At 72.1% G+C, this 43,830-nt stretch carries 38 protein-coding genes (1 of these 38 cut by a window edge); 19 read left to right on the top strand and 19 right to left on the bottom strand.

The window, feature by feature from the left end; genetic code table 11:
* Positions 1 to 166: 166 nt before the first annotated feature.
* The 3 genes from AB0K12_RS23685 to AB0K12_RS23675 form a co-directional block, all read right to left on the bottom strand.
* A complete protein-coding gene (locus AB0K12_RS23685; RefSeq protein WP_364564981.1) occupies positions 167 to 1,711 on the bottom strand; it encodes an alkaline phosphatase D family protein in 1,545 nt (514 codons plus the stop codon).
* 129 nt (positions 1,712 to 1,840) lie between these two features.
* Positions 1,841 to 2,422, bottom strand: a complete 582-nt coding sequence (locus tag AB0K12_RS23680) for an HAD family phosphatase (protein WP_364564978.1) — start codon at positions 2,420 to 2,422, stop codon at positions 1,841 to 1,843.
* A complete protein-coding gene (locus AB0K12_RS23675; protein ID WP_364564975.1) occupies positions 2,419 to 3,234 on the bottom strand; it encodes a hypothetical protein in 816 nt (271 codons plus the stop codon). The genes AB0K12_RS23680 and AB0K12_RS23675 overlap by 4 nt, the downstream gene beginning before the upstream one ends.
* Before the next feature lie 171 nt (positions 3,235 to 3,405).
* Here AB0K12_RS23675 and arfB point away from each other — a divergent pair, with 171 nt between their 5' ends.
* Positions 3,406 to 3,813, top strand: a complete 408-nt coding sequence (gene arfB, locus AB0K12_RS23670) for an alternative ribosome rescue aminoacyl-tRNA hydrolase ArfB (protein ID WP_364564972.1) — start codon at positions 3,406 to 3,408, stop codon at positions 3,811 to 3,813.
* 115 nt (positions 3,814 to 3,928) lie between these two features.
* Here arfB and AB0K12_RS23665 read toward each other — a convergent pair whose 3' ends face one another.
* Positions 3,929 to 4,372, bottom strand: coding sequence for an NUDIX hydrolase (locus AB0K12_RS23665; RefSeq protein WP_345401990.1), 444 nt, complete (start codon positions 4,370 to 4,372; stop codon positions 3,929 to 3,931).
* Positions 4,373 to 4,449: 77 nt separating this feature from the next.
* Between AB0K12_RS23665 and AB0K12_RS23660 the strand changes: the two genes are divergently transcribed.
* The 3 genes from AB0K12_RS23660 (at position 4,450) to AB0K12_RS23650 (ending at position 8,250) form a co-directional block, all read left to right on the top strand.
* Positions 4,450 to 5,379 carry an acyl-ACP desaturase gene (locus AB0K12_RS23660; RefSeq protein ID WP_364564970.1) on the top strand — a complete coding sequence of 310 codons (930 nt, stop codon included), beginning with the start codon at positions 4,450 to 4,452 and terminating at the stop codon, positions 5,377 to 5,379.
* A gap of 211 nt (positions 5,380 to 5,590) precedes the next feature.
* The gene (locus AB0K12_RS23655; protein WP_364564967.1) at positions 5,591 to 7,585 is read left to right on the top strand and encodes an AarF/UbiB family protein; all 1,995 of its coding nucleotides are present in this window, start codon (positions 5,591 to 5,593) and stop codon (positions 7,583 to 7,585) included.
* A 128-nt stretch (positions 7,586 to 7,713) separates the two neighbouring features.
* Positions 7,714 to 8,250 (top strand): NADPH-dependent FMN reductase, encoded by a 537-nt coding sequence (locus AB0K12_RS23650; RefSeq protein ID WP_364564964.1) that lies wholly within the window; start codon positions 7,714 to 7,716, stop codon positions 8,248 to 8,250.
* A 130-nt stretch (positions 8,251 to 8,380) separates the two neighbouring features.
* Here the strand turns inward: AB0K12_RS23650 and AB0K12_RS23645 are convergent, their stop codons facing one another.
* Both AB0K12_RS23645 and AB0K12_RS23640 read right to left on the bottom strand, forming a co-directional pair.
* On the bottom strand, positions 8,381 to 8,851 hold the full coding sequence (locus AB0K12_RS23645; protein ID WP_364564961.1) for a hypothetical protein: 471 nt from the start codon (positions 8,849 to 8,851) through the stop codon (positions 8,381 to 8,383).
* A gap of 172 nt (positions 8,852 to 9,023) precedes the next feature.
* The gene (locus AB0K12_RS23640; RefSeq protein ID WP_345409727.1) at positions 9,024 to 9,764 is read right to left on the bottom strand and encodes an HAD-IIA family hydrolase; all 741 of its coding nucleotides are present in this window, start codon (positions 9,762 to 9,764) and stop codon (positions 9,024 to 9,026) included.
* A gap of 100 nt (positions 9,765 to 9,864) precedes the next feature.
* Between AB0K12_RS23640 and AB0K12_RS23635 the strand changes: the two genes are divergently transcribed.
* From AB0K12_RS23635 to AB0K12_RS23600, 8 genes are all read left to right on the top strand, one after another.
* Positions 9,865 to 11,082, top strand: coding sequence for a M20 family metallopeptidase (locus tag AB0K12_RS23635; protein ID WP_364564957.1), 1,218 nt, complete (start codon positions 9,865 to 9,867; stop codon positions 11,080 to 11,082).
* Positions 11,083 to 11,092: 10 nt separating this feature from the next.
* Positions 11,093 to 12,073: a zinc-dependent alcohol dehydrogenase family protein gene (locus tag AB0K12_RS23630; RefSeq protein WP_364564955.1), complete on the top strand. Its 981-nt coding sequence runs from the start codon at positions 11,093 to 11,095 to the stop codon at positions 12,071 to 12,073.
* A 145-nt stretch (positions 12,074 to 12,218) separates the two neighbouring features.
* A complete protein-coding gene (locus tag AB0K12_RS23625) occupies positions 12,219 to 14,048 on the top strand; it encodes an ABC transporter substrate-binding protein (RefSeq protein ID WP_364564952.1) in 1,830 nt (609 codons plus the stop codon).
* Between the two features lie 3 nt (positions 14,049 to 14,051).
* Positions 14,052 to 15,059, top strand: coding sequence for an ABC transporter permease (locus AB0K12_RS23620; protein ID WP_364366512.1), 1,008 nt, complete (start codon positions 14,052 to 14,054; stop codon positions 15,057 to 15,059).
* Entirely contained in the window at positions 15,056 to 15,973 is a 918-nt protein-coding gene (locus tag AB0K12_RS23615) for an ABC transporter permease (RefSeq protein WP_345401963.1), read from the top strand. The genes AB0K12_RS23620 and AB0K12_RS23615 overlap by 4 nt, the downstream gene beginning before the upstream one ends.
* A 3-nt stretch (positions 15,974 to 15,976) precedes the next feature.
* Positions 15,977 to 16,963 carry an ABC transporter ATP-binding protein gene (locus AB0K12_RS23610; protein WP_364564945.1) on the top strand — a complete coding sequence of 329 codons (987 nt, stop codon included), beginning with the start codon at positions 15,977 to 15,979 and terminating at the stop codon, positions 16,961 to 16,963.
* Positions 16,960 to 17,970: an ABC transporter ATP-binding protein gene (locus tag AB0K12_RS23605; RefSeq protein WP_364564941.1), complete on the top strand. Its 1,011-nt coding sequence runs from the start codon at positions 16,960 to 16,962 to the stop codon at positions 17,968 to 17,970. Before AB0K12_RS23610 ends, AB0K12_RS23605 begins: the two co-directional genes overlap by 4 nt.
* Complete coding sequence (locus AB0K12_RS23600) at positions 17,970 to 18,845, top strand: GNAT family N-acetyltransferase (RefSeq protein ID WP_364564934.1); 876 nt, start codon at positions 17,970 to 17,972, stop codon at positions 18,843 to 18,845. The genes AB0K12_RS23605 and AB0K12_RS23600 overlap by 1 nt, the downstream gene beginning before the upstream one ends.
* Positions 18,846 to 18,853: 8 nt before the next feature.
* On the opposite strand, the gene AB0K12_RS23595 is transcribed toward AB0K12_RS23600, so the two are convergent.
* Positions 18,854 to 19,963 carry a DUF1343 domain-containing protein gene (locus AB0K12_RS23595; protein WP_364564930.1) on the bottom strand — a complete coding sequence of 370 codons (1,110 nt, stop codon included), beginning with the start codon at positions 19,961 to 19,963 and terminating at the stop codon, positions 18,854 to 18,856.
* A 57-nt stretch (positions 19,964 to 20,020) separates the two neighbouring features.
* On the opposite strand from AB0K12_RS23595, the gene murQ reads away from it, so the two are divergent.
* From murQ to AB0K12_RS23580, 3 genes are all read left to right on the top strand, one after another.
* A complete protein-coding gene (murQ, locus tag AB0K12_RS23590; protein WP_364564927.1) occupies positions 20,021 to 20,920 on the top strand; it encodes an N-acetylmuramic acid 6-phosphate etherase in 900 nt (299 codons plus the stop codon).
* Positions 20,921 to 20,984: 64 nt separating this feature from the next.
* A complete protein-coding gene (locus tag AB0K12_RS23585; protein ID WP_364564922.1) occupies positions 20,985 to 22,046 on the top strand; it encodes a serine hydrolase domain-containing protein in 1,062 nt (353 codons plus the stop codon).
* A gap of 10 nt (positions 22,047 to 22,056) precedes the next feature.
* Positions 22,057 to 22,437, top strand: coding sequence for a VOC family protein (locus AB0K12_RS23580; RefSeq protein ID WP_364564915.1), 381 nt, complete (start codon positions 22,057 to 22,059; stop codon positions 22,435 to 22,437).
* Here AB0K12_RS23580 and AB0K12_RS23575 read toward each other — a convergent pair.
* Positions 22,434 to 23,321, bottom strand: coding sequence for a TIGR03619 family F420-dependent LLM class oxidoreductase (locus AB0K12_RS23575; RefSeq protein ID WP_364564910.1), 888 nt, complete (start codon positions 23,319 to 23,321; stop codon positions 22,434 to 22,436). The two genes, AB0K12_RS23580 and AB0K12_RS23575, sit on opposite strands and share 4 nt — an antisense overlap.
* Before the next feature lie 65 nt (positions 23,322 to 23,386).
* Between AB0K12_RS23575 and AB0K12_RS23570 the strand changes: the two genes are divergently transcribed.
* On the top strand, positions 23,387 to 24,244 hold the full coding sequence (locus tag AB0K12_RS23570; RefSeq protein ID WP_364564902.1) for a phosphotransferase: 858 nt from the start codon (positions 23,387 to 23,389) through the stop codon (positions 24,242 to 24,244).
* Positions 24,245 to 24,303: 59 nt separating this feature from the next.
* Positions 24,304 to 24,567: a zf-TFIIB domain-containing protein gene (locus AB0K12_RS23565; RefSeq protein ID WP_364564895.1), complete on the top strand. Its 264-nt coding sequence runs from the start codon at positions 24,304 to 24,306 to the stop codon at positions 24,565 to 24,567.
* A gap of 77 nt (positions 24,568 to 24,644) precedes the next feature.
* Here the strand turns inward: AB0K12_RS23565 and AB0K12_RS23560 are convergent, their stop codons facing one another.
* Entirely contained in the window at positions 24,645 to 25,619 is a 975-nt protein-coding gene (locus tag AB0K12_RS23560; RefSeq protein WP_364564888.1) for a hypothetical protein, read from the bottom strand.
* A gap of 38 nt (positions 25,620 to 25,657) precedes the next feature.
* Positions 25,658 to 27,259: an ABC-F family ATP-binding cassette domain-containing protein gene (locus AB0K12_RS23555; protein WP_364564882.1), complete on the bottom strand. Its 1,602-nt coding sequence runs from the start codon at positions 27,257 to 27,259 to the stop codon at positions 25,658 to 25,660.
* Positions 27,260 to 27,608: 349 nt separating this feature from the next.
* Here AB0K12_RS23555 and AB0K12_RS23550 point away from each other — a divergent pair, with 349 nt between their 5' ends.
* Positions 27,609 to 29,363, top strand: coding sequence for a long-chain fatty acid--CoA ligase (locus AB0K12_RS23550; protein ID WP_364564877.1), 1,755 nt, complete (start codon positions 27,609 to 27,611; stop codon positions 29,361 to 29,363).
* A 33-nt stretch (positions 29,364 to 29,396) separates the two neighbouring features.
* Here the strand turns inward: AB0K12_RS23550 and AB0K12_RS23545 are convergent, their stop codons facing one another.
* From AB0K12_RS23545 to meaB, 4 genes are all read right to left on the bottom strand, one after another.
* Complete coding sequence (locus AB0K12_RS23545; protein ID WP_364564870.1) at positions 29,397 to 30,488, bottom strand: acyltransferase family protein; 1,092 nt, start codon at positions 30,486 to 30,488, stop codon at positions 29,397 to 29,399.
* The gene (locus AB0K12_RS23540) at positions 30,485 to 31,105 is read right to left on the bottom strand and encodes a TetR/AcrR family transcriptional regulator (RefSeq protein ID WP_364366483.1); all 621 of its coding nucleotides are present in this window, start codon (positions 31,103 to 31,105) and stop codon (positions 30,485 to 30,487) included. The genes AB0K12_RS23545 and AB0K12_RS23540 overlap by 4 nt, the downstream gene beginning before the upstream one ends.
* 75 nt (positions 31,106 to 31,180) lie before the next feature.
* Entirely contained in the window at positions 31,181 to 33,397 is a 2,217-nt protein-coding gene (locus AB0K12_RS23535; protein ID WP_364564863.1) for a CehA/McbA family metallohydrolase, read from the bottom strand.
* 146 nt (positions 33,398 to 33,543) lie between these two features.
* Positions 33,544 to 34,503: a methylmalonyl Co-A mutase-associated GTPase MeaB gene (gene meaB / locus AB0K12_RS23530; protein ID WP_364564860.1), complete on the bottom strand. Its 960-nt coding sequence runs from the start codon at positions 34,501 to 34,503 to the stop codon at positions 33,544 to 33,546.
* Between the two features lie 111 nt (positions 34,504 to 34,614).
* On the opposite strand from meaB, the gene AB0K12_RS23525 reads away from it, so the two are divergent.
* The gene (locus tag AB0K12_RS23525; protein ID WP_364564857.1) at positions 34,615 to 36,804 is read left to right on the top strand and encodes a serine/threonine-protein kinase; all 2,190 of its coding nucleotides are present in this window, start codon (positions 34,615 to 34,617) and stop codon (positions 36,802 to 36,804) included.
* A 154-nt stretch (positions 36,805 to 36,958) separates the two neighbouring features.
* Here the strand turns inward: AB0K12_RS23525 and scpA are convergent, their stop codons facing one another.
* The 5 genes from scpA to AB0K12_RS23500 all read right to left on the bottom strand — a co-directional run.
* Complete coding sequence (scpA, locus tag AB0K12_RS23520; RefSeq protein WP_364564849.1) at positions 36,959 to 39,106, bottom strand: methylmalonyl-CoA mutase; 2,148 nt, start codon at positions 39,104 to 39,106, stop codon at positions 36,959 to 36,961.
* Positions 39,103 to 40,842, bottom strand: coding sequence for a methylmalonyl-CoA mutase family protein (locus tag AB0K12_RS23515; protein ID WP_364564846.1), 1,740 nt, complete (start codon positions 40,840 to 40,842; stop codon positions 39,103 to 39,105). Before AB0K12_RS23515 ends, scpA begins: the two co-directional genes overlap by 4 nt.
* Positions 40,843 to 40,901: 59 nt before the next feature.
* A complete protein-coding gene (locus AB0K12_RS23510; protein WP_364564838.1) occupies positions 40,902 to 41,486 on the bottom strand; it encodes a peptidoglycan recognition family protein in 585 nt (194 codons plus the stop codon).
* Positions 41,487 to 41,563: 77 nt separating this feature from the next.
* Positions 41,564 to 42,502, bottom strand: a complete 939-nt coding sequence (gene mtnA / locus AB0K12_RS23505; protein ID WP_364564831.1) for an S-methyl-5-thioribose-1-phosphate isomerase — start codon at positions 42,500 to 42,502, stop codon at positions 41,564 to 41,566.
* A gap of 32 nt (positions 42,503 to 42,534) precedes the next feature.
* Positions 42,535 to 43,830, bottom strand: the 3' portion of a protein-coding gene (locus AB0K12_RS23500; RefSeq protein WP_364564827.1) for a potassium transporter TrkA. Its footprint extends 579 nt past the window's final position; the window shows 1,296 of its 1,875 coding nt (coding positions 580-1,875); its start codon lies off the right edge, out of view — the gene reads right to left on this strand; the stop codon is at positions 42,535 to 42,537.

The following is a 43,830-nucleotide window of genomic DNA, read 5'->3' as shown; positions in this document are numbered from 1 at the left end:
GCAGAAGTTCGCGTTCGCGCTGGTCATGGTGGGGCTGAGCTTCGTGGTGATGGCGCTCGCGGCGGCGCCCCGGCGAAACCTGCCACGCCGGGGCCCGGCCGACCCCCACTCGATTGAGCGAACCCGCAGGCGGCCTTCAGCGACTCTTCAGGTAGACACCCTGTGCTCAGGCTGGTGGGGCGGCTTGGGCGGCGGCGGAGCGGTCCTGTGCCGCCGGGACGGTGAGGCGGTGGGAGGTCTTCGCGGGGGCGCCTCTGCGGGAGATGTAGTCGAGGGTGCGGAAGTCCACCGACAGCTCGTCCCTGGTCAGCCGCCCCATCAGGTAGCCGCGCCGCTGGTCGATGTAGGAGAAGTGCGGGTTCTCCTGCAACGCCTCGGAGATCCACGTACGGTCGCGGTACCCGTCGCCGTCGCTGGCGATCGACGACGCCACCAGCTCCCTGGCCACCACCGGCGAGTCGGGGTCGTCGAAGTCGGTCTTGAGCTCGGCCAGGTGGTGCATGTGGGCGTCGCCGGTCAGCACCACGGGGTTGGCGGTGCGGCCCAGGGCCGTCAGCAGGCGGGTGCGCTCGGCGGCGTAGCCGTCCCAGGAGTCGAGGTTGACCTCGCGCCCAGGCCCGGTCCTGAAGTCGCGCTGCGCCACCATGATCTGCTGCCCGAGCAGGTTCCAGCGGGCGGTGGAGGCGTCCAGGCCGCGCTCCAGCCAGCGCCACTGGTCGGCGCCGAGCAGCGTACGCCGGTCGTCGAGCCGGTCGTCACACCCGGCCCGCACGCCGTCGAGGCACGCCTGGTCGTCGCGGAACTGCCGGGTGTCGAGCAGGTGGAAGCGCGCCAGCGTGCCCCAGGAGACCCGCCGGTTCACCCGCAGCACCGCTCCCTGGAGGCTGGCGCGGCGCAGCGGCATGTTCTCGTAGTACGCGCGGAACGCCTGCGCCCGCCGCTGCTCGAAGCCGGGCGCGCCGGTGCTGGAGACGTGGCCGGCCCAGTTGTTCTCCACCTCGTGGTCGTCGAACGCCACCAGCCACGGCGCCACCGCGTGGGCCGCCTGGAGGTCGGGGTCGCTCTTGTACTGGGCGTGGCGCAGCCGGTAGTCGGCCAGGGTGCGGCACTTGCCGGGCGTGTGGGTGCGTACGCGGCCGGCGAGCGCGGTGTAGCCGCTGGGGCCGTACTCGTACATGTAGTCGCCGAGGAACACCACCAGCTGCGGCTCCTGCTCGGCGAGGCGGCGGTAGGCGGTGTAGAAGCCGTGCTCGTAGTGGGCGCACGCGGCGACGGCGAAGTGCAGCGGCGTCTCCCCCACCGGCGTCGTACGGGTGCGCCCGGCCGGCGACAGCCTGCCCTCGCTCTTGAAGCGGTAGAAGTATTCGCGCCCCGGCTCCAGCCCCTTCAGCTCGACGTGCACGCTGTGCGCGTCGCGGGCGCGGGCGGTGGCGGTGCCGGACCTGACGACCTTGCGGAACCGTTCGTCGGCGGCGACCTGCCAGGCCACCTCGACGTCGCGGGACGGCATGCCGCCGCGCCCGTCGCCGCTGAGGGGGTCGGCGGCCAGTCTGGTCCACAGCACGAAGCCGTCGGTGGAGGGGTCTCCCGAGGCGACGCCGAGGGTGAAGGGGTCGGTCTTGAGCGTTCTGGAAGTCGCGGCCGCCGGGAGGGCGGGCGAGGAGACGAGGAGGCCGGCTGTCGCCGCTGTCAGGAAGGCTCTGCGGTCCACGCTCCCAGGTATCGCCTCCCGGTCTGACTCCGCCGTGACAGCGGAGTCAAGCCAGGATGAACAGCACCGGTCGGTACGCGGCCACCGCGTACGCGAGGTGACGCCCCCGTGAACGGCGGCCGCCGCACCTCAGCCGGGCAGGGACGCGCGCAGGGCGGCGGCGTCGGTGAAGTGCACGGCGCGCAGCCCGGCCCGCTCGGCGCCCTCGACGTTCTCCTCGCGGTCGTCGACGAAGACGATGTCGGACGGGTCGGCGCCGAGCCCGCGCGCCAGCGCGTCGTAGATCTCCTTGTCGGGTTTGACCAGGCCCATCCGCCCGCTGTAGTAGCGGTGGCCGATCGCGGCGATCCAGGGCAACTGGTCGAGGCCGTCGCCGACGCAGACGGGCGCGTTCGACAGCAGCGCCACGTCACGGCCGGCATCGAGCAGCTCGCCGAGCAGCGCGACCGTGCCCCTGTCGGGGTTGGCCCAGCTCGAGACGTCCATGGCGACCAGGCGCGCGACCTCGGCGGGCGTGGCGGTCCGGCCCAGCACGGCGCTCCAGTACGCGTGCGGGCTCAGGTCGGCCCGGTCGAAGGCGAGGCGATGCTCCCAGTAGCCGCGCCTGAACGCCCCGGGCTCGGCGCCCACCGCCCGCGCCATCGCGTCGGCGTCGTCCGCCGACTGGGGCAGGGAGAGCACGCCGCCGTAGTCGAACACGATCCATGTCATGCGAGGAATGGTCGCAGATGCGGGCCGAGCGCCGGGCAGCCCAGGTATTTCTCGGCGGTGTGGAAGTCGATCCAGTCGAGGTTGACCAGCTCTTCTGCGTCGACGCCGGTGAAGCAGCCGGCGAGGACGGGCGGGATGGCGGCGATGTCGTCCTTGTCGGAGATGTTCACCCAGCGCCGCACGCCGGGCGGACGCTCGCCGCGCCCGTTGACGGGGGCGGGCAGGAGGTGCTCGAAGACGACGTTGCGCATGCCGAGGGGGCTGCCGAGGGTGACGAGCAGGTCCGCCTCGAGGTCGGGGCAGGCCCACAGCGCCTCGTACGTCACCACGCTGCCCAGCGAGTGCGCGATGACGATCCGGGGACGGTTGCGCCTGATGACGTCGGCCACGGCCTGCCGGCACTTCTCGCGGCGGCCCTTGTCGGTGAGGTAGGCGGCCACCTCGGGCGCGAACAGCTCGGCGAACGCCGCCGACCGCTCGTCCAGCCGGTCCAGCAGCCAGCCGGTGACCGACTTGAGCGCGCCCGTGACGTGCTCGCCGAGCCCGAGGTTCCTGGCCCAGCCGGCGAGGACCTCCTGCGCCTGGAGCTCCATGGCGGCCTTGGGGGCCTTGCCGAGGTCGGCGCCGTCGTTCAGGAGGTGGGAGAAGTAGGCGATCTCCGAGAAGTACGGCCGCGCCTCGCCGCCGAGCGCCGCGTGCAGGTAGCGGTCCCACTTGCGGCGCATGGCCGCCTCGGCGCCGGGCACCGACCGCCCGGCTCTGAGGTAGTAGTCGTACTTGCCGATCCCGTGCACGCCGACGATGCCGGACACCGCGTCCTCCCCAACCCCGTGCTTCTTCCGCGCGATAGTGGCATACGTCGCCGTCCGGCGGAGTGTCAACGAGCACTCGCGGCGGGAAAATGTGATTGCGGGCGGTATATGCCGTCCATATACGGTGACATGTCGTAAGAAAGAGCGCATCGCGAACAGGAGCTCCCCACCATGCCCGGCCCGCTGGTCGTCAACGACGCCGTCGTCATCCCCGACGCCGAGCTCGTGTGGCGCTTCTCGCGTTCCTCGGGCCCCGGTGGCCAGGGCGTCAACACCACCGACAGCCGGGTGGAGCTGACCTTCGACCTGTCCGCGACCACGGCACTGCCGCCCTCGCTCAAGGCGCGCGCCCTCGACCGGCTCGGCACCGGCACGATCACCATCGCCGCCTCGGAGTACCGCTCCCAGCTGCGTAACCGCGAGGCCGCCGCGCACCGCCTCGCGCAGCGGCTGCGCGAGGCCATCGCGCCGCCGCCCAAACGCCGGCGGCCTACCAAGCCGAGCCGCGGCTCGGTGGAACGGCGCATCGCCGCCAAGAAGCACCGCTCCGACCTCAAGCGCCTGCGCCGCGAACCCTGACCGCCGCTTCCAGCGGAGCTTCCGGGGACCTTGCAGGCTTCCCGCCCATCTCCCCACCGCCCAACCGCCCATCTCCCCACCGCCCGCCCCGCCATCGGCGGGCGCGCTCCCGAGGTCAGGTGCCGATGAGGCGGGGCAGGGTGGTGATGGTGGCCGAGAGGTAGCCGGCCACGGCCTGCGGGATGAGGTTCCGCGCGAAGAGCTCCGAACGGTGCAGCCGGACGTGCTCCACCTCGTACAGGCCGCGCGCCGGGTCATCGAACTCCGGCCCGTGGCGTAGCTTGGAATCCATGCTCAGCAGGCGGCAGCCGTACACGTGCTGGGTCTTCACCTCGCCCTGCCAGGGGTAGGACACGGTGACCAGGTGACGCACCGCGAAGACCGTCGCGCCCAGCTCCTCCAGGAGCTCCCGGTGCAGGGTGTCCTCCAGCGTGTCGTCCTCCGGCTCGACGTGCCCGCCCGGCACCGTCCAGTAGCGCGCGCGTCCCGGCACCGTACGCCGGAACAGGACGAGCCGATCGTCGTGGTCGAGCAGGACACCACGGACACTGGGGCGCATACATCCACCCTATTTGACCGGTATGTCCTTCGGGTAGCCTAACCTACGGTACCGTAACCTGAAGGAGAAGATCTTTTATGGCGATGTCTCAGACGGAGCTGCTGCACGAGCTCGAGCCGGTGGTGGCCGGCGAACTCGACCGCCACGAGAAGATGGCCAAAGAGTGGTTCCCGCACGAGTACATCCCGTGGAGCGAAGGCCGCGACTTCGACGGCATCTACGGGGGCGAGGCGTGGCAGGAGGGCGACTCCAAGATCCCCGAGGCCGCCAGGGTGTCGCTCATCGTCAACCTCCTGACCGAGGACAACCTGCCCAGCTATCACCACGAGATCGCCACGACGTTCGGCCGCGACGGCGCCTGGGGCACCTGGGTGCACCGATGGACCGCCGAGGAGGACCGTCACGGCACCGCCATCCGCGACTACCTCACCGTCACCCGCGCCGTGGACCCGGTGGCGCTGGAGCGTGCCCGCATGCGGCACATGGAGCAGGGCTTCGTCACCGAGTACAGCACGATGCTCCAGCAGCTCGCGTACGTCTCCTTCCAGGAGCTGGCCACCCGCATCGCCCACCGCAACACCGGCAGGGCCTCCGGCGACGAGGGCTGCGAGCGGCTGCTGGCCAGGATCGCCGCCGACGAGAACCTGCACATGCTCTTCTACCGCAACCTGCTCAAGGCGGCCTTCGAGCTCGACCCCAACCAGACCATGCGCGCGGTGACCGACGTGGTGACCACCTTCCAGATGCCCGGCCAGGGCATGGACGGCTTCGCCCGCAAGTCGCTGATCATCGCCCACGAGGGCATCTACGACCTGCGCCTGCACCTGGACGACGTGCTCATGCCGGTGCTGCGGCAGTGGTCGGTGTTCGACAAGACGGGGCTGGACGCCGAGGGCGAGAAGGCGCGCGAGGAGCTGTCCGCGTTCCTGGCCAGGACGGACGCCACGGCCGCCCGCTTCGTCGAGCGCCGCGAGGCGCGCCGCGCCCGCGAGGCCGCCCAGAAGTAGGTCCGTAAGCAGCCTCCTGAGGGGCCCCGCAAGCAGCAAGGAAGCAAGCCCGCAAGTGAGCCGGGCCATGACGGCCCGGCAGTGACACCGGGCGCCCAGGCGCCCCGGCCCGTCACTGACGGCCGGGGACGATATCGGCGCGGAAGCGTACAGAACATCATAAAAAGGAGCATTGCACCGCAGTAGCGGCGGCATGGGAGGATCCTGGCCCATGGACTTTTCCACCACGGTCGCCGTCGGGATCGCCACCCTGCTGACGATCATGCTCCTCGCGGTCGTGACGCAGCGGCTGCTGGATGTCCGCTTCGGCGCGCTGCGCACGTTCCTGGCCGCGCTGGTCGCGTTCGCGCTCGCCCAGCCGGTGCTGGAGCCGATCATGGCCATGGTCGGCCCCATGGACGGCACTCAGCCGCCCGACGCGGCCGCCCTGGGAGTCCTCCTGCTCGTCCTCATGGCCATGGTGCTGATCCCCATGGCCATGCTCGTGCTGGCCGAGGCGCTGGTGCCGCCCGGCTCGGTGCCGGGACCGCTGGAGCTGGCGCGGTCCGTGCGCGGCCGGTTGTCCAGGACCAGGCGTTATTCGCAGATCACCAGGATCGCCGTCCGGCACGGCCTCGGCCCCTACCTGCGGGGCAGGGGCGAACGGCTGGACGACCGCTCGGGCAAGCTCCGCCTGGCCGCGTCGCTGCGGGCCGCGCTGGACGACGGCGGGGTGACGTTCGTCAAGCTCGGGCAGGTGCTGTCCACCCGGCGCGACCTGCTGCCCGCCGAGTTCGTCGAGGAGCTCGGACGGCTGCAGGACCAGGTCGCCCCCGCGCCGTGGGCGCAGGTCGAGCCGGTGCTGCGCGCGGAGCTGGGCGGGCCGGTGGAGGAGGTGTTCGCCGCGTTCGACAGGACGCCGCTCGCCGCCGCCTCGATCGGCCAGGTGCACGCCGCCCGGCTGCACTCGGGCCGCGAGGTCGTGGTCAAGGTACGCCGGCCGGGCATCGAGGCGGTCGTCGGCCAGGACCTGGAGATCGTCCGGCGGCTGGCCGCCACGCTGGAGGGCAGGACCCGCTGGGGCCGCTCGCTCGGCCTGCGTGACCTGGCCGAGGGCTTCGCCACGGCGATCAGGGAGGAGCTGGACTTCGGCGTCGAGGCCGCCAACATGGCCGCCGTCTCGGCCGCCCGCGCCTCAGGAGGCTCCGGGGAGGACCCCGGCGGCGGAGCGAGCGTCGCGTATCCGGCGCCGATCAGCGCCATGTGCTCGGAGCGGGTGCTGGTCATGGAGCGGCTGTCGGGACGCCCGGTCACCGCCGCCGACCCCGCCGAGGGGCCGCGCCTGGCCCGCGACCTGCTCGACTGCCTGCTCAGGCAGATCCTCATCGAGGGCGTCTTCCACGCCGACCCGCACCCGGGCAACCTCATGCTGCTGGAGGACGGCACGCTGGGCCTGCTCGACTTCGGCTCGGTGGGCCGGCTCGACGGCTCCGTACGGGCGGCGCTGCAGCGCTTCCTGCTCGCCATGAACCGCCAGGACCCCCTGGGCGTCACGGACGCGCTCCTGGAGGTCGTGCCGCGCCCCGAGGAGATCGACGAGCCGGCGCTGGAGCGGGCCCTGGGCCAGTTCATGGCCAGGCACCTGGGCCCCGGCCTGGACAGCGCGCAGCTGTTCACCGACCTGTTCAAGATCGTCTCGGAGTACGGCCTGTCGATCCCGCCCGAGGTGGCCGCCGTCTTCCGCGCGCTGGCCACGCTGGAGGGCACGCTGGTGCGCCTGTCGCCCGGCTTCAACCTGATCGGCGAGGCCCGCGCGTTCGCGGGACGCTACCTGTCGGAGCAGGTCACGCCGGAGACGATCCGCGAGTCGCTGACCCAGGAGCTGACCGCCCTGGTGCCGATGCTGCGCCGCCTGCCGCGCCGGATCGAGCGCATCGCCAGCGCCGCCGAGCACGGCCGCTTCAGCGTGAACGTGCGGCTGCTCGCCGACGACCGCGACCGCCGCTACGTGACGGGCCTGCTGCACCAGGTGCTGCTGACGGTGCTGGGCGCGACGGCGGGGCTGATGGCGGTCATCCTGCTGACCACGGACGGCGGGCCCGCGCTGGTGGGCTCGACGACGCTGCTGCAGCTCATCGGCTACAACCTGCTGATGGTCGCGGCGATCCTGGGGCTGCGGGTGCTGGCGCTGATCTTCCGCCGCCCCCGCGCCTCCGACGACCGGTAGCCGGGACATCCCCACACAAGATCGCCGAGTTCGGGGAGAACTGTGCGCCTCTTGACTTCGGCATGGTCTTGGACATCCGCGGCATCGGGCAGGTTCTCGGTAACACCGGAACCCCTTGGGAGCAGTGGGTGAAAATCATCGGGATCGCCGCCAGTCTCCACGCGGGGTCATTCATCACCAGATTGCTGGACGCGGCAGGCGGCGAATTGCCGGAGAACGTGCGTTTCGAGGTGTGGCAGGGGTTGGGCGAGATCCCGCCGTATCAGCCGGGGACCGTCCCGGGGCCGGCGCGGGAGCTGGTCTCGATGGTCGCGGGGAGCGACGCGATCCTGCTGACGGCTCCCGAGCACAGCCTGCTGCCGATGGAGCTGACCCACGCGCTGGACTGGATGGCCGCGCGGGACGGGCTGTCGGGCAAGCACGTCGGGGTGATGAGCGCGAGCGCGCGGGCCTGCGGGGCCATGTGGGCGCAGGCGGAGCTGTACAAGCAGTTGCTCGGGGCGGGCGCCGTGGTGATGGGGGCCGAGCTGGTGATCTCGCCGGCCTGCCCGCACTTCGACGAGGACGGCCACCTGACCTCGGCCGACCTGCGCGACCAGGTGCGGCGAGTGATCCGCCAGCTGTGCCCCGCCGAGGTCATGGAGCCGGTGCTGTCGGCCCTGTGACGGACCGCGTGACGACCGCGTGACGACCCTGCGAGGGCGCTGTGCCGGCACCTCTGACGGCACCTCTGACGGCACCTCTGACGGCACCTCTGACTGCACCGCTGATGCGCTGTGATGCGGTGTGATGCGGTCAGTGCTCGCGCCGCTGCAGGCGCTCCAGCTTGATGCTCAGATCGAGGACCTCGGACCGCAGGAAGTCGAACTCGCGCTGGATCTCCGACCGGACGACGGCGAACTCGACGGCGATCTCCGCCCGCACGTCCGCCCCTGGCTCGGCTGCCTCGGATGTATCGGAGGTCTCGGAGGTACCGGGAGTCTCGCGGGTCTCGGCGGCAGGGCGGGAGGCGACCTCCCTGCGCACGCCCGCGATCTCCGTGCCGACCGCGGCGAACTCCTCGCCGATCTCGCCACGGGCACGGGCCAGCTCGGCCCGCAGCGTGGTGATCTCGGCCTGCAGCCGCTCCGAGAGGCCGAGGACCTCCCGCATGAGACCGATCTGCTGTTCGGGCCCGGCCTGCTCCAGGGCCGTCTCGAGGTCCTCGACCCGGAGTTTCAGGTCGAGGACCTCCGCGCGTACGTCCACCTGCCCCCGCCCTCTCATGCTCTGCGCTCTTGCTCGCCGCCATCGTCGCAGCCGTGGGACGGGGGCGCGGAGCGGAGGAAAAGCGCGGGTGTGCTTCTTTCCTCCCGCGCCCCTCGACTCCCCTCTCGACGGCGGGAACGAGAGCGGGAAGCGGGTGCAGGTTTTTCCTCCTGAGCCCGTCCTGCGGGCCTCAGATGAGCTCGATGAGGTCGGCGACCGAGTCGACGATCAGGGAGGGACGGTAGGGGAAGCGGTCGATCTCGTGCCGCTGGGTGACGCCGGTGAGCACGAGGATGGTGAACAGCCCGGCCTCCATGCCCGAGACGATGTCGGTGTCCATGCGGTCGCCGATCATGGCCGTGGTCTCGCTGTGGGCCTCGATCTCGTTGAGCGCGCTGCGCATCATGCGCGGGTTGGGCTTGCCCACGAAGTACGGCTCCACGCCGGTGGCCTTGGTGATCATGGCGGCGACGGCGCCGCAGGCCGGCAGCGAGCCCTCGGTGGAGGGGCCGATGGGGTCGGGGTTGGTGGCGATGAAGCGGGCGCCGCCCTCGATGAGCCGGATGGCCCGGGTGATCTGGGTGAAGCTGTAGGTGCGGGTCTCGCCGAGCACCACGTAGTCGGGGTCGAGGTCGGTCAGCACGTAGCCGACCTCGTGCAGCGCCGTGGTCAGCCCGGCCTCGCCGATCACGTACGCCGACCCGCCGGCCCGCTGGTCGTCGAGGAACTGGGCGGTGGCCAGGGCGGAGGTCCAGATGGACTCGGCTGGCACGTCGAGCCCGGCGCCCGCGAGGCGTACGGACAGGTCGCGCTGGGTGTAGATCGAGTTGTTGGTCAGGACCCGGAACTTCCGGCCCGACTCGCTGAGCCTTTTGATGAATTCGTCCGCACCTGGGACCGGCCGCCCTTCATGTACGAGCACACCGTCCATGTCGGACAACCAGGAGTCGATCCGCTTACGCTGAGTCACGCGTTCATCGTACCGAGCGCGCCTTATCGACTTCCCGCCCGGCAGGTGAACAATGTTGCTCATGTCGTTCACTGAAACCGCCCAGGACATGCGGGACGAGATCGTCCAGCTCAGGCACTCCCTGCACACCACCCCCGAGATCGGCCTGCACCTGCCGCGCACCCAGGAGAAGGTGCTCGCGGCTCTTGAGGGCCTGCCGCTGGAGATCACGACCGGGTCCGCGCTCAGCTCGGTGACGGCGGTGCTGCGCGGCGGTAAGCCCGGTGGGCAGCAGGGGCCCGCGGTGCTTTTGCGTGGCGACATGGACGCGCTGCCGGTGGCCGAGAAGAACGACCTGCCGTACGTCTCCCAGTTGCCGGGCCAGATGCACGCCTGCGGCCACGACCTGCACACGGCGATGCTGGTGGGGGCGGCGCACCTGCTGAGCGGGCGGCGCGACGAGCTGGCCGGTGACGTGATCTTCATGTTCCAGCCGGGCGAGGAGGGCCACGACGGCGCCAAGCGCATGATCGAGGAGGGCGTGCTGGAGGCGGCGGGCGCGCGGCCGGTGGCGGCGTACGGGATGCACGTGGTGTCGTCGGTCCTGCCGCAGGGGCTGTTCGCGTCGCGGCCCGGGCCGCTGATGGCGGCGGCCGACACGTTCAAGGTGACGGTGAAGGGGCGCGGCGGCCACGGCTCGACGCCGCACCTGTCGCTCGACCCGATCCAGGCGGCCTGCGAGATGGTGACGTCGCTGCAGGCCATGGTGACCAGGACGTTCAACGTCTTCGACCCGGTCGTGGTGACGGTGGGCAGGTTCCAGGCCGGCTCGGCCGACAACGTGATCCCCGACGAGGCGCACTTCGAGGCGACGGTGCGGACCTTCAGCAAGGAGAACAGGGCGCTGGCCAAGCGGCGCCTGGTGGAGGTCGTGGAGGGCATCGCGGCGGCGTACGGGCTGGGCGTGGAGCCGTCGTTCGCGATGGGCTACCCGGTGACGGTGAACGACAGGACCGAGGCGGAGTTCGCCGGCGCGACGGCCGACGAGCTGTTCGGGCCCGGCCGCTACGCCGTCTCGCCCAACCCGATCATGGGTTCGGAGGACTTCTCGTACGTGCTGGAGAACGTGCCGGGCGCGTTCGTGTTCCTGGGCGCCTGCCCGCCGGACCGCGATCCGGCGACCGCCCCCTACAACCACTCCCCCGACGCGCTCTTCGACGACGCGGTCCTGCCGGACGGCGCCGCGCTGTACGCCTCGCTGGCGGCCTCCAGGCTGGCGCAGGAGGCGACGAACGGATAGGGGTGGCCATATGCGTGCCTGGGTGGTGGAGCGGCCTGGACCGATCGCGTCGGGGCCGCTGCGGCTGATCGAGCGGGAGGCGCCCGTGCCGGGGCCCGGCGAGGTCCTGGTGAAGGTGGAGGCGTGCGCGGTGTGCCGTACGGACCTGCACCTCGCGGAGGGCGACCTGGCGCCGCGCCGGCCGCGCACCTCGCCCGGGCACCAGGTGGTGGGCAGGATCGAGGGCGCCGGCCCGCGAGCGGGCAGGCGGGTGGGCGTGGCGTGGCTGCGCTCGACCTGCGGCCGGTGCCGGTACTGCCGCAGGGGCATGGAGAACCTGTGCCCCGGCTCGACGTACACGGGGTGGGACGCCGACGGCGGCTACGCCGAGTACGTCGTCGCCCGCGAGGACTACGTCTATCCGCTGCCCGGCGACCGCCCCGCCGAGTGGCTGGCGCCGCTGCTGTGCGCGGGCATCATCGGCTACCGTGCGCTGGCCAGGTGCGACCTGCCGCAGGACGGGCGGCTCGGCATCTACGGCTTCGGCTCGTCGGCGCATCTGACCGCGCAGGCGGCGATCGCGCGCGGGGCCACGTTGCACGTGGTCACGCGGTCGGAACAAGCACGTAGGCTGGCGCTTGAGCTGGGCGCGGCCTCCGCGGACGCGCACCGGCCGCCCGAGCCGCTGGACGCGGCGATCCTGTTCGCGCCCGTCGGCACGCTGGTGCCGCCCGCGCTGGAGGCGCTCGACCGGGGCGGGACGCTCGCCGTGGCGGGCATCCACCTCACCGACGTCCCGGCGCTCGACTACGACCGGCACCTGTTCCAGGAACGCACGCTGCGCAGCGTGACGGCCAACACCAGGGCCGACGGGCACGCCTATCTGGAGCTGGCCCTGTCGCACCCGCCCAGGGTGTCGGCGGTGGCCTACCCGTTCGAGGAGGCGGACCGGGCGCTGGCCGACCTGGCCGCCGACCGGGTCAACGGTGCGGCCGTCTTGGTGCTGACCTGAGGTTTTACTTGATGGCGCTTAGCGCCACTTCCTACACTCATGAAGGAAAGTTACATTAGCCTCACAACCGCTGGAGATTATTGACGCCGATCTGGCGCGATCGTAATGTCCGGTCAATCCCTAGAGACATCCCCCGGAGCGGCAAATGAAGCGACTGGCAGCGGTAGTGGCGTTGCTGGGTCTTGCCACCGCGACTGCGGCGTGCAGCGGTGGCACCACCAACAAGTCCGGCTCGGGCGGTGGCGGCGGCGGGCTCTTCACCACGATCGACGTGAACAGGCCGGGCCTCGAGGCGTCGGCGCCGGCCAACCCGTACAACCCGAAGGGCAACTCCTTCCCCGGCTACAGCTCCATGAAGCTGGGCTGGGTCGTCAACCACCTGACCGACCCGAACAAGGCCCTGCCTGGTCTTGCGGCGAGCTGGGAGCTCGCGGACGACAACTCCGCGATCACATTGAAGTTGCAGCCCAACGCGAAGTGGTCCGACGGCAAGCCGGTCACGGCCGAGGACGTCAAGATGTCCATCGGCATCGCCTACACGCAGGGCAGCACGGCGTTCTCGACCACCCCGGGCGCGGCGGGCGCCGCCGCGGAGGTCGAGGTGGTCGACCCGCAGACCGTGAAGATCACGCAGGACATGGCCAACCCCAGCCCCAAGTTCGCCCGCGGCGTGCTGGACACCACGATCCTGCCGGCGCACGTGTGGAGCAGCGTGCTCCCCGCCGACTTCTGGGACAAGCTCAAGGCCGCGCGCGGCGACGGCGCCGAGGCCGAGAAGGCCCGCGAGGAGATCACGTCCCTGGGCGAGAAGGTCATCGCCTTCGCCCCGCCGAAGGACGTCTCCGCCGGCCCGTTCGTGCTGGAGCGGGTCAACCCCTCCGAGGCGCTGCTGATCAAGAACAAGTACTTCTTCAACGCCGCCAACGTCGCTCCTTCGCAGGTGAAGTTCCTCAACTACACCGGCAACGAGCAGATCTGGAACTACCTCACCGCCGGCAAGCTCGACCACGCCGGGTTCACGGCCGCGCCGACGGACGTGATGAACCGGATCAAGGCCGCCTCCGGCAACGAGGTCATCAAGGGCTACTCGCCGGTGGCCGTGGGCATGGCCTTCAACCAGACCAAGAAGCCGTACGACAACGTCCACGTGCGCAGGGGCCTGGCCTACCTGATCGACCGCGACCAGGTCACCAAGGTCGCCTCGCCCGAAGGCGGCACGGCCGCCGCCACGACCAGCGGCATCCACCAGAAGGCCGCGCAGGCGTGGATCCCCGACACGGTCCCGCAGCTCGAGCCGTACAAGGTGGACCTGGCCAAGGCCGAGACGGAGTTCAAGGAAGCCGGCCTGGTCAAGAAGGACGGCAAGTGGACCCTGGCCGACGGCACGCCGTGGAAGGTCTCCATGCACGCGCCCGCCGGCTTCTCCGACTGGCTGTCGGCGCAGGAGAACATCAAGGGCCAGCTCATCAAGGCCGGCGTGGACGCGGAGGTCGTGACGACCGCCGACTACCCGCTGTACCTGGAGGAGCTGGCGGCCGGCAAGTACGACGTCGGCTTCTGGCTGATGGCGCTCGGCCCCGCGCCGTACGACATCTTCCAGCGCCTCTACGGCGCCTCCAACGGCTGGACCAACGTCGCGGGCAAGGTCACGCACAGCGCACCCGGCAAGAACAACAACTGGATGGGCGGCCCCGAGGAGATCGAGGTCGACGGCGAGAAGATCAACCCCGGTGAGCTGACCGCCGAGCTGAACTCCGCCGACGAGGAGGCCGCCAAGCCGATCATGGCGAAGCTGGCCAAGGCCGCCAACCAGGACCTGCCGGTCATCCAGCTCTGGGACTACGTGAACACGCAGTTCGTCAACAACAACCGTTTCACCGGCTGGCCCCACGACGACGAGGTCCTGCGAATGGGCACCGGCGTGCTCCCCTCCGGCGTGTGGATCCAGCAAGGTCTGATCAAGGCGAAGCAGTAGCCTATGACGTCCATCGCACGGCGACTCGCGGGCCACCTGGCCCGCGGGTTCGTCATGATCCTCGTTGTCGCGACGATCAGCTTCTTCATCATCAACAACATCCCGGGCGACCCCATGGCCGCCCGCTACGAGAAGCTGATCGAGGGCGGCATGGCCCCCGAGGCGGCCCAGCAGGCGGTGAAGGTGCTGTACGGCTTCCAGCCGGACGGCACGCTGTGGCAGCAGTACAGCGAGTACATCACCGGCCTGCTCCGCCTCGACCTCGGTGTCTCGGTCACCAGGCCCGGCACCCCCGTGCTCGACGTGCTGACCGACGCGGCCAAGTGGACCGTTCTACCGGTGCTGGCCGGCACGCTGCTGAGCTTCCTCGTCGGGATCATCCTCGGCGTGTACGCGGCGATCAAGCGCACCGGCAAGCTCGGCGACGCGCTGTCCATCTCGGGCTCGCTGCTGCACGGCATCCCGCAGTACGTGCTGGCGATGCTGCTCGTGGTGATCTTCGCCACGCTCATCCCCATCCTGCCCGCCGACGGGTCGGTGGACATCCTGTACGAACCGGGGTTCAACGCCGGCTACATCGGCTCGCTCGTCGAGCACGCGATCCTGCCGGTCCTGACGTACGCGCTGTCGGCGTACGGCGGATGGATCCTGGCGATGAAGTCGAGCGTCGTGACCGTGCTCGGTGACGACTTCATCCTGGCCGCCGAGCTGCGCGGGATGAAGCGCTCGATCGTCTTCAGGTACATCGCGCGCAACGCGATCCTGCCGCTGTTCACCATGCTCGCCCTGTCACTGGGGCTGCTGCTCGGCGGCGCGGTCTTCATCGAGAAGATCTTCAACTATCCGGGCCTCGGCTGGCTGCTGATCAGCAGCGTCACCGACCGCGACTACGCCCTGATGGGCGGCGCCTTCCTGCTGATCACGGCCGGGACCATCATCGCCAACATCGTGGCGGACCTGTTCTACACGGTCATCGACCCGCGGGTGCGCAGCGGAGAGGAGGCGTCGTGAGCGCCACGCTCATTCCGGAGACCGGTGCGGGCACCGGCTCGGCGGCCTCGGCCATGCGCCGCAACTTCTGGCGCGGCGTGTGGCGGGTGATGAGGCGCAAGCCCAGCCGCATGGTCGGCGTCGTCATCCTCGCGGGCTTCGTGATCATGGCCGTCGTCGGGCCCATGCTGCTGCCCGCCAACCTGCCGGGCGACACCAACGCGATCACCCAGCCGCCGAGCTGGGAGCACTGGTTCGGCACCGACCCGCAGGGGCGGGACGTGACCGCGCTGGTCATCAAGGGCTCGCGCTACGTGCTGCTGACCGCCGCGGTGACCGCGGTCATCACGGTCGTCGTCGGCACCGCGATCGGATTGTTCTCCGGCTTCCGCCGGGGCCGCTGGGACACCGTGCTCATGCGGCTGACCGACATGAAGCTCACCATCCCCGGCCTGCCGCTGCTGCTGGTCCTCGCGACCGTGTGGCGCTTCAGCAGCCCGGTGCAGATGGGCCTCGTGCTCGGCCTGCTCGGCTGGGGCGGCGTGGCGCGGGCCGTGCGCTCGCAGACGCTGTCGCTGCGCGAGCGCGGGTTCATCGAGGCGGCGCGCGGGCTCGGCCTGTCCACGACGCACATCATCGGCAAGGAACTGCTGCCGAGCATGGCGCCGTACATCGCCATGAACATGCTCATCTCGGTCACCGGTGCGGTCTACTCGCAGGTGGGCCTGTTCTTCCTGGGCGTGCTGCCGTACGAGTCGGACAACTGGGGCGTGATGCTCAACCTGGCCGTGTTCCAGGCGGGCGCCATGATCACGCCGAACGCGCTGGGCTACCTGCTGGCTCCGCTGCTGGCGATCCTGCTGCTCACGCTCGGGATCGTGCTCGTGGTGGACGCCATGGACGAGATCTTCAATCCCCGGCTGCGCGAGGAGTAGAGGGTGAGCAACAAGGCGCCCGGAGTGCGCATCGGCGGCCTGACGGTCGTCTACAAGACCCCCGCGGGCGAGCTGCCCGCCGTCAGGGACGTCAGCCTGACGCTGGAGCCCGGCTCGATCACCGGCATCGTCGGCGAGTCGGGATCCGGCAAGTCGACGCTCGCGCTGTCGCTGCTCAACGCCGTGCAGCCGCCCGGCAGGATCGCGGCGGGCAGCGTCGAGATCGACGGGCTGGGCGACGTGGCCGCGCTGTCGGGCGAGCAGCTGCGCAAGGCGCGCGGCAGGCACATCGGCTACGTCTTCCAGGCCGCCCAGAACTCCCTCAACCCGCTCAAGCCGGTCGGCAAGCAGCTGCTCGACCTGGGCCGTTCGCACGGGATCGAGGACCTGCGCGGGCTGGTGCGCGAGGCCAAGGAGCTGCTCGGCCGGATGGGCATGGACGGCGCCCGCGTGCTCGACTCGCACCAGCACGAGCTGTCCGGCGGCATGCGCCAGCGGGTCGGCATCATGCTGGCGCTGGTGCTCAACGCCCACCTGGTGGTGCTGGACGAGCCGACGACCGCGCTCGACATGATCACCCAGGCGAACATCCTGAAGATCGTCCGCGAGGTGCACGCGGAGCGCGGCCTGACCACGCTGGTCATCACGCACGACATCGGCGTGGTGGCCGAGGTCGCCGACCGGCTGGCCGTCATGTACGGCGGCCGCCTCGTCGAGCAGGGCCCCACCAGGGAGGTGCTCGGCGCGCCCAGCCACCCGTACACGCGCGGCCTGATCAAGGCCATCCCGCGGCTCGTCGGCGACATCGACGAGGCGCAGGCGCTGCCGGGCCGGCCGCCCACGCTGGCGACCGTGCCCGAGCAGGGCTGCGTGTTCAGGGAGCGGTGCGCGCTGCGCATGGACGTGTGCGACACCGTGGACCCCGAGGCCGTCGAGCACGGCACGCGTACCGTGGCCTGTCACGCCGTGACCGTGAAGGAGCACGCATGATCACCGGAACCGGCGTCGTCAAGACGTTCAAGCAGCGGGGCAAGGTGCTCGGCGCCCGCGAGGTGCGGGCGCTGCGGGGCGTGGACTTCGCGATCCCCAAGGGCGGCGCGGCCTCGTTCATCGGCGAGTCCGGGTGCGGCAAGACCACGCTGGGGCGGATCATCGCGGGGCTGGAGTCGTACGACGAGGGCGAGATCGCGATCGACGGCGTCGAGCTGTCGGGGCTGAGGCCCAAGCAGCGCCAGCCGCACTTCCGCAAGATCCAGATGATCCACCAGGACCCGTACTCGGCCCTGAACCCGACGAGGACCGTCCACCAGACGCTGTTCGCGCCGCTCAGCCTGCGGGCCAGGCAGACCGGCCGCTCGCGCGCCTGGATCGAGGAGCGGGCCGCCGAGGTGCTCTCGCTGGTCGGCCTCGACCCGGGCTCGGTGCTGTCGCGCTACCCGCACCAGCTGTCCGGCGGCATGCGGCAGCGCGTGGTCATCGCCCGCGCGCTGACCGTGGACCCGGAGATGCTGGTGGCCGACGAGGCCGTCTCGATGATCGACGTCTCGCTCCGGCTGGGCATCCTCGCGCTGCTGAAGGACCTGCGCGAGCGGCTCGGCGTGAGCGTGCTGTTCATCACGCACGACGTGGCGACGGCCCGCTACATCGGCGGCGACGGCGAGCTGTACGTCATCTACCGCGGCCAGGTCGTCGAGCACGGCCCGGTGGACACGATCATCGCCGACCCGGTGCACCCGTACACGCAGTCGCTGCTGTCGGCCATCCCCGTCCTGCACGGCCTTGAGCAGCCGGGCGAGCAGCCCGTCGTGCCGCTGGAGTCGCTGGACGAGAGCCAGGCCGACGAGGGCTGCCTGTTCGCCCGCCGCTGCCCGTTCAGCACCGAGCGGTGCGCGTCGGAACGGCCGCTGCTGCAGCTCACCGAGGGCGTGCCGCAGGAGCACGCGTGCTTCCACCCCGAGCGCCGCAGCGTGATCGCCCGCCCGATGAGCGAGGTGTGATGACGCACTCCGTGCGGGAATTCGACGCGGGGGAGGCCGCACGGGTGGCCGAGTCGGCGCTGACGTTCGACGCCGGCGAGGGCGCCGCGCTGGTGCGCGGCCTGGCGCGGCCCCCGGCCGAGCGGCGCTGGACCGCGCTGGCCGTGGACGGCGGCGTGGTGATGGTCTCGCTCAACTCGGTGAACCCGGCGGTCGGTCACGTCGACCTGCTGGCCGTGGAGCCCTCGGCCCAGGGCGCCGGGCGCGGGCGGGCGCTCGTGCGGGCGGCCGAGGACTGGCTGCGCGGCCAGGGCGCCCGCGAGGCCCGCTTCGCCGGCAACCCGCCCTGCTACGCCTGGCCCGGCATAGACGTGCGCTACACCGCCGCCGCGTGCCTGGCCGAGCGCCTCGGCTACGAGCGCTACGAGGTGGCCTGGAACATGACCGCCGACCTGCGCGACGCCGACCTGTCCGTCGAGGAGGAGCTGGCCGCCCTCAAGCGCGCGGGCGTGTCCGTGCACGGCCTGGGCGGGCCCATGGACGCCGGGCCGGATCGCGAGCGGGTGGCGGCCTTCGTCGCCGGGCATTGGAACGATCGCTGGGCCTGGGAGGCGGTCAACGCGGCCGGGCTGCACTACGCGGAACGCGAGGGCCGCGTCCTCGGCTTCGCGGCCTGGGGAGCGCGGCCGTCCTGGTTCGGCCCCATGGGCACCGCGCCCGACGCCCGCGGTCTCGGCCTCGGGCGCGTGCTGCTGCGCAGGTGCCTGGCCGAGCAGCGGGCCGCCGGGCAGGACCACGCCCAGATCGGGTGGGTGGGGCCGTTGCGGTTCTACTCGCGCGCCGTGGGCGCGCGAGCCGAACGCGTCTTCTGGCTCTACCGGCGCGATCTGGCGTGATGGGCCGGTCAGTACAGAAGTCCTCCCTCAGGGTGGGCGGGCGGCGGGCACAGCTCGCGCGGGTCCCCACCGGCCTCCAGGCACTTCTTGAGCGTGCCGGACCCCCACAGGTGGTCGAGGAACAGCTCAGGGCCCTCCCAGCGCAGCTCGTCCGGGTGGAGGGTGCGGGCCACGTGCAGCATCGACAGGCCCGTCAGCACCGGCCGGAACGCGGCGGGGTCGTGCACGTGGAGCTGCACCCCCCGTACGGGGACGCCGGCGTGCTTGTGGAACGTCGGCGTGAACCACGCCTCCCTGAACCGCACCCCCGGCAGCCCCAGCTCGCCGAGCGCCGGGACGAAGCGCTCGTCCAGGTACGGCGCCCCGACCAGCTCGAACGGCCGGGTGGTGCCGCGCCCCTCGGAGAAGTTGGTGCCCTCGAACAGGCCGGTTCCCGGATAGACCAGCGCGGTCTCCGGGGTCGGCATGTTGACCGACGGCATCACCCAGGGCAGCCCCGTGCCGGCGTGGGTCATCTCCCGCCGCCAGCCCTCCATCGTGACGACGGTCAGGTCGAGGTCGAAGCCGTACAGGCCGGCCAGTTCCCCCGCCGTCCTGCCGTGCCGCAGCGGCAGCGGGAAGCGGCCGACGAAGCTCGCGTACGCCGGGTCGAGCAGCGGCCCCTCCTCGACCGTCCCGCCCAGCGGGTTGGGCCGGTCCAGCACCACGAACCGCAGCCCCAGCCGTGCCGCTGCGGCCATGAGGTCGTACATGGTCCACACGTAGGTGTAGAAGCGGGCGCCCACGTCGGCGATGTCGAAGACCAGCGTGTCCACCCCGGAGGCGGCCACCACCGCGTCGAGGGCGTCGCCGGAGAGCTTGTGCGTGTCGTAGACCGGCAGCCCGGTCCGCTCGTCCACGCCGTCGGCCTCGCTGCCCGCGGCCTGCGCGGTGCCGCGCATGCCGTGCTCGGGGCCGAAGAGCGCGGTCAGGTTCAGGCCCGCCGCCAGCAGGGCGTCGGGTGTGGGGGTCAGATCGGGCAGGACGCCGGTGGGGTTGGTGATCAGGCCGAGGCGCGTGCCGCCCGCCAGGGCGGGATCCGCGGCCAGCCGTTCGGCTCCTGTTCGTACGTGTGGCATGAACCCATTGTCTGAAAGATATTTACAAGAGAGAAGTAGAGGGTGGAAATTAGCGACATGATTGATCCGCTATCAGAGCCGTCCACCGAGCAGAGCGACCCCCGCTACGCCCAGATCGACCGGCTGCCGACCCTGCAGCTCGCCCGGCTGATGAACCAGGCCGACGCCGCCGTGCCCGCCGCCGTCGCGGTGGTGCTCCCGGCGATCTCGGCGGCGATCGACGCCATCGCCGCCAGGATGGGCCAGGGCGGCCGGCTGCTCTACGTCGGCGCCGGCACGTCGGGGCGCTTGGCCGTGCTCGACGCCAGCGAGTGCCCGCCGACGTTCGGCACCGACCCGTCGCTGGTGCAGGGCATCATCGCCGGCGGGCCGGACGCGCTGACCCGTTCCGTTGAGGGCGCCGAGGACGACGCCGAGGCCGGCGCCGCCGCGCTGAAGGACCTGGAGGTGGGACCGCTCGACTCGGTGGTGGGCGTGTCCGCCAGCGGGCGGGCTCCTTTCGTGCTGGGCGCGCTGGCGGAGGCGCGCGGCCGCGGCGCGCTGACCGTGGGGCTGTCGTGCAACGACGACGCGCCGCTGTCGGCCGCCGCCGAGCACGCCATCGAGGTGGTCGTGGGGCCCGAGGTGGTGACCGGCTCGACGCGGCTGAAAGCGGGCACGGCCCAGAAGCTCGTGCTGAACATGATCTCGACGATCTCGATGGTCAAGCTGGGCCGCACGTACGGGAACAAGATGATCGAGATGTCGGCCATGAACAGCAAGCTCGCCGGGCGGGCGCTGCGCATCGTCAGCGACATCACCGGGGCCGACCAGGAGACGGCCGGCGCGGCGCTGGACGCGGCGGGCGGCCAGGCGAAGGTCGCGGTGCTGATGATCAGGCACGGCCTCGACGCCGACGCGGCCAGGGCGCTGCTGAGCTCGCACGGCGAACGCCTCAGCGACGCGCTCAGCGGCTGAGCCGTCCGGGCGGGCGGCTGAACTCACGGTGATGGGGATGGGGATGGGGATGAGGAGGACGGGGATGTCGGACCGGCTGGAGGCGATCCTGGCGACGGCGGTGCCCGAGGTCTGCCCCGCCGCGGTGGCGCTGATCGCCGTGGACGGCTTCGTGGCCGCCCAGGCGTCCGCCGGGGAGCTGGTGCGGTACGCGGACGCCGGCGGCACGCTCGCCGCCTGCCGCCCGCCGGCCCGCCGCGACTCGATCTTCGACCTGGCCTCGGTCAGCAAGCTGTTCACCACGACGGTGCTGCTCTCGCTGGCCGAGCAGGGCAGGCTGGACCTCGACGCGCCGGTGACCGCGCACCTGCCGGCCGCCGATCCCCGCATCACCCCGCGCCACCTGCTCACCCACACGGCGGGCCTGCCGCCGACCCGCCGCATCGACCAGGAGCTGCCGGACGCGGACCCCGGCGACCGCCTGGCCGCCATGGTCGCCACGCCGTCCGAGCATCCGGTCGGCGGCCCCTACCTCTACAGCGACGTCGGCATGGTCATGGCCGGCCGCCTGGCCGAGCTGACCGGAGGGGCGCCGCTGGACGTGCTGGTACGCCAGCGGGTCACCGGCCCGCTGGGGCTGTCCGACACGGGCTACCGGCCCGGCCCCGAGGTGCTCGGCCGGGTGGCCGCCACCGAGTGGAAGGCCGAGCGGCCAGGGCCCGGCTGCGTGCGGGGCGAGGTGCACGACGAGACCGCGTACGCGCTCGGCGGCGTGGCCGGGCACGCGGGCGTCTTCGCCCCCGCCGACGACCTGCTGGCCTTCGGCGAGGCGCTGCGGCTCGGCGGCGGGCCGGTGCTGGGCGCGGCGGCCGTGGCGGAGATGACGCGCGACCAGGGCGCCGAGGGGGCGCCGTTCCGTCACGGGCTGGGCGTGCGCATCGGCGATCCGGGCCTCGTGGGGCCGCTCAAGGACGCGTACGGCCACTCGGGCTTCACCGGCACGTCCCTGGTGGTCGACCCGGCCCGCCGCCTCACCGTGGTGCTGCTGACGAACGCCGTGCACCCCGTACGCGGCCGCGAGGGCGTCAGGGAGCTGCGGAACGCGGTGGCGGAGGAGGCGGCCCGCCTGTCCGGCCTCCTGACGTAGCCTGCGAAGTATGAGCGTCAAGCTGAACCACACGATCGTCCCCGCGAGTGACCGGGACGCCACGGCGGACTTCCTCGTGGACGTGCTCGGTCTCGAGCCGGCGCCGGTCTACGGGCCCTTCCGCGTCGTCACGCTCGCCAACGGCGTCTCGCTCGACGTCGTGCAGGCCGGCGATGACGTGCCGCAGCAGCACTACGCGTTCCTGGTGAGCGAGGAGGAGTTCGACCGCATCTGGGGCCGGATCAAGGAGCGCGGGCTGACGTACTGGGCCGATCCGTACCACCGGGAGCCGGGGCGGATCAACACCAACGACGGCGGGCGCGGGCTCTACTGGTCCAGCCCCGACGGGCACAACCTGGAGATCATCACCGTGCCTTACGGCGGCGGCTAGGGAGCCAGCGCCTCCAGGGCCTCCTCGGCCCTGCGCATCGCCTCCCTGGGGCCGGCGGCCGGGATGTCCTGGTCGAAGTTGAGGTCGTGGAAGACGTCGGTCACGCCGACCGCGCCCAGGGCCGCCACGTCGCGGCGGATCTTGTCGTACGTGCCCGACAGCGGCCGGTCCTCGTCGGCGGCCCGCACCCGCGTCACCCCGCGCACCACGAAGCGGAACGCGCCGGGGTCGCGCCCGGACGCCGCCAGCTCCGCCTTGATCATCTCGATCCTGGTGCCGATGGCCGTCAGGTCCTCCCTGCTGGAGCTGACCCACCCGTCGGCCAGCCGGGCCGCCCTGCGCAGCGCGGCGTCGGCCGACCCGCCGAGCAGGATGCGCGGCGGCCCGGGCTCGGGCTTGGGGTCGATGTGGGCGGGCGGCACCCGGTAGAAGTCGCCGCTGTGCTCGACCACGTCGTCGCTCCACGCCCGGCGCAGCAGCTCGACGAACTCCTCGCCCCTGCGCCCGCGCCGCTCCATGCCGACCCCGCTCGCCTCGAACTCCTCGGGCAGCCACCCCAGGCCGATGCCGGCGGTGACCCGGCCGCCGGACAGCGTCTGCAGGGTGGCGAGCTGCTTGGCCAGCAGGATCGGCGGCACGTACGCGTTGATCACCGCGACGCCGAGCCCGATGCGGCCTGTCACGGCCGACACGTGGGACAGCGTGATCAGCGGGTCGTGGACGGCGCGGTAGGTGGGGCCCATGGTGCTGCCGACCGGATAGAGCAGCCGCTGGAACGTCCACAGCTCCGCGTAGCCGAGTTCCTCGGCCCGGACGGCGACGCGGCGCATGTGCTCGGGCGTGGCCCACGGCCCTGACACGGGTACGGCGAAACCGATTCTCATGCGCCCAGTTTTCCCTACGCCGCCGCCGGGAGCCGCGCCACCTGCGGACGAAATAGGCTGTACGCGTGGGTCTCGAGGAGGAGCTGGCGGGCATCGCCGCCGCGTACGGCGGCACCGGCACGCCCGTGTGGCACCCGACGCGCACCGACGTGAAGGTGTTACGGCTGGGCGAGGTCGTGGTGAAGGCCCACTCGGCGCGCGACGACGCCGAGTCGCTGCGGCCACGGCTGCGCGCCGCCGCGTCGGCCGCGGTGAGCGGCGTGATGCTGGCCCCGCTGGTGCCCGAGGTGCTGCCGGCGGCGGGGCGCGCGGTCACGGTGTGGCCGGCCGGGCGGCCGATCTCGCAGGACGACGACCCTGGCGCGGCTCCCTGGGAGGAGGGCGCCCGGCTGCTGGCCAGGCTGCACGCGGTGCCGCTGACGTTCCTGCCCGCGCTGCCGCCCGCCGGAGGCCCGGCCAGGGCGGCCCGCGCGGTCGATCGCATGCCGGGTGACGGGCCGGTCGAGCAGCTGATCAGGCGGGCGTTCAAGGAGCTGCCCGAGCCGCCGCCGCTGCCCGGGCTGCTGACGCACGGCGACTGGCATCTCGGCCAGCTCGTCCACCGCGACAGGTGGCTGCTCATCGACGTCGACGACCTGGGCGTGGGCGACCCGGCGTGGGACCTCGCGCGGCCCGCCGCCTGGTACGCGGCCGGCCTGCTCGAACCGGCCGTGTGGGAGCGGTTCCTCGGCGCCTACCTCGCCTCCGGCGGGCCCGCGCTGGGCCCCGGCGACGACCCGTGGCGCCGGCTCGACGTGCCGGCCAGGGCGCTGACCGTGCAACTCGCGGCGGTGGCGGTGGTCAACGCGGGCCGCGAGGGCCGGGAACTCGACGAGGTCGAACATTCGTTAGTCGAGGCGTGCAACAGAATCGTCAGGGCGTGACGGCGTTGCGCGCGGTAGGTTTCAACCCTGAGACCTCGAAGTCAAGGAGAGCGACTTAGATGCAGTGCCCCAAGTGCCGCGGGAACATGCGGACCTATGAGCGCAACGGCGTCCACATCGAGCAGTGCGACAACTGCCGGGGTATCTTCCTCGACTACGGCGAGCTCGAGACGCTGACCCGGATGGAGTCGCAGTACCACGCGGCTCCCCCGCCCCCTCCGACGGCTCCCGGGCCGGCCTGGGGAGCCCCCCACCACGGCGGCGGCCACCACTACGGCCACCACCGCCAGCGCAGCTGGGTGGGCATGCTCTTCTCCACCTGATCCCTCTTGAGGCCGCGCCCCGCCAGGGAGCGCGGCCTTTCCCGTCGCCGGGCTCCCCGGCGGGCCCCGTCGCGGGTCTAGCCCGGGAAGTCCTCGGGGTCCACCGGCGCGGTGCGGGCGTTGCCCCCGCTGATCGTGTGCAGCGTGAGCCGCCAGTCGTGCCAGAGGATCTGCGTCGCCGTGTACGTCGTCTTGAACTTCACGGTCTTCTCGAAGCGTTCGAAGCTGCAGTCGCGGGTGAAGGCGCCTGACGTGCCGTCCCAGTCGGTGCCGTGCGTGAAGTAGATCTTGTAGTTGCCGTCGCGCACGCCCTTGACCTTGAACGTCGCCTTCCTGCGCACGTACACGCTGAACACCTTGCTGCCGCCCCTCAGCGCGGTCACCACGGCGTCGAGGCTGCCGCCGTTGTCGATCTCCAGCGAGCTGCGGCCGTCGAGCGTGCCGCCCTTCTTGACGAACGCGCCGTTGCGCAGCCGCCGCGTGCGCCGCTCGCCCGCCTTGACCGTCACGACGTCGGCCGGGTAGTCGCCGGCGGTCTGCAGGGCGCGGCCCGCCTTGTCGAGCGCGGTCAGCTTGTCGCCGAGGTCGGTGAGCACCGCCGACGGGGTGCACAGGTCGCGGGAGCCGACCTTGCCCGCGGTGGAGCCGAGGCCGGTGGCGACCTCGCGCAGGCTGGCGACGTACGCCTCGTGCTGGGCGCGTACGGCGTCGGGCGGGGTGAGGGCGGACAGCGCCTCGGCGGCGCCGCTCAGCGCCTCCTCGGCCCGTCCCACCCGCGTGTCGAGCGCCTTGACGCCGCGTGCCTTGGTCAGGCCGCTGATCGCGTCGGTCATCGCCTTGCGCCGGCTCTCCAGCTCGCCCTTGTACGCCTCGGGCGTCAGCGCGGCCGAGGTCTCCTTGCCCTTGGTGGCGGGGGCGGTGCCCTCGCCGCCCGCGACGCCGCTCACCTTCGACTCGCCCCCGGTGGGTGACTCACCGGCCACTGAGCACGCGCCGAGCGTGGTGAGGGTCGCCAGAGCGAGAACGGAGGAGATCAACCGGGGTGTAGCCACCTGCCACACTATCTCCGGGTTGATCCCCAACCGTCAATTCACGATTCCGACAGTCCCTCCACCCGGTCCTGCCGCAGCCACCGGGTGATCCCGAGCGTCTCCAGGAACGGCAGGTCGTGGCCGGCCACGATCAGTGCGCCCCGGTACGCCGCCAGCGCCTCGGCCAGTTGCCTGACGCCGGACAGGTCGAGGTTGTTGGTCGGCTCGTCGAGCAGCAGGAGCTGCGGCGGCGGCTCGGCCGACAGCAGCGCGGCCAGCGTCGCGCGGAAGCGCTCGCCGCCCGACAACGTGCCCGCCCGCCGCTCGGCCCGCTCCCCGCGGAACAGGAAGCGCGCCAGGCGGGCGCGCACCTCGTTGACCGACGCCGACGGCGCCACGGTCCTGACGTTGTCCACCACGCTCAGCTCGTCGTCCAGCAGGTCGAGCCGCTGCGGCAGGTAGCGGACGGGCACGTTCGCGCCGTGCGTGAGAATGCGCTTGAGCAAGGTGGTCTTGCCGGACCCGTTCGGCCCGAGCAACGCGATCCGCTCCGGCCCCCGCACGACCAGCGTCTCCACCACGCTCCTCCGCTCCTGCCCCTCTTCCACCTCCGGCTGACCAGGCGGGTCGAGGGGGAGGGTGAGGACGATGCGGCCCTGGGGGACCTCCGTGCCGGGGAGTTCGATGCGGATCTCGGCGTCGTCGCGGACCGCCTGCTCGGCCTCGCGTAGCCGCTCGCGGGCCTCGGCGAGCCGCTCCTCGTGGAGTGCGCGCTGCTTGCCCGCCGTGACCTGGGCCTTGCGTTTGAGCGCGCCGGCCGTGAGCTTGTCGACCTTGTTGGTGGCGAAGGCCTTCCTGCCGGCCCTGGCGCTGCGCTCCAGCCTGGTCCGCGTCTCGATCAGCTCGCGCCGCCGGCGGCGCACCTCGCCCTCCGCCGTGCGCACGACGCGCTCGGCGGCCTCCTGCTCGGCGGCGACCTGATCCTCGTACGCGCTCAGATTCCCGCCATACAGGCGGACGACGCCGTCGCGCAGCTCGGCGATCTGGTCGGCCAGCTCCAGGAGCGCCCGATCGTGGCTGACGACGAGCAGCACGCCCTGCCAGGTCTCGACGGCGGCGTAGAGCCGCTGCCTGGCCGCCAGGTCGAGGTTGTTGGTCGGCTCGTCGAGCAGCAGCACGTCGGGCCGCTTGAGCAGCTGCGCGGCGAGCGCGACCATGACGGCCTCGCCGCCGGACAGCGTGCCGACCGTGCGGTCGAGCCCGACGTGGGCGAGCCCGAGCCGGTCGAGCTCGGCCCGGGCGCGCTCCTCGACGTCCCAGTCGTCGCCGACGGCGGCGAAGTGCTCATCCGCCACGTCGCCGCGCTCGATGGCGTGCAGCGCGGCCCGCGTACGGGTGATCTCCAGCAGGTCCGACACGGTACGCCCGGCCCGCAGCGGCACGGTCTGCGGCAGGTGACCGACCACGCCCGCCACGGTCACCGACCCCGTACGCGGGGTCAGCTCACCGGCGATGATCCGCAGCAGCGTGGACTTGCCCGACCCGTTGACCCCGATCAGCCCGGTACGCCCGTCGGGGAAGGCCGCGTCGAGCCCGTTGAGCTGGCTGGTGCCGTCCGGCCAGGAGAAGGACACATGGTCCACGACAATCGAATACGCCATGAAGCGGCTCCCATCACAAAAGTCGAAATTTCGCGACTTGAGCGGGAATCACCGCATACGCACGCGCCTACGAGGGAGCTCGGAGAAGAGCCCATCGGCCTGGAAGGGACGAGGAGCCGTCAGAGGTCCAGGAGACGCGCGCAAGCCTCTGGCGTGGCCCGGAACGGGCGTGCACGGCAGGGCGGAACGGCGCGGTGCCCGCGACCTCAGATCCTCACGTCGGCTGCCCCCGCGAATCGGCGATGAGACGGTCGGGAGCATACGTCACGCCCCACGGCATGGCAAGAACCATCGACTGGAGCACCACCGCCGCCTTAGAGTCGGGCCATCACCCCCCAGGAGGTCAGGCATGTCCAGCATTCCCTCCCTGCTCCGCGACCGGATCGCGGCCACTCCCGACGCCGAGGCGTACCGCGTGCCCTCGGACGACGGGTGGACCTCGTTGTCATGGCGCGAGGTGGGCGACCGGGTGCGCGGGCTGGCCCTCGGCCTGGCGCAGCTCGGCTCGGGCCCCGGCACCCGCGTGTCGATCCTCTGCTCGACCCGCCTCGAATGGATCCTGTGCGATCTCGCCGTGCTGGCGACCGGAGCGGCCACGACCACGATCTACCCGTCCAACACCGCGGCGGAGTCCGCGTTCATCATCAACGACTCCGGCAGCACGATCGTCGTCGCCGAGAACGACGACCAGGTCGCCAAGCTGAGGTCGGTGCAGAAGGAGCTGTCCGGCGTCACGCACGTGATCGTCATCGACGGCGCGGCCGGTGACGACGGCTGGGTGATCCCGCTCGCCTCGGTCGCCGCGAGCGAGGGCGACTACGACGCCATGGTGGACGCCATCGCCCAGGACTCCCTGGCCACACTCATCTACACCTCGGGCACCACCGGCCGCCCCAAGGGCGTCGAGCTGACCCACGACAACTGGCTCTACACCGCCGAGGCGGTCCGCGAGGTCGGCCTCATCTCCCCCAGCGACCTGCACTTCCTGTGGCTGCCGCTGTCGCACTCGTTCGGCAAGCTGCTGGAGGTGGTGATGATCGGGCAGGGCGTGCCGACCGCGATCGACGGCCGCCTCGACAAGATCGCCGAGAACCTCGGCGTGCTGCGGCCGACCGTGATGGCCGCCGCGCCGCGCATCTTCGAGAAGATCCACAACACGGTCGTGGCGAACATGCGCAACGACGGCGGGCTCAAGCTGCGCATCTTCGAGTGGGCGCGCAGGACCGGCATCAGGGTGAGCAGGGCCCGCCAGCGCGGCGTGCCGGTGCCGGTGACCACCCGCGCCGAGTACGCGCTCGCCGACCGGCTGGTCTTCGCCAAGCTGCGCGAGCGGTTCGGCGGCCGGATCCGCTTCTTCATCTCGGGCGCGGCCCCGCTGTCGCAGGACATCGCCGAGTTCTTCGACGCGGCCGGCCTGACCATCCTCGAGGGGTACGGGCTCACGGAGTCGTCGGCCGGCACCTTCCTCAACCGGCCGGAGTCGGTCAAGTTCGGCACGGTCGGGCTGCCGTTCCCCGGCACCGAGGTGCGCGTCGCCGACGACGGCGAGATCCTCATCAAGGGGCGCGGCATCATGCGCGGCTACCACGGCCTGCCGCAGGAGACGGCCGAGGCGCTGGAGGACGGCTGGCTGCACACCGGCGACATCGGCGAGGTGGACGAGGCCGGGCGGCTGCGCATCACCGACCGCAAGAAGGAGCTGATCAAGACCTCGGGCGGCAAGTACGTCGCCCCGACCTACCTGGAGGGCCGGATCAAGGCGGCCTGCCCGTACGTGTCGCACGTGTTCGTGCACGGCGACCGCCGCAACTACGTCACCTGCCTGGTCACCCTCGACATGGAGGTGGTCAAGCCGTGGGCCGAGGCGGAGTCGCTGCCCCTCGACCCCGAGGAGCTGCGCGAGCACCCGCGCATGCGCGCCGAGGTCGAGAAGGCGATCGAGCAGGTCAACGCGGGCGAGGCCGGCTACGCCACGGTCAAGAAGTTCGCGATCCTGGCGAGCGACTTCACGGTGGAGACGGGTGAGCTGACCCCCAGCCTCAAGATCAAGCGCAAGGCCGTCGAGGAGCGCCACGGCGGCGTCCTCGACGCCTTCTACAGCTGAGCACGCTGGTCGCGGCCGGGCCCGGGAATGGGCTCAGAGCACCCTCTTGGCGCCCGGCAGCGACCGCACCAGATAGGCCAGCCCCCAGCACAGCGGCAGCGCGAGCACCAGCATGATCGCGAACTTGACGATGGCGATCGCCTGGATCCAGCTCAGCGCGTGGCCGAGCCCGACCAGCACGAGCGGGTGCAGGATGTAGACGGTGAAGGCGTGCTGGGCGAGGAAGCGCCCGCGCGGCCCCTGGGTGCTGAACCGCTCCCTGAACAGCACGGTCAGCCCGATGATCATGCTGACGGCGAAGACCGACTCCCACAGCGCGGTCAGCGTGCCGGACACGAGGCCGGTGGTCACGAGCGAGGCGGGGAGCACGGTCGCGCTCGCCCCGGCGGCCGTGAGCAGCCCGATCCGGCCGGCCCGCGCGGGCAGCGAGGCGAACCAGCCGCGCCGCCAGGCCACGCATCCGGCCGCGAACATGGCGACGTACTGCGGCAGGAAGCTGACCGACGGCAGCCCGAGCACGGGGATGTACGTGCCGGTCGGCACCGGGATCCGCCACAGGGCCGTCACGGCCGCGAGCCCGAGCGTGAACAGCACGACCTGCCGCGCGCGCAGCGGGACGTCCGCGCGCTCAGGCGCCGGCCTGCGGGCCCGCCAGGCGGCGTAGACCAGCGCGAACACGATCAGCACCTCGGCGAACCACATCGGGCCCGGGTCCCAGGAGAACAGGTAGAACTGCCAGTACGGCATGCCGGGCAGGTCCGCCAGCGCGCCGAAGTTCACCATCGGGCGCAGCACCACGAGGAAGGCGAGCAGCGGGACGCCGAGCCTGATCAGCCGGTCGCGCACGAACGCGCGCCCGCCCTTGCGCGCGTGGGAGCCCGGCGTGAAGAAGCCGGAGATGAGGAAGAAGAAGCCCATGAAGAACGCCTGGTTGAAGACCACCAGGAGGTCCAGCAGGCCGCCTGAGGGGTCGCGGGCGGGCTCCAGGTAGAACCAGACGGGGATGTTGCCGTACGTGATGGCGACGTGGTGGGCGACCACCAGCACGGTCAGCACGACGCGCAGGTTGTCGACGGCGTGGAGCCTGGTGGTCCTGGTGGCGGGGGCGGCGGTCTCTGTCGTCATGCGCGGCAGGCCCTTTCGAAGAGGTCGGCGAGCTCGGTGGCGTGGGCGTCGAGGTCGTGGTCGGGGTGGGCGGCCCAGTAGGCGAACATGCTGTCGATGGCGGCCGAGTGCGTGACGGCCATGACCCGGGTGTCGAAGCTCCTGAACTCGCCGCTCTCCTGGCCCATCCGGTAGAAGTACTCAAACGTCTGGTAGATCGGCTCGCTGGTGTGCACGCCGTAGCGGGGCTGACCGTCGGCTCCCCTGAAGTTGTTGAAGATCTCCCCGAGGGCCGCGAGCTGGGTGCGGTGGCCGCGCATGTGCTCGGCCACGGCCAGCACGTACGTCCTGAGCAGCTCGCTCGCCGTGGTGCGGCCCTCCATCCTGGCCGCGACGTGCTCGGCGATGCGTCCGTAGGTCCGCTCGACCACCTCTTCCATCAGCTCGTCCTTGCCGGCGAAGTGGTAGGAGATCACTCCCTTGCTGATGCCGGCGTGCTTGGCGATCCGGGCGAGCGACGCCTGGCCGTAGCCGGCCTCGGCGATCACCTCGATGGCCGAGGCCACGATCTGCGCCCGCCTGGCCTCCTCGATGAAGGAGCGGGACTTCTGGCCGCCCGGCTCATTTTCTGACCGCATGGCCAAAATTTAACACACATGGCCAGAAAGCACGACGACCCCCCGCTTCCGCGGGGGGTCGCCCATCGGGGGTGTCTAGGACTCGAGCCGGCTCGTGTAGACCGCCCTGGCCTGCTGCAACAGCGACATGTGGTCGCCGAACTGGTACGGGCTGGCCAGCCGCCCGTGCTGGCGGATGAGCTGCTCCAGCAGGTCGAGCCACTCCAGGCACCACAGCACGTCCTCGCGCCTCGCCACCGGCCGGCCGTCCACGTCCACGTAGACGGGGCTGGTCAGCGCGTAGCCGGTGGCGGTCAGCGTGCGCGGGTGCGGCGCGCACAGGACCTCGGCCACCACGTACGTGGGCGCGTCCAGCGTCAGCTCGGCCGTCACGGTCAGCAGCTCGTCGCCGCAGTCGCGGCCGTCGGGGGCCAGCCGCTCGGCCCCCGCGCACAGGCCGTCGGCGGTGCGGATGCGGATCGCCACCGCCTCGGGCCCGACGGTGGCGGCCGTGACGCTGATGCGGTCGCCCGCGGTGGCGTGGATGACGTGGCCGGGGCCGTGGCCGTTCACGCTCAGCTCCAGCCAGGGGCCGGTGGTGGCGAACGTGCGGCCCGCGCGTACGGCGGCGGCGAACGAGCGCGCCGTCAGCTCCCCCTCCACCTGCGCGTAGACGCGGGCCCAGCCGGGCGGGTTCGACTGGGTGTCGGAACGGGTGAAGGAGATCATCGCGTCGGTGCCCGCGGTGACGGCCAGCCGGTTGCCCGCGCCGATCAGCCGCCGGTAGACCGCCGCCGTGGCCGGGATGGAGGCGTGGGTGAGCACGTCGAGGCTGTCCACCAGCCCGAGCGCGGCGTCGGCGACCAGCTCGCGGGCGGCGCAGTTGCGTGGCACCGGCGAGACCACGCCCGTCGGCGGATCGCCGTCGCCGATCGGGGTGCGGAAGGGGTGGCTGTAGCCGACCAGCGCGCCGAGTCCGCGCAGCTCGCGCAGCCCGTCGGCGTTCGGCGGCCAGTCGGCGTCGCCGTCGAAGCCCGTGTGGTAGCGGCCGGGGGCCGAGCGCGGCGCGAAGGCGTAGACGTGGCCGAGCAGGTCGTTGCGGTATTCGACGCCCATCCTGGCCACGTGGGTGCCGTCGGACCAGGGCAGGTCGCGGCCGGTCCAGTGTTCGAGCGCCTCCCTGTCGTAGACCCGGCGGCCCGAGACGTTGCCCGCCAGCAGGTTGAGCACGTGGAGGTCCTCGCCGTGCTGGGCGGCGGCCGCGTCGGCGGGCACCGCCACCAGGTCGCCCGCCCAGTTGAGGTGGACGTGCAGGTCGCCGCCGTACCAGCCGCGGGCGGCGGCGTCGTACAGGCGGTCCGGGGTCAGCTCGACGAGCCACTCGGCTCCTGGGCCGGGCGTGAGGGCGAACTCGCGCTCGCCGTACTCCATGCCCCTGGCCGCCCGCACGGTCAGCGGCAGGCTGGGGACCTCGACGACGAGGTCGTCGCCGTGGAAGTAGGGGCGGCCGTGGTAGTCGTAGCGGTGCGGCACGCCGGAGGGGAACCAGCCGCTGCCGTTCTCGTCCACGACGCTCCACCGGCACGGCGTGCCCGCCGACAGCCGCAGCCTGGCCGCGGGCACGTGGCGCACGAGCGTGTCGAGCCTGACGCGCTCGCCGTCCACCAGGATCGTGCTGTCCTCGTCCACCTCCACCAGCCAGGCGCCGTACGGCGCCAGCACCCGGCCGGTGCCGTCGACGGTGACCTGGCAGGGCTCCTCGCGCTTGGAGTCGAACAGCAGCGAGATCCGCTCGCCGCCGCGGCCGGGCAGCCCCGCCGTGCGCGCCTCCTGCCAGGGCGCGGCGGACCCGCCGTGCTCGGGCGCCTGCGCCTCGCCCGGCTCCACCACGAACGGCACGTGGCCGCGCACCTGGTCGTTCCTGCCGCCGCCCGCGAGGGACGCCTGCGTGCCGATCAGCACCGTGCGCGGCGCGCCCTCCAGCACCGCGCCGCCCTGCTTGATGCGGACGGCGACGAGGTGGCCGGGCAGCTCACCGTCGAGGGTGTCGCGCAGGACGCGGTCGTAGTCGGGCTCGGCGAGCCGGGCGGCGAGCCGGTCGTGCGGCTCGTCCGGGTGGTCGGCCGCGACGGCCTGGAGGACCAGGGACCAGAAGCGGTCGAAGAGCGCGGGCGGCAGGACCCTCCGCCGGGCGAAGAACTTCACGTAATGGATCTCCGGTTCTCCCCAGGTGATGCCGTGTCGGTCGAGGAGGCGGCCGTACTCCTCGAGCTCGTCGGTCACCCTTCCGGGCAGCATCGATTCCGCACCCATGTGCGCCTCCCCCACGTCGGTTGGGCGCCATCGTGGCATGGATCACAGGGCGGTTTCGCCGGGCCGGAGCGGGGCGGAGGGGGAATCCTCATCCCCGGGAGAGGTATCTCCACCTGCGGGGTTCCGATGCTGCTCCGCCCGCCGGTTCAGGACCGGGTGAATGCGGACAGAATGCGTTCCGCCGCCAGCGCGGGCGTCAGCTCGCCCGCCAGCACCTCGCGCTCGACCTCCGCGCTGATCTCCGCCACCCGGGGGTCGGCGCGCAGCTCGGCCAGCAGCCGGTCCTTGACCAGGGTCCAGGTCCAGCCCACCTGCTGGCGGCGGCGCTTGGCGGCGAGGTCGAGGCCCTCCTGGTGGGCGAGCACCTTGGCCCAGACCTCGTCCAGCCCTGCTCCGGTCAGCGCGCTGCAGGTCAGGACGGGTGGCGGGGGCGCGTCGGAGCGCAGCATGCGCAGCGCGCCCGCCAGCTCGCGGGCGGCCTTGCGCGCGGGCAGCTCGTACTCGCCGTCGGCCTTGTTGACCGCGATGACGTCGGCGAGCTCCAGCACGCCCTTCTTGATCCCTTGGAGCTGGTCGCCGGTGCGGGCCAGGGTGAGCAGCAGGAACGTGTCCACCATGTCGGCCACCGCGGTCTCCGACTGGCCGACGCCGACGGTCTCCACCACGACGACGTCGAAGCCGGCCGCCTCCACCACGACCATGGCCTCCCTGGTGGCCTTCGTGACGCCGCCGAGCGTGCCCGAGGTGGGCGAGGGCCTGATGAAGGCGGCGGGGTCGGCCGCCAGGCGGGACATGCGGGTCTTGTCGCCGAGGATGCTGCCGCCCGTCCTGGTGGAGGACGGGTCCACGGCCAGGACGGCCACCTTGTGCCCCTGCCCGGTCAGCCGGGTGCCGAGGGCGTCGATGAACGTGGACTTGCCGACCCCCGGCACGCCGGAGACGCCGACCCTGCGGGCCTGCCCGGTGAGCGGGGTCAGCTCGACGAGCAGCCGTTGCGCGAGCGCGTTGTGGTCGGGTCTGGTCGACTCCACCAAGGTGATCGCGCGGGCGATCCAGGTGCGCGAACCGGCCCGGACGCCGCGGGCGTAGTCCTCCAGCGAATGCACCCCACATACCCCTTTCTTCGCAGTTGATCAGCCTAACTTCTGACAAATCTTGACTTTTGCCAGTAGGGTGCTGGAGTTCTGATCTCAGCCGTCACAGGAGTCACTCCCCTCATGCCCAACGTCGAACCCCTCCGCGAGGGCGACCCGGCAGCGGTGGGACCCTACCGGCTGGTCGGGCGCCTCGGCGCGGGCGGCCACGGTGTCGTCTACCTCGGCCAGGCACGCAACGGAACCCCGGTCGCCGTGAAGGTGCTGCGCGAGGGGCTCACCGTGGACGACCGCCTGGACGACCGCCTGGCCGCGGCCATCGCCGCCGCGCGCACGGTCGAGCCGTTCTGCCTCGCGCGGGTGCTCGACGCCTCGACCAGCGGCAGGGCGTACATCGTGGCCGAGTACGTGGACGGGCCCTCGCTGCAGCAGGCCGGCCGGCGCGGCGGCCCGGAGCTGCAGCGGCTCGCCGTGGCCACCGCGACCGCGCTCGACGCCATCCACCAGGCCGGCGTCGTGCACGGCGACCTCACGCCGTCCAACGTGCTGCTCAGCCCCGACGGGGCCAAGGTCGTGGACTTCGGCATCGCCGCGGCGCTCGGCTCGGGCATGAAGGCCACCAGCAACATCGTGGGGACGCCCGCGTACATGGCGCCCGAGCAGCTCGCCGGGCGGCCCGTGGGGGCGGCGGCCGACGTGTTCTCGTGGGCGTCGGTCCTGGTGTTCGCGGCCACCGGCGTGCCGCCGTTCGGCGATGACGCGCTGCCCGCGGTGATCAACCGCATCCTGCGGGAGGAGCCGCAGCTCGGCGAGCTGGGCCGGCCGCTGCGCGACATCGTCGCCGCCTGCCTGGCCAAGGACCCCGGGGCGCGTCCGTCGATGCGTGACGTGCTGCTGGAGCTGACGGCGCCCGCGCGCCGCACCCTGGCCCCGCACGCGGCCCCCGACGCCTACGACACGCCGGACAGGCAGGGCGTGCCCCCGATGCCCCGCCGCCGCCCCGCCGAGGCGACGACCCGCGACTTCGGCCCCGCCCAAGACCCCGTCTCCGGAGACCTCCACGCCCGCCCGCACGATCCCCACGGCGGCGGTGACCCCCGCGGCGCGCACGGCGGCCCGCATCCGCACGACCCGCGCGGGCGGGCTCGTCCGCACGACGCTCACGGTGACGCTCACGGTGACGTGCGCGGTGATGTGCGCGGGCGCGACGAACACCAGCGGCCCGAGCAGGGCGGGCACGAGGTCAGCGGGCAGAACGGGCAGACGGCCGCGTCGTTGCAGGCCCTGTTCGACATGTCGTCCACCGTGGAGCCGTCCTCCGGCGAGCGGGAGCGGCGCGGAGCAGGCGTGCCGCTGGGCGCGCCCGTCGCCTTCGACGCACCGGCCGCCTCGCGCACGGCCGACGGCCCCACCCGGGCGGTCGGACCCGGCGGCCACACCCCGGCGGGCGGACCCGGCGGGACGGAGGCCGGGCACGGCGCTGCGACGGACGGGTTCGATGCCGTCGCCGGCGGGTTCGGCAGCGGCGGGTTCGGCAGCGGCGGGTTCGGCAGCGGCGGGTTCGGCAGCGGCGGGTTCGGCAGCGGCGGTAGCGACGGCGGGTTCAGCGGCGCCGGGGGCGGTGGGCAGGCTGCGGCCGGCGGGCAGGAGAGCGGGAAGGGCGCGGGTAAGGCGGGCAAGCCGTCGCGGCGGCGCCGGGTCAAGACCGTGGCCGTCGCGGGCGTCTCCGGCGTGTCCGTGTGCGCGCTGGCCGGCGCGATCGTCTGGCTCACCCCGACGGAGCCGACCCCCAAGACGGGAGAGGTGCCCGCGAGCAGCGGCACCCCCACCACACCGGCGGCCACTCGATCGGCCGCACCATCGGCCACCGCACCGGCCACCGCACCGGCCGACCCGTCGTCCGGCCAGGCCAGGAGCCGGCGCCCCACCCCGCAGTCGGACGGCACCGCGACCACCGTCCCGGCCGACGACCGCACGACCAGCACCACCTCGGGCGCGAACCGGCTCCGCCTCGTCTACGTGCGCCCCGGCGGCACCAGGAGCGGCGACTGCTGGTCGGGCGGCCAGGTGACGCTCCAGGCCCTGATTCGGCGTACCGGCACCGCGACCACCTTCACCTACGCCTGGCTCGTGGACGGCACGTCGATCGCCCGCTCCTCGGCGGTGATCTCGGCGAACGGCGAGCGCTATCTCGCCGCACCCCGCACCCTGCGCAGCACCGGCGGCGTCCACCGCGTCACCCTGCGCATCACCTCCCCGGTCACCGTCGAACGCACGGTCTCGGTCCCCATGTGCGAACAGGGCACCTACTGACCCTCCCGACCCACCCGGCAGACCTCCCGAGCGGCCCAGGTCCCGCAGCTCTCCCGCAGGGCCCGGGCCCTCGCCTTCCGCGCCACCCAGCCCCGCGCACCTGCTGAGACGCGCGGGGTGAGCGGACCCGACAGCTCTCGGGTTCGTCCGTGGCCTAGTGGCGCTTGCTGAGTTGTTCGAGCAGGTCGAGGGCGGCGTCGGCGATCACCGTGCCCGGGGGGAAGATGGCGGCGGCGCCGGCGGCGCGGAGTTCGTCCCGGTCGCCGGGTGGGATGACGCCGCCGACGACGATCATGATGTCGGCGGCGTCGAGGGCGGCGAGGGCGTCGCGCAGGGCGGGGACCAGCGTGAGGTGCCCGCCCGCCAGCGTCGAGACGCCGACGATGTGCACGTCGGCCTCCACGGCCTGGCGGGCGACCTCCTCGGGCGTCTGGAACAGCGGGCCGACGTCGACGTCGAACCCGAGGTCGGCGAAGGCGGTGGCGATCACCTTCTGGCCGCGGTCGTGGCCGTCCTGCCCCATCTTGGCCACCAGGATGCGCGGCCTGCGCCCCTCGGTCTCGGCGAAGGCGTCGCAGGCCCGCCGGGCCCGCTCGATGTTGGCGGCCTGGCCTGACTCGTCGCGGTACACGCCAGTGATCGTACGCACCTGCTCGGCGTGCCGGCCGAAGACCTTCTCCAGGGCCTCGGAGATCTCCCCCACGGTGGCCTTGGCGCGGGCGGCGTCCACGGACAGCTTGAGCAGGTTGTGCTCCAGGCCGGGCGCCGGGTGCGAGGCGGCCTTGGTGAGGGCGTCGAGCGCGCGGCGTACGGCGTCGGGGTCGCGCTCGGCCCGCAGCCGGGCCAGCTTGTCGAGCTGGCTGGCCCGTACGGCGCTGTTGTCGACCTTGAGCACCTCGATGTCGCGGTCACCCTCGGCCCGGTACTTGTTGACCCCGATCACCGGCTGCCTGCCGGAGTCGATGCGGGCCTGCGTACGCGCGGCGGCCTCCTCGATGCGCAGCTTGGGCAGCCCCGCCTCGATGGCCTTGGCCATGCCGCCGGCCGACTCGACCTCCTGGATGTGGTCCCAGGCGCGGGCGGCGAGGTCGTGGGTGAGGCGTTCGACGTAGTAGGAGCCGCCCCAGGGGTCGATGACGTGCGTGGTGCCCGACTCCTGCTGCAGCAGCAGCTGGGTGTTGCGGGCGATGCGCGCGGAGAAGTCGCTGGGCAGGGCGAGCGCCTCGTCGAGCGCGTTGGTGTGCAGCGACTGGGTGTGGCCCTGGGTGGCGGCCATGGCCTCGACGCAGGTGCGGGCGACGTTGTTGAAGACGTCTTGTGCGGTCAGCGACCAGCCGGAGGTCTGGCTGTGCGTACGCAGGCTCAGCGACTTGGGGTTCTTCGCGCCGAAGCCGGAGACGAGCTTGGCCCACAACAGCCGGGCGGCGCGCAGCTTGGCGACCTCCATGAAGAAGTTCATGCCGATGCACCAGAAGAACGACAGCCGGGGCGCGAACCGGTCGATGCCGAGCCCTGTGGCGGTGCCGGCGCGCAGATATTCGACGCCGTCGGCGAGTGTGTACGCCAGCTCCAGATCCAGCGTGGCTCCGGCCTCCTGGATGTGATAGCCGGAAATACTGATGGAGTTGAATTTCGGCATCTTCTCACTCGTATAAGCGAAAATATCCGAAATAATGCGCATCGACGGAGCCGGCGGATAAATGTAGGTGTTGCGGACCATGAACTCCTTGAGGATGTCGTTCTGGATGGTCCCCGCGAGCTGCTCCGGCGCGACGCCCTGCTCCTCCGCCGCCACGATGTAGAGGGCCAGGACGGGCAGCACCGCGCCGTTCATCGTCATGGACACCGACATGCGGTCGAGCGGGATGCCCTCGAACAGCTGCCGCATGTCGTAGATCGAGTCGATCGCCACCCCCGCCATGCCGACGTCGCCCGCGACGCGCGGGTGGTCGGAGTCGTAGCCCCGGTGGGTGGCCAGGTCGAACGCCACCGACAGGCCCTTCTGCCCGGCCGCCAGGTTGCGCCGGTAGAAGGCGTTGGAGTCCTCGGCGGTGGAGAAACCGGCGTACTGGCGGATCGTCCAGGGCTGGTTGACGTACATGGTGGGGTAAGGGCCGCGCAGGTAGGGCGGCGCGCCGGGATACGTCCGCAGGAAGTCCAGCCCGTCCAGGTCGGCGGCGGTGTAGAGCGGCTTGACCGCGATGCCCTCGGGCGTCTCCCACACCTCGCCCTCCGGCTCAGGACCCCCCGGCCCGTCCGCGGGCAGGGGTCCGAGCGGGATGCCGGAGAAGTCCGGGATCATCGGGTCACCTCCAGGTCGTCGAACGTCTCGCGGAGCACGGCGGGCACGTCGCACCCGGCGTAGAGGTTCGCGTCGATCCCCTCATAACGTCCCTTCCCCGCCAGCCACACCTTCTTCGCACCGGCCTCGCGCAGGGCGGCGGCGACGGAGGCGGCGTGCTGCTCGTAGAGCTGGTCGGTGGAGCACAGGCAGGCCACGGTGGTGCCGCCGGCGGCGAACGCGGCGGCGATCCGCCCGGGGTCTGTGCCCGGCCCGGCCGTCTCGACCGCCAGCCCGCCGGACTGGAAGAGGTTCGCGGCGAACGTGGCCCGCGCGCTGTGGGCGGCCAGGGGGCCGATCGTGGCCAGGAACACCTTGGGCCGCTCGGGCTGCGCGTCGGCCAGGTCGCGCAGCCGCTCGTACGGCTCGGCGTACCGGATCCTGGGCGGCTCCGCCCGCTCGTCCGTCCTGCCGGGCGCGCGCCGCAGCGGCTTCTCGGCAGGGTCGGGGAACTCGCTCACCCCGGTGATGGGGAAGCGGCGGTGCGCGATGTCGGCGTCGCGGCGCTCGCGGGTGGCGGCGATGCGGGCGGCGATCAGCGGCCCCGCCGCCAGGATGCCGCCGGCCGCCTCGATCTCCTGGAAGAAGGCCCAGGCGGCGGAGGCGAGGTCGGCGGTGCGGCGCTCGACGTACCAGGAGCCGCCCGCCGGGTCGATGACGCGCCCCAGGCCCGACTCCTCCAGCAGCAGCGACTGGGTGTTGCGGGCGATGCGGCGGGAGAAGTCGTCGGGCAGCCCCAGGCAGGCGTCGAACGGCTGCACGGTCACCGCCGCCGCCCCGCCGACACCGGCGCCGAAGCAGGCCAGGGTGGTGCGGAGCATGTTGACCCACGGGTCGCGGGCGGTCATCATCGCGGAGCTGGTGACGGCGTGCTGCCGCTGCCCGCCCGCGCCGGGGGCACCGCAGACCTCGGCGACCCTGGCCCACAGGCGGCGCGCGGCGCGCAGCTTGGCGATGGTGGCGAACTGGTCGGCGGTGGCGGCGTAGCGGAACTCGAGCTGCCCGAGCGCCTGCCCGGCGCTCAGCCCGGCCTCGGTGAGCGCGCGCAGCTCGGCGACGCCGGCCGCGATCGAGCAGGCCAGCTCCTCGGCGTCGCTGCCGCCCGCGTCGTGGTACGGCGTGGCGTCCACGGTGACGGCCCGCAGCCCCGGATGCCGCTCGGCGCAGCGCAGCGCCAGCTCGGCTCCGCCGGTGCCGTACGCCGCCGACGCGCCGAGGTTGCCCGACGGCTCGACGCCGCGTTCCGCGGCCAGCGCGAGCAGGGCCTCGGCGGCCTCGGGGGTCTGCTCCCCCGCTTCCAGGACGACGGGCGCGAGGTCGAGGTAGACGTTCTCCAGCACCCTGCCGAGCGCGCTCACCGGGATGGCGCCGTCGCCGACGACCAGCCAGAGCGAGGTGACGCCGTTCTCCAGGTCGGTGAGCACGGCCTCGGGGTCGGCGACGGCGTGCCGCTGGCGTACGTCCCAGCCGCCGGTGACCCGCGCGCCGCGCACGTGGGGGGCGGCGCCCGGGGAGCCGGGGTCGCCGGGCAGGTCATCGGCGTCGTAGAGCGGGGCGATCGTGAGCCCGTCGTACGTCGTCCTGGACAGCGCCTCCTCGGGCGCGGACGTCTCGGCTCCCGACTTGCGCAGCACCTCCGCCGCCAGCGCCCGCCAGTCGTCCCGTGAGGTGGGCGCGAACCCCGCTGCCAGTTCCATGGTTCGGATAGTAGGCGGAACCACCCGAACCCAGTAACCCCGGGTCTAAGCCTCCCAAGTCAGGCGCCAGGTCGCAGCCTCCCGGGGGACGGCCGTGCTGCCGGCCCGCCTCCCCCGCCGTCGCCGCCACCCGCCGGGCGCGGCGCGCCGCGCCGGACCCAGGCGTAGAGGGGCTCGCCGGGGCAGTCGGTGGCGTAGCCGTCGCGGTGACCCTTGACCTCCTTGCCCGCGCTGCCGTTCTTCCTGACGAACTCGATGGCGTCGACGATGGCGTGCAGGAGGCCGTCGGGCGGTCTGACCAGACCCGAGTTGCCGACCAGGCCGAGCACGGCGTAGTGGCCGGCGTTCAGGCCCGGGCCGTTGGCGGCGGGCAGGTGGTGCAGGCCCCGGCCCTCGAACACCTTGCGGTGCGGGCAGGCGACGTAGCTGTAGCCGATGTCGATCCAGCCGTTGCCGTCCATGTGGTGGGCCTGGATCGAGCGCACCAGCGCCGCGCAGCGCTCGTGGTCGCCGACGATCGCCTCATCGACCCTGCCGCCGGTGTAGTGAACCTTGACCCCTTGGGTGGAGTCGAGCTGTGTGTAGTCGCCGCGCGGGGCGCGGGCGTTCCAGTCGCGCCGTAACACCAGGTCGATGGCCACCATGAGCTCCGAGAGTCGCTGTCGTGACGACTGAGCGTAACCCGGAGGACGCGGAACGGTCCCAGGATCGGCGATTTCGGTTACGGTCTGATCACCCGCCGGTCGGTCACGATGGCGGTGATGAGGTCGTGGGGCGTCACGTCGAAGGCCGGGTTGAGCGCCTGCGTGCCCTCGGGGGCGATGCGCACGCCGCGTACGGAGACGATCTCGTCGGCGCCGCGGTCCTCGATCTCGATCTTGTCGCCCGACGGGGTGTCCTCGTCGATCGTGGACTCCGGCGCGACCACGATGAACGGCACCCCGGCGCGTTCCGCTCCGAGCGCGAGGGCGTACGAGCCGATCTTGTTGGCCGTGTCGCCGTTGGCGGCGATGCGGTCGGCGCCGATGAGCACGGCGTCGACGTCGGCCCGCGCCAGCAGATAGGGGCCCGCGGAGTCGGCGATGAGCCGGTGCGGCGCGCCCATCCTGCCGAGCTCCCAGGTCGTGAGCCTCGCGCCCTGCAGCAGCGGCCTGGTCTCCAGCACCAGCACCTCGGCCAGCCGGCCGCGCTCGTGCAGCGTCTGGACGACGCTGAGCGCGGTGCCGCGCTCGACGGCGGCCAGCCCGCCGGTGTTGCACACGGTCATGATGCGCAGCCGGTCGCCTTCGAGCAGGGCGGCGCCGCGCTCGCCCATGGCCCGGCTCGCGGCGAGGTCGTCGTCGCGTACGCGCAGGGCGGCGGCCAGCACCGCCGCACGGCCCTCGTCGAGGTGGGCGGCGGCCTGGTCGACGCCCCAGGCGAGGTTGACGGCGGTCGGCCTGGCGGCGCGCAGCGCGGCGATCTGGTCGGGGTCGCCGTCGGCCAGCACGACGCCGAGCGCCCCCGCCACGCCGAGCGCGGGCGCGCCGCGCACCGCCAGCCGCCTGATGGCGTCGACGAGCTCGGCGACCGTGTGGATGCGCAGCATCACGCACTTGTCGGGCAGCAGGGTCTGGTCGATGATCTCGACGGCGTCGTCGACCCAGTCGATGGTCCTCACGACAGAACGCTAACCCAATCTCCTGGCAGCCATCATCGTTCGGCGAGGACGATGACCGAGTCGCTCTCGCCGAGCACGATCGGCCGCGTCTTGTCCGGGTTCAGAACGATGCCGTAGTGCGGCGGATCGTTCCTGCCCAGGTTGTCGCGGTAGCCGATGGCGGTCTCTCCCCTGAGCCGCGCCGACTCCACCACGGTGGAGAACGACACCTCCACGCCCGTCTTGACGTAGTCGGAGGCCGGGCGGGGGTAGATCTCCGAGCCGCGCGAGTCGAAGAGGTAGCCGAAGACGTCCGCGAGGTGCCGGTTCTCGGCGAGCTGGGCCAGCAGCAGGCCGATGACGGTGTCGCTGATCACGATGTCGTCGGCCTCGGTGACCTCGGCGAGCGCGCGGTTGTTCTCGTCGTGCATCTCGCTGACGATCGAGTAGTGCTCGCCCAGCGTCTTCTGCATGTCGCGCAGCTGCAGCAGCGTCATGAGCGTGCGGGTGTCGGCGTGGTGCGGGTCGAACCGGTCGTCGGAGAGCACGATGACGTGCTGGAACAGGCCGACGCCGAGCGACTCCAGGGCGAACCTGTCGGTGGTGTCGCAGTCCTTGACGTTGACGGTGAGGTTGCGCAGGCCGGTGAGGTTCGTCCCGGCCGAGGGGTGGTCGGTGGCGACCTCCAGCACCGAGCCGGGGGCGACGTAGCCGTCGAGGTAGCGGATGATCTGCTCGGCGCGGCCGTTCCAGTTGAGCAGCAGCGTGCGCTCCGGCTGGGTGGGCGCCTTCCCCGCCGTGACGATCGCCGCCTCCTCCAGCGCGGGCCTGCCGGCCGCGAGGCGGACGTGCGAGTCGTCGTCGGCGATGATGATGACCTGGTCGCCGTCGTTGATGACGGTGTCGAGCGGCGGGTTCAGCACGATGCCGGACGGGCGGCGCAGGCCGATCACGGACGCCGTCTCGTACGCGTGCAGCGCGTCCCCGTACGTGACGCCGAGCAGCTTCTTCGGGGTGCGCAGGTAGATCTCGCCGCCGTCGAAGTTCAGCAGGTCCATGCAGACCACGGACATGCCGGACTGGCGGGAGGACTGCACGATCAGCCGCGAGGCGGTGTCGTCGGAGTCGACCAGGTGCACGTCCTCGCCGCCGGCCAGGCGGGCGGCGGCGATGTTGCGGCTGGAGGTGAGGGCGGCCACCACCGGAGGGCGCACGCCCTCGCGCTTGGCCAGCGCGAGCAGGATCTTGATGACGTGGGCGTCGGGGTCGTCGCGTGCGGGCGACAGCACGACGACGGAGCTGGCGGTCGAGAGGTTCATCAGCGCGAGGTCGCGCGGCTCGGTCGGCCG

Origin of the sequence: Nonomuraea sp. NPDC049419 (assembly GCF_040676995.1) — a bacterium.
GTDB classification, from domain to species: domain Bacteria; phylum Actinomycetota; class Actinomycetes; order Streptosporangiales; family Streptosporangiaceae; genus Nonomuraea; species Nonomuraea salmonea.
This window is presented reverse-complemented; position numbering and strand designations above follow the sequence as displayed.

Bases quoted from the DNA above. Each gene is read 5' to 3' on its own strand.
- AB0K12_RS23680 (WP_364564978.1), bottom strand. From the start codon at position 2,422: ATGACATGGATCGTGTTCGACTACGGCGGCGTGCTCTCCCTGCCCCAG.
- arfB (WP_364564972.1), top strand. From the start codon at position 3,406: ATGCCCGGCCCGCTGGTCGTCAACGACGCCGTCGTCATCCCCGACGCC.
- AB0K12_RS23665 (WP_345401990.1), bottom strand. From the start codon at position 4,372: ATGCGCCCCAGTGTCCGTGGTGTCCTGCTCGACCACGACGATCGGCTC.
- AB0K12_RS23660 (WP_364564970.1), top strand. From the start codon at position 4,450: ATGGCGATGTCTCAGACGGAGCTGCTGCACGAGCTCGAGCCGGTGGTG.
- AB0K12_RS23655 (WP_364564967.1), top strand. From the start codon at position 5,591: ATGGACTTTTCCACCACGGTCGCCGTCGGGATCGCCACCCTGCTGACG.
- AB0K12_RS23645 (WP_364564961.1), bottom strand. From the start codon at position 8,851: ATGAGAGGGCGGGGGCAGGTGGACGTACGCGCGGAGGTCCTCGACCTG.
- AB0K12_RS23640 (WP_345409727.1), bottom strand. From the start codon at position 9,764: ATGGACGGTGTGCTCGTACATGAAGGGCGGCCGGTCCCAGGTGCGGAC.
- AB0K12_RS23635 (WP_364564957.1), top strand. From the start codon at position 9,865: ATGTCGTTCACTGAAACCGCCCAGGACATGCGGGACGAGATCGTCCAG.
- AB0K12_RS23630 (WP_364564955.1), top strand. From the start codon at position 11,093: ATGCGTGCCTGGGTGGTGGAGCGGCCTGGACCGATCGCGTCGGGGCCG.
- AB0K12_RS23625 (WP_364564952.1), top strand. From the start codon at position 12,219: ATGAAGCGACTGGCAGCGGTAGTGGCGTTGCTGGGTCTTGCCACCGCG.
- AB0K12_RS23620 (WP_364366512.1), top strand. From the start codon at position 14,052: ATGACGTCCATCGCACGGCGACTCGCGGGCCACCTGGCCCGCGGGTTC.
- AB0K12_RS23605 (WP_364564941.1), top strand. From the start codon at position 16,960: ATGATCACCGGAACCGGCGTCGTCAAGACGTTCAAGCAGCGGGGCAAG.
- AB0K12_RS23600 (WP_364564934.1), top strand. From the start codon at position 17,970: ATGACGCACTCCGTGCGGGAATTCGACGCGGGGGAGGCCGCACGGGTG.
- AB0K12_RS23595 (WP_364564930.1), bottom strand. From the start codon at position 19,963: ATGCCACACGTACGAACAGGAGCCGAACGGCTGGCCGCGGATCCCGCC.
- murQ (WP_364564927.1), top strand. From the start codon at position 20,021: ATGATTGATCCGCTATCAGAGCCGTCCACCGAGCAGAGCGACCCCCGC.
- AB0K12_RS23585 (WP_364564922.1), top strand. From the start codon at position 20,985: ATGTCGGACCGGCTGGAGGCGATCCTGGCGACGGCGGTGCCCGAGGTC.
- AB0K12_RS23580 (WP_364564915.1), top strand. From the start codon at position 22,057: ATGAGCGTCAAGCTGAACCACACGATCGTCCCCGCGAGTGACCGGGAC.
- AB0K12_RS23575 (WP_364564910.1), bottom strand. From the start codon at position 23,321: ATGAGAATCGGTTTCGCCGTACCCGTGTCAGGGCCGTGGGCCACGCCC.
- AB0K12_RS23565 (WP_364564895.1), top strand. From the start codon at position 24,304: ATGCAGTGCCCCAAGTGCCGCGGGAACATGCGGACCTATGAGCGCAAC.
- AB0K12_RS23555 (WP_364564882.1), bottom strand. From the start codon at position 27,259: ATGGCGTATTCGATTGTCGTGGACCATGTGTCCTTCTCCTGGCCGGAC.
- AB0K12_RS23550 (WP_364564877.1), top strand. From the start codon at position 27,609: ATGTCCAGCATTCCCTCCCTGCTCCGCGACCGGATCGCGGCCACTCCC.
- AB0K12_RS23545 (WP_364564870.1), bottom strand. From the start codon at position 30,488: ATGACGACAGAGACCGCCGCCCCCGCCACCAGGACCACCAGGCTCCAC.
- AB0K12_RS23540 (WP_364366483.1), bottom strand. From the start codon at position 31,105: ATGCGGTCAGAAAATGAGCCGGGCGGCCAGAAGTCCCGCTCCTTCATC.
- AB0K12_RS23535 (WP_364564863.1), bottom strand. From the start codon at position 33,397: ATGGGTGCGGAATCGATGCTGCCCGGAAGGGTGACCGACGAGCTCGAG.
- AB0K12_RS23525 (WP_364564857.1), top strand. From the start codon at position 34,615: ATGCCCAACGTCGAACCCCTCCGCGAGGGCGACCCGGCAGCGGTGGGA.
- scpA (WP_364564849.1), bottom strand. From the start codon at position 39,106: ATGATCCCGGACTTCTCCGGCATCCCGCTCGGACCCCTGCCCGCGGAC.
- AB0K12_RS23515 (WP_364564846.1), bottom strand. From the start codon at position 40,842: ATGGAACTGGCAGCGGGGTTCGCGCCCACCTCACGGGACGACTGGCGG.
- AB0K12_RS23510 (WP_364564838.1), bottom strand. From the start codon at position 41,486: ATGGTGGCCATCGACCTGGTGTTACGGCGCGACTGGAACGCCCGCGCC.